The following is a 42,620-nucleotide window of genomic DNA, read 5'->3' as shown; positions in this document are numbered from 1 at the left end:
TCATCGCGCGGGAGACGGTGATCGACAACGTCAATCCCACGATCGTGCCCCGCGCCCAGATCGAGCCCGAACCCCGGCGCAAGTCCGCCTGACCGAGGACACGGCCCCGTCACCATCCCTTTCGCCTGGTTCTCGTCCGTGTTCTCGGCGACTTCTCACCGACGACGCCACCATCGTGCCGCTGGAGTGGACCCCCGCCGGGCCCGGCGTGTACCGGGCCCGGCGGGGGCAGGCGCCCCCTCACCACAGGGCCAGGACCCGGGCGGGCCCACCGGAGGCGTCGGCGCCCGGCAGCACACCGATGGTGAGCAGGGCGCCGACCGGCGGCAGCCGGTCCAGCCCCCGCAGCGCCTCCAGCCCCCACCGGTCGGCCCGGCCCACCACCTCGTGCGCGGCGAAGTCCGTGGACACGGCCGGGTCGGTGCTGAGCGTGTCCACGCCCACTCCGGCGATCCCCCGACGGGAGATCAGGAACGCACAGGCCTCCGCCGAGAACCCGGGGAAGTGCCACGACCCGTCGTCGGCCACACCGCGCACCGCCGCGTCGCCCCGCTCCCAGCGGGCGCTCCACCCCGACCGCATGAGCACCGCCGCGCCCTCGGGGATCCGCCCGTGCACGCGTTCGAAGGCCAGGACGTCGTCCACCGTCACCGCGGTGTCGGGGTCCTCGGCGGTCCGGGCGGACACGTCGATCACCGCCGCCGGGGCCACCAGCTCCTCCGGCCGGATGTCGGGCACCATGCGGCCGCCGCCGATCACGTGTCCGGGCGCGTCCAGGTGGGTGCCGGTGTGCTCGCTGAACGTCCACCGCTGCACGTAGAACCCGAAGTCACCGTCGGGGGCCGGCTCGGCCAGCGTCTCCCGGTGCGGTTTCTCGTCGTCCCACCCCGGCAGCGACGGCCCGATCACGTGGCTGAGATCGACCACCCTCCGGTACCCGAGCGGCCACGACGGTGCCGGCCCCCCGGTGCCGGCCCGGTCGTCACCGGTCACGACCGTGCCCTCCGTCCGGGCCCGGACGGTCTCCCCGGTTCCGTTCAGACACATGCGCCGCTCCTCGCCTTCGCTTCCCTGCGATATGCCCGACCCGCGGGCGGCGCCAACCTATCGGCCCCCACGCCGGAGGAGGGACCGGGGCGGACGGATCCGCCGACCGGGGGACGACGTCGGCCCCCACGGACCGCGTACGGGGTTCGGCGGGGAGCGCGGCGGGGGAGGAAGCACTGCGGTGGTCCCTGCGAACGACCGGAGGTCCCTCGATGTCCCAGCCGAACGACGACGCGTGGTGGAAGTCCGCCGTCGTGTACCAGATCTATCCGAGCAGTTTCAAGGACGGGGACGGTGACGGCTTCGGCGACCTGTCCGGGATCATCGAGAAGCTCGACCACCTGCACACCCTCGGGGTGGACGTGGTGTGGCTGTCGCCCGTGTACCCCTCACCGTGGGACGACAACGGCTACGACATCAGCGACTACCGGGACATCCATCCCCGGTTCGGCACCCTGGACGACTGGGACCGGCTGCGCGAGGGGCTGCACGCGCGCGGGATGCGGCTGATCATGGACCTGGTGGTCAACCACACCAGCGACGAGCACCCCTGGTTCGTCGGATCACGGTCCTCGAAGGACTCCCCCCACCGTGACTTCTATTTCTGGCGACCCGGCCGCGACGGCGCTCCGCCCAACAACTGGGGCTCGGTGTTCTCCGGTCCGGCCTGGACCCGGGACGAGACCACCGGGGAGTACTTCCTCCACCTGTTCACCCGCCGTCAGCCCGACCTGAACTGGGAGAACCCGCGGGTGCGCCGGGAGGTGCACGACATCGCCCGGTGGTGGCTGGACCGGGGCGCCGACGGGTTCCGGATGGACGTGATCAACTTCGTGTCCAAGACCCCCGAGATGCCCGACGGGCCCTCGCCCGTCGACGGCGGGTACGGGCTGTTCGCCGAGTACTCCATCAACGGTCCCCGGCTGCACGAGTTCCTGCGCGAACTCCACGAGGCGGCCTTCGCCGGGCGGGACGTGCTCACCGTGGGGGAGATGCCCGGGGTGGGGGTGGAACAGGCCCGTGAGCACACCGACCCGGCCAACGGGGAGGTGTCCATGGTGTTCCAGTTCGAGCACGTGGACCTGGACCACGGTCCCGGCGGCAAGTTCGATCCCGTCCCGCTGGACCTGCGCCGCCTCAAGGCCTCCCTGGACCGCTGGCAGCTCGGGCTGGCCGAGCGGGGGTGGAACAGCCTGTACTGGAACAACCACGACCAGCCGCGGGCGGTGTCCCGGTTCGGCGACGACGGTGAGCACCGGGTGGCCTCGGCCAAGACCCTGGCCACCACGCTGCACATGATGAAGGGGACCCCCTACGTCTACCAGGGCGAGGAACTGGGGATGGCCAACGCCCACTTCGCCGACATCTCCTCCTACCGCGACGTGGAGACCCTCAACCATCACCGGGAGGCGCTGGCCGCCGGACACGACGAGGCGCGGGTGATGGCCGGGATCGCCCGGATGAGCCGGGACAACGCGCGCACCCCGATGCAGTGGGACGCCTCGCCCCACGCCGGGTTCACCACCGGCACCCCGTGGATCGCGGTCAACCCGGACCACACGGAGATCAACGCCGAGGCCGCCCTGGCCGACCCCGACTCGGTGTTCCACCACTACCGACGGCTCATCGCGCTGCGCAAGGAGCACCCGGTGATCGTGCACGGGACCTACACCCCGCTGTCGCCCGACCACCCGTCCGTGTACGCCTACACCCGCGCGCTCGACGGCACGGTGCTGACGGTGATCGCCAACTGGAGCGCCGACACGGTCGAGGTGGACCTGGACCCGGCCGTCGCCGGTCCCGCTCCCGAACCCCTGATCGGCACCCATCCCGACCCCGAGGAGCCCTTCGCCCCCCTGCGCCCGTGGGAGTCCCGGGTCCATCTGTCCCGGTGAGCGAGGCGGTCCGAGGGGACGTGACGCGCCGCTCACCTCGGGTGACCTGCGAGGGCTTTCCCCGATGTGATTTCAACTTTTTTGAAATACGGATCAAGTGAGGTTAGACTAACCTTCGTTCCGCCGGGATCATCCCGTTCCGTCCCTCCGCGCAACCCCCGGGGTCCCCCGACCCATGCGCGGTGACCGGCCCGCCCGTCCGCGACGTGGCCGATCCTCACGAAGAAAGCTCTTGCTCACATGGACTCCACCCTTCGCCGTGTCGGCGGTATCGGAATCACGGCCCTGCTGACCCTGGGGCTCGTCGCCTGCGGCGACACCGCGGGGGAGGAGACCCCCGCGGCCGGTGGCCCGGCCGATGGGACCTTCCCCGTCAGCGTCGAGAGCGCCCTCGGGACCGCCGAGATCCCCGAGAGGCCCGAGCGGATCGTCACCCTCGGCCAGGGTTCCGCCGAGACCGCGATCGCCCTGGGCACCGTCCCCGTCGGCGTCGAGAACTACGAGTGGGGCAGCGACGACACCGGCTACCTCCCCTGGGTCCACGAGGCCGTCACCGAGGCCGGCGCCGAACTGCCCGTTCGCTTCGCCGGCGCCGAGGACATCGACTTCGAGGCCATCATCGAGCTGGAGCCCGACGTCATCCTCGCCCCCTGGTCCGGCGTCACCCAGGAGCAGTACGACGTCCTCAGCGACATCGCCCCCACGGTCGCCTACCCCGACCTGCCGTGGAGCACCGACTGGGACCAGCAGATCGAGATCATCGGCCAGGCCCTGGGCCGGCCGGAGGAGGCCCAGGGCCTCATCGACGAGATCGAGGGGCGCTTCGAGGAGGCCGCCGCCGAACACCCCGAGTTCGCGGACCTGACCTTCTCCTACATCTACAACACCGGCCCCGGCACCCTCGGCGTCTTCATGCCCGACGAGCAGCGCGTCGCCATGGTCCGCGCCCTGGGCCTCCAGGTCGACCCGGTCGTCGAGACCTTCCCCGAGACCGAGGGCACCGACTCCGCCGTCATCGGCCTGGAGAACGCCGACGAGCTCGCCGACAGCGACCTGATCTTCACCTTCTACAGCAGCCCCGAGAACCGCGACGAGATCGAGGCCCAGGACCTGTACCAGGCCATCCCGGCCATCGAGCGCGGCTCCGTCGTCGCCCCCGAGGACCAGCCCTTCGTCACCGGGTCCTCCATCATCAACCCGCTCACCGTCCCGTGGGCGCTGGAGCGCTACGTGCCCCTCATCGAAGAGGCCGCCGCGAAGCTCGACGACTGATCATCCCCGGTAAGGCGACCGTGAAGACACGCACGACGCCGCCCCGGGCCAGGCCCGCCCGCGCCCTGCTCATGCTCGGCGCGGGTGTCGCCGCGTTGGCCGGGGCGGTCCTGCTCAGCCTCGTCGCGGGCGGCAAGCCCACCCCGCCCCCGGAAGTGTGGCGGGTGTTCACCGGCGAGGCCGACCCCTACATCGTCACCGTGGTGGAGAGCCGCGTCCCCCGCACCGTCCTCGGCGTCATCGTCGGCGCGGCCCTGGCCCTGTCCGGCACCCTCATGCAGGGCATCACCCGCAACCCCCTGGCCGACCCGGGGCTGCTCGGCGTCAACGCCGGCGCGGCCGCCGGCGTGGTCACCGCCACCGCCCTGTTCGGCGCCACCTCGGTCACCGCCACCGTGTGGTGGGCGCTGCCCGGCGCCCTGTTGGCCGGGCTGGCCGCGTACAGCGTCGGCACCCGCGGCGGCGACGCGGGGCTGGTCCGCCTGGTCCTGGCCGGGGCGGTGGTCTCCGCCGTGCTCATGGCCTACGTCCAGGCGATCGCGTTGAGCATGCCCGACACCTTCGACAGTTACCGCTACTGGGTGGTCGGCTCCCTGGCCGGCCGGGGCTTCGACGTCATCGGCTCGGTCCTGCCCGTCATCGGCGTCGGGGTCCTGCTCGCCCTGATCACCATGGGCGGCCTCAACGCCCTGGCCCTGGGGGAGGAGGCGGCCACGGCCACCGGTGCCGACACCACGTGGACCCGCGCGGCCGGACTGGTCGCGGGCGTCCTGCTCGCCGCCGGGGCCACCGCCGCGGCCGGGCCCATCGCGTTCGTCGGCCTGGCCGTCCCGCACGTGGTGCGCGCCCTGGTCGGTGTCGACTTCCGCGTTCAGGTGCCGTTCGCGCTGTTGGTCGGCCCCACCCTGCTGCTCCTCGCCGACGTGGTGGGACGCACGGCGGTGCGGCCCATCGAGCTCATGGTCGGCGTGGTCACCGCGTTCGTCGGCGCTCCCGTGCTGTTGTACGCGGTCCGGAAGATGCGGACCACATCGTGAACCGAACCCTCGTCGAACCCGCCCTCGGCGCACCCGCGCCCACCCGCCGTGACCCCGTGGTGCGGCTGGGCCGGACGGTCGCCCTGCCCGTCCACCCCCGTTCCGTCCTCTGGTGCCTGCTGCTCCTGCTCGTCGTGCTCGGCGTCGCGGTCGCCACCCTCTCCCTGGGGCGGCTGGGCATCCCGTTGCCGCGCATCCCCGTCGTCGTCTCCGGTGGGGGAGAGGGAACCGAGGCGTTCGTGTTCGAGCGCCTGCGCGGCCCCCGACTGGCCGTCGCCCTGGGCACCGGGGCCGCACTGGGCCTGTCCGGGGCGCTCTTCCAGTCGGTCACCCGCAACCCGCTGGGCAGCCCCGACGTCATCGGGCTCGGTGCGGGCGCCGGTGCCGGAGCGGCCTGTGCCGCCCTGCTGATGCCCGGGATCGTCCCCGCCCCCGTGGGGGCCCTTCTCGGCGCCACCCTGGCCATGGTCGTCGTCGCGAGCGTCACCGGGACCGGGCTGCGCCACCCCGGACGGCTCATCGTCGCCGGTATCGGCGTGGCCGCCATGGCCCAGGCCTTCACCCACTTCGTCGTGTCCGTGATGGCCCGCGACCAGGCGAGCGTGCTGTCGGCCTACATCAACGGCAGTCTGGGCGCCCGCGATTGGGGCCACGCCGCGATCATCTGGGGGGCGGTCCTGCTCTCGGTGCCGCTGCTGATGTTCCTGGCCGGGCCGATCGCCGTCAACGAGATGGGCGACGAACTCTCCGACGCCCTGGGCGCCTCCGCCGGCCGCACCCGTACCCTGGCCATCGGCCTGTCGGTGGTGCTGTCGGCGGCGGCCGTCGCGGTGGCGGGGCCGATCGCGTTCGTGGCGCTGACCGCCCCCCAGATCGCCCGCCGGCTCAGCCGGGCGCCCGGGCCCAACCTGGTCCTGTCGGCGATCACGGGGGCCCTCGTCCTGGCCGCCGCCGATCTGGCCGTCCAGCGCTCGCCCATCGGGGACGGCCTGCCCGTCGGTCTGTTCACCATGGCCCTGGGCGGCGTCTACCTGGGATGTCTGCTCATCCGCGAATGGCGAAAGGGAGTCCTGTGAACCCGGTACTGTCCGCCGAGGGCCTCACCCTGGGTTACGGGGCCGAGCCGGTCGTGCGCGACCTGGACCTGAACGTCGCCGAGGGCGAGTTCACGGTCATCGTCGGCCCCAACGGATGCGGCAAGTCCACCCTGCTCAAGGCGCTGGGGCGGATCAACAGGCCGGTCTCGGGCCGGGTGCTGCTGCGCGGCGCCGACATCCGCGCCCAGCGGGCCAAGGCGGTCGCCCGCCGGCTGGCGATGCTGCCGCAGAGCCCCATCGCCCCGGAGGGCATCACCGTGCGCGGTCTGGCCGCCCGGGGCCGTTTCCCGCACCACACCCTGCTGCGCCAGTGGAGCCCGGCCGACGACGAGGCCATCGATCGCGCCCTGGAACTGACCGGACTGAGCGACCTGGCCGACTCCCAGGTGGGATCGCTGTCGGGCGGTCAGCGCCAGCGGGCGTGGGTGGCGATGGTCCTGGCCCAGGACACCGATGTGCTGCTGCTCGACGAGCCCACCACCTACCTGGACATCGCCCACCAGTACGACCTGCTGGAACTGTTCGCCGACCTGCACCGGCGCGGTCGCACGATCGTGGCGGTCCTGCACGACCTGGCCCAGGCCGCCCGGTTCGCCACCCGCCTGGTGCTCATGCACCGGGGCGAGGTGGTCGCCGACGGCCTACCGGAGGAGGTCATCACGGCCCACCGGGTGGAGGAGGTGTTCGGGCTGCCCTGCGACGTCGTGCCCGACCCGCGTACCCGTACCCCGCTGGTCATCCCGCACGAGCGGACCTGACCGGCGACGACGGGCTCAGGGCCCGTCCGGGCGCGTGTCCCGGGCGGCCTTGTACTCCTCCCACCGGGCCAGGAGCGCGTCGTGGTGGTCGTCCATCCAGGTCATGTAGTCGTGCATGTTGCGCAGTCGGGCGCGGGCCGACGCGCCCAGCCCCGGAAGGAGCCTCAGGGCGTCGGCCGCCAGTCCCTTCTGCCGCTGGAGGTAGGCGCGCTCGTTGCGCAGGAACCCGCCCCACACGTCCTCGTCCACGGTGACGCGGCGGGTGCGCTCGCCCGGTGTCTCGACGAGGTCGACGAACCCGGACTTGCGCAGGCGGCGCACCGCCTGTGACACCGAGCCGCGGCTGACGCCGGCCCCCTCGGCGATCTGTTCCGCGCTGACCGCCTCGGCGTCGGCCACCAGCAGGTAGCCCAGGATCCGCCCTTCGGAGCGGGGGCCTCCCTGCGCGTGCCAGTGCTCCGCGAAGCGTCGGACGAAATCCTCCCGGAACCCCTGCTCCGCCTCGTTGTCCAGTTCTTCCGGCATGGAGACGACCTTATCGGTCATCGTTCCGATCCCGGTCCGTGCGCAGCGATTCCAGCATGCGCGACAGCGCCGCCCACACCTGGTCCAGATCGTCGGGGCCGGTCCGGCCGGCCAGCCACAGCGCGGCCTCGTTCATCGCGCCCGAGAGCAGGTGGGCCACGGGCTCGACCGGCCGGGGCGGCAGGACGCCGGCGGCGACCAGGTCGGTCAGCGCCTCGGTGAGGTGGCGGACCGAGTTCGCCTCGTCCATCTCCCGCCAGGTGCTCCAGCCCAGCACGGCCGGGCCGTCCACGAGCATGATCCGTCGTACGTCGGGGGCGGTGGCGGCGACGAGGAAGGCCCGGCAGCCGGCGGTCAGCCGTTCCCAGGGCGCGGACACGGCGTCGGCGGCCCCGGCCACCTCGTCCGCGACCTCCGCCTGCACCTCTTCCAGGACCGCCCGGAACAGGTCGGGTTTGCCGTCGAAGTGGTGGTAGAGCGCGCCCTTGGTGACCTTCGCCGCCGTGACGACCCCGTTGAGGCCCACCTCCGCGTAGCCGTGTTCGGCGAACAGACGGCGGCCCTCGCGCAGCAGGGTGCGGCGGGTCCGTTCGCGCTGTCGGGCGCGGATCCCGGTGGCCTCGGGCATGGTGGGTCCCTCCGATCTTTGACATACCAGCGGTACGCGAATAGTCTAGTTCGCATACCCAAGGTATGTGAAAGGAGTCATCATGAGGCTGAGCTCGTTCTATCCGGTCCTGGGCGCCACCCGCCTCCGGGAGGCCCGCGACTTCTACGTCACCTGGTTCGACTTCGAGGAGACCTTCGCCGCCGACTGGTACGTCAGTCTCCGTCGCCCCGGCCCGCCCGACGCCGAGCTGGCCCTGCTGGACCCGACCCACCCCACCGTCCCCGAGGGCTTTCGCGAGCCCGCCCGGGGGATCCTGCTCAACTTCGAGGTGGAGGACGTGGACGCCGAGTGGGAGCGTCTGGTGGTGCGCGGCGGGCTGCGCCCCGAACTGGAGATCCGCACCGAGGCCTTCGGGCAGCGGCACTTCATCGTGGCCGACCCGAACGGCGTCCTCGTGGACGTCATCACCGAGATCCCGCCCGGCGAGGAGTACGCCGAGAACTTCCTGGAGCGGTGAACCCGGCCCGCCCCGCCTACGCTGGTGTCATCTCTGATCCCCCTGGAGGCGACACCATGGCCCTGACCCTGGAACAGGCCTCGGAGCTGGCGGCGCGGGCACACGCCGGACAGGTCGACAAGATCGGCCGCCCCTACGTCGAGCACGTCTTCGCGGTCCGCGACCTGCTCGCCGACCGCGGCGAGCACGCGCGGATCGCGGGCGTCCTGCACGACGTGCTGGAGGACACCGACCTCACCGCCGACGACCTGCGCGCCCACGGCTGCCCCGAGGAGGTCGTGCGCGCCGTGCTCGCGGTCAGCCGCCGCCCCGACGAGACCTACGACGACCTCATCGCGAGGGCCGCCGCCGACCCCCTGGGCCGCCTGGTCAAGCTGGCCGACAACGCCCACAACTCCGACGAGGCGCGACTGGCGGCCCTGCCCGCCGAGCAGGCGGCGCGGCTGCGCGCCAAGTACGCCCGCGCCCGCGCCGTCCTGGAGGGCGCCGAGGTGCGGACGACGTTCGTCGTGGTCTACACTCCGCGCCTGGAGGAGTGCCGCGCCTTCTACGAGGGGCTGGGGCTGCGGTTCGTCCGCGAGCGTCACGGCTCCGGACCCGAGCACCACGCGGCGACCCTGGCCGGCGGACTGGTGCTGGAGCTGTACCCCGCCACGGAGAAGCGGCTCACCGGAGGACTGCGGCTGGGTCTCACGGTGCCGGGAGACCGGACCCGCCCGCCTTCGGAGCCGGGCCGGTACACCTTCACCGACCCCGACGGCCGCCCGGTCGACGTGCTGGTGGAGTGATCCGGACGACCTTCGGTGCACGTGCATCGATACCAGCCGGTCGGTATGCTGGACCGGGCGCGCGGTCGGGGAACCGCCGGTCACGGGGCTACGAGGTGAGGCGGAACATGGCGATGGCACGGCACACGGCCGAGGCGGGCACCGGACGCGGATCGGTGCCCGAACGTCTGCTGGGCGCCGCGACCCGCCTGTTCGCGGAACGCGGCTACGAGGGCACCTCCGTCCAGGAGATCGTGTCCGCCGCCGGCGTCACCAAGGGCGCCATGTACCACTACTTCGGCTCCAAGGACGACCTCCTCTACGAGGTCTACGCCCGGGTCCTGCGCATGCAGACCGAGCACCTGGTGCGCATCTCCGAACAGGACGCCCCCGTCGCCGAACGGGTGCGCGCCGCCGCGGCCGACGTCATCGTCACCAGCGTCGCCAACCTCGACGACACCGTCATCTTCTTCCGCTCCATGCACCAGCTCAGCGAGGACAAACAGCGTGAGGTGCGCCGTGAGCGCCGTCGCTATCACGAGATCTTCCGGGGCATGGTCCTGGAGGGCCAGGGCGAGGGCGTCTTCCGCGACGACGTCTCCGCCGACCTGGTGGTCAACTACTTCTTCGGCTCGGTCCACCATCTGAGCACCTGGTACCACCCCGGTGGTCAGCTCACCGGCGAGGACGTCGGCCGGCACTTCGCCGACCTGCTCGTCGCCGGGCTGGGCCCCGCGAACGGCGGGTGACCCGGACGCGACGAAGGGCCGGGGACGGTTCACGCGCCCCGGCCCTTCGTCGCGTCGGTCAGGCGTACTTGCGCAGCTCGGCGCGGCCCAGCGAACGCAGGTGCACCTCGTCGGGGCCGTCGGCCAGGCGCAGCGAGCGCGCCCCGGCCAGCCATCCAGCCAGCGGCAGGTCCTGGCTCACCCCGGCGGCGCCGTGCGCCTGGATGGCCCGGTCCAGGATCCGCTCCACCGTGCGCGGGGTGGCGATCTTGATCGCCTGGATCTCGGTGTGCGCGCCCTTGTTGCCCACCGTGTCCATCAGCCACGCGGTCTTGAGCACCAGCAGCCGCAGCTGCTCGATCTCCACCCGCGACTCGGCGATCCACTCGCGCACCACGCCCTGCTCGGCCAGCGGCCGACCGAACGCCGTGCGGTCCAACACCCGACGGCAGGTCAGTTCCAGGGCCCGCTCGGCCATGCCGATCATCCGCATGCAGTGGTGGATCCGGCCCGGCCCCAGCCGCGCCTGGGCGATCGCGAACCCCTCGCCCTCACCGCCGACGAGGTTCTCGGCCGGTACCCGCACGTCCTCGAAGACCACCTCGGCGTGGCCGCCGTGGTCGCCGTCGGTGTAGCCGTACACCGACATGCCGCGCGCGACCGTCAGCCCCGGGGTGTCGCGCGGGACCAGCACCATGCTCTGCTGCCGGTGCCGGTCGGCGTCCGGGTCGGTCTTGCCCATGACGATGAAGATCGAGCACTCGGGGTTGAGCGCACCGGTGATGAACCACTTGCGCCCGTTGATGACGTACTCGTCGCCGTCGCGGACGATGCTCGTGCCGATGTTGGTGGCGTCGGAGGAGGCCACCGCGGGCTCGGTCATCGCGAACGCCGAACGGATCTCGGCGTTCAGCAGCGGTTCCAGCCACCGCTTCCTCTGCTCGGGGGTGCCGAACATCGTCAGCACCTCCATGTTCCCGGTGTCGGGGGCGGCGCAGTTGAGCGCGATCGGAGCCAGCCGGGAGCTGCGCCCGGTGATCTCGGCCAGGGGGGCGTAGGCCAGGTTGCTCAGTCCGCCGTGCTCGGGATGCCCGGCAAGGAACAGGTTCCACAGACCGCGTTCGCGGGCCTCGGCCTGGAGTTCGCGCACCACCGGGGCGGTCGACCACGGGTCCTCGCGTTCGGCCAGTTGTTTTTCGAGCACGGCCTCGGCCGGGTACACGTGCTCGTCCATGAAGGCCAGCAGCCGCTCGCGCAGCTCCTCGGTCTCCTTGTCATAGGCGAAATCCATCAGTCCTCCTTGAGCATGGCATGGGCGTTCGCCACCAGGGGGGCGACCACCTCGCCGATCCGGTCGAAGCCGGCGCCCACGGTCAGTCCCTGGGCGTGCCGGAAGTGGATGCCCTCGGCGATCACCGCGAGCTTGAAACAGCCGAGGGCCACGTACCAGCCCAGCCGGGACACGTCCCGGCCGGTGGAGCGGGCGTACATCGCCACCAGCTCCTCGGGGGAGGGGTAGCCCTCGGCGGTGGTGGCGGACCGCCCGTCCACGGGCTGCCTCTGGTAGACGAGCATCAGGCCGAGGTCGACCAGCGGGTCGCCGAGCGTGGCCATCTCCCAGTCCAGGACCGCGCCGATCTCGCCCTTGTCGGTGACCAGCACGTTGTCCAGCCGGTAGTCGCCGTGCACGATCGCCGGGGCGGACTGCTCGGGCAGGGTCCGGGCCAGCTTCTCGTGCAGCTCGTCGATGCCGGGGATGTCGCGGCTGCGGGAGGCGTCCAGTTGCTTGCGCCAGCGCCGCACCTGACGCTCCAGGAACCCCTCGGGGCGGCCGAAGTCGCCGAGGCCGACCTCCTCGGGGACCACCGCGTGCAGGTCGCCCAGCGTGGTGATGAGGGCCTCGGCGACCGCCCGGGTCCCCTCGGGGCCCAGCGGGGCGATCTGCTCCTCGGTGCGGATCGGGGTGCCCGCCACGTACTCCATGACGTAGAACGGGGCGCCCAGCACCTCGGCGTCCTCGCACAGCAGGTGGGTGCGCGGCACCGGGACGGCGGTGTCGCGCAGCGCCGTCATGACCCGGTACTCGCGGGCCATGTCGTGGGCGGTGGCCAGTACGTGACCCAGCGGCGGGCGGCGCACCACCCAGGAGCCGGTGCCGTCGGTGACGACGTAGGTGAGGTTGGACTTGCCGCCCGTGATCACCTCACCGCTCAACGGCCCGGCGGCCATGCCGGGGGCCACCCGGTCCAGGTGCGCGCGCAGCCGTTCGAGGTCCAGCCCGGGCAGTTCCTCACTCATGCGTTCCCTCGTTGTCGAACACCTTGGCCTGCAAGCGCCGCATCCCCGTCAACCAGCGGTCGGGGTCGGCGGCGCGGGCCGCGTAGAAGCCGGCGACCTGCGGGTGCGGCAGGATCAGGAAGCGGCCGTCGGCCAGTCCCTCCATGACCGCGTCGGCGACCTCCTCGGGGGTGATCGCGTCGCCGGCCAGGATCGCCTTGCCCTCGCGACCGCTCCCCTCCAGCAGGTTGGTGTGCACGCCCAGGGGGCACACGCACTGGACGGTGACGCCCCGGTCCCCGTAGGTGGCCGACATCCACTCGCCGAAGGCGAGGGCGGCGTGCTTGGTCACCGAGTACGGGGCGCTGCCCAGCATGGTGAGCAGTCCGGCCGCCGACACCGTGGTCACGAAGTTGCCCCGGCCGCGCTCCAGCCAGGCCGGGAGCAGTTCGCGGGCGGCGCGCACGTGCGCCATCACGTTGACCTGCCAGGCCAGGTCCCAGTCGGATTCGGGGGCCTCGGGGCCGCCGCCGACGCCCACACCGGCGTTGGCGACGTACAGGTCGATGCCGTTCAGGTGGGCGGCGGCCTCCGCGATCAGGGCGGTGACCCCGGCCTCGCTCGCGGCGTCGCCGGGGACGGCCACCCCGCCGATCTCGGCGGCGACGGCGGACGCCGCGTTCGCGTCGAGGTCGTTGACGACGACCCGCGCGCCGGCGGCGGCGAGCCGCCGGGCGATGGCCGCGCCGATGCCGTTGCCCGCGCCGGTGACCACGGCGCCGATTCCCGTCACATCCATCACACGCCTCCGGTCAGGGTGGTGCCGCCGTCGAGGACCAGGGTGCGTCCGGTGACCCAGGACGCGTCGTCGGAGAGCAGGAAGGCGACCGCGCCGGCGACGTCCTCGGGGGTGCCCAGACGGCCCAGCGGGTACTGGGCGGCGACCTTCTCCTCGCGGCCCTCGTAGAGGGCGGCGGCGAACTTCGTCTTGACGACGGCCGGCGCGACGCCGTTGACCCGCACGTCCGGGGCCAGCTCCAGGGCGAGTTCCTCGGTGATGTGGGTCAGCATGGCCTTGGTGGCGCCGTAGAAGCCGATACCCGGCGCGGGTTTGATCCCGGCGACGGAGGAGACGTTGACGATGGCGCCGCCGTGCTCGGCCATCCACGCCTTGTACGCCTTCTGTACCCAGGAGATCGCGGACAGGGCGTTGACCTCGACGATCTTGCGGGCGGCGTCGAGATCGAGGTCGACCATGCGGCCGTAGACCGGGTTGATGCCGGTGTTGTTGACGAACAGGTCGACACCGCCGAAGGCCTCCAGGGTGGCGGCGATGGCCGCGTCCTGGTGCTCGGGGTCGTCGCCGCCGCCGGCGACGCCGATGGCGTGCTCGGGGCCGCCCAGGGCCTCGACGGCCTCCTGGAGGGGATCGGGCCTGCGCGCGGTGATGCACACACGGGCCCCCTCGTCGACGAGTCGTCGGGCGATGGCCAGGCCGATGCCGCGGCTGGCACCGGTGACGATGGCGGTCCGGCCGCCGAACCGGGAAGTCATCACGTTCTCCTTAAACCGACTGGTCGGTATGTCAAGTGGACTCTATGCCCGAGCGAGACGCGCCGCAAGAGGTGGGCGGTGTCGACGAGCGGGACAATGGCTCCGGTGGCCCCTCCGGGGCCGCCGGTGGAACGACACCGGAAAGGCACCCTCCATGGCGACCGAAGTGGCCGACGCCCCTGAGAACGAGCGCTACGAGATCCGCGTCGAGGGAGAGGCGGCCGGCTTCGCCGAGTACATCCTCACCGACGGGCTCATCACCTTCACCCACACCGAGATCGACCCGGCCCACGAGGGGCGGGGACTGGGCGGGAAGCTGGTCCGCGCGGCCCTGGACGACGTGCGCGGCCGGGGCCTGGACGTGCTCCCGCTCTGCCCGTTCGTCAAGGGCTGGATCCAGCGCCACCCCGACTACGTCGACCTCGTCTACGGGGCCTCGAAGGCCTGAGCGCCGCTCCGGGCGCGCCGGGGGGAGGGGTGTCCGCGCGTCGGCGCACGGGCACCCCTCCGAGTGCAAAAGCGGACATTTCATGATCTACAACGTCAAGGTGACGTTCGTGATCAACGGTCAGGCAGTGGGGTCGAGGACGAGCTTGCCGATCGTTCCCCGCGAACGCAGTGCCTCGTGCGCCGCGCGCGCCTCGGCCAGCGGGTGGGTTCCGCCCGTGATCGTTCGCAGGTCGCCGTCGGCCACCAGGGTGAACAGCTCCTCCATCGCCTGCCCCATGACGTCGCCCGGCAGCATCCACACGTGCGGCAGCCACATGCCGGCCACCGTGGTGGAGAAGCGCATGAGGTTGGGGAGCTTCACCGGTGAGGGGGTCTCGCGCGAGGCCATGCCGTAGAAGGCCAGCCGACCGAACGGGGCCAGGGCGCGCAGGCTCTCGTCGGTGACCCGGCCGCCGACCATGTCCAGGACGACGTCCACGCGGCGGCCCTCGTTGGCCTCGATCAGCGCCTCGGTCATGTTCGGGGCGGCGGAGTCCACGACGGCGTCGGCGCCCAGTTCCAGGGCGAGTTCGCGTTTGGTCCCGCTGCTCGCCACCGCGATCACCCGGCCGGCCCCGAACAGCTTCGCCAGCTGTACGGCCAGGGTGCCCACGCCGCCCGCGGCGGCGTGCACCACCACGGACTCGCCGGCCTCCATGCGGGCGCTCTTGCGCAGCAGGACCCAGGCGGTGGCGCCTTGGACGATGAGGGCCAGGGCGGCCTCGTCGGAGACGCCGTCGGGGATGTCGTAGGCCGTGTTCGGGTCGACGACGGCCTTCTCGGCGTAGCCTCCGCCGCTGGTCAGGGCGACGATCCGGCGTCCGTCGGGCATGCGGCCGGCCACCTCCGATCCCGGCACCAGGGGCAGGGTGGCGGGGGAGAGGTAGCTGTTCTCGGCCTGGTGGGTGTCGGCGTAGTTGACGCCGGCCCGGGTCACCTCGATCAGGTGCTCATGGGGCTTCGGTTCGGGATCGGGCAGATCCGTGAGGGTGAGGACCTCGGGACCGCCGAACTCCGTGATCTGAATGGCGCGCATGGGCGGTTCTCCGTTCGTCCGTGTCATACCGACCGGGTGGTATGTTACCCGCGAGTTGCCCCGTTGTCCTCCCTCGGTCCCCTCGGCGGGTCGACCGGGTCGGTGTTCGTCGGCGCGGGTCTTGCGCCGAGTTACCTAACGTTGTTAGGTGTGGTGTAGGTCACGACACGAGGAGAGGGCACCAGTGACAGAGAACGTGGTGACGACGACCGGCGGTCGGGTCCGGGGTGCGGCCTCGCCGCGCTCCGCCGACGGATCCGTCATCGTCCACCGGAGCATCCCCTACGCGGCCGCCCCCTTCGGCGAGCACCGTTTCGCCGCGCCCGCGCCCCCCGCGCCCTGGGACGGAGTCCGCGACCACACCTCCTTTGGGCCGCCGCCCCCGCAGAAACCCCACCTCGTCGGAGCCGCGGCCTGGTCGCCCGACATGTCCGACGACTGCCTCACCCTCACCGTCTGGAGCGCGGCCCGCCCCGGCGACCGCGCCCCCGTCCTGGTGTGGATCCACGGCGGCGCCTACATCGTCGGCGCCTCCTCCGAGCCCTCCTATGACGGCACCCGCCTGGCCGAGAGCGGCCCGGTCGTGGTCGGGATCAACTACCGGATCGGTTTCGAGGGGTTCGGGCACGTTCCCGGGCGCCCCGACAACCGCGGCATCCTCGACCAGGCCGCCGCCCTGCGCTGGGTGCGCGACAACATCGAGAACTTCGGCGGCGACCCCGACAACGTCACCGTCGCCGGGGAGTCGGCCGGGGCCGGATCGGTGGTGTGCCTCATGGCCTCCCCCGACGCCCGCGGTCTCTTCCGTCGGGCCATCGCCCACAGCGTGCCCGGCGACATGATCACCCCCGGCACCGCCCGGTCCGTCGCCGAGCGCATCGCCGCGGCCGCCGGGGTCCCCTACGAGGCGGAGAGCCTGTCCGCGCTGTCCCCGGAGAAGGTGCTGGACGCGATCGACGTGGTCCTGGCCGAGACGCCCTCCGGCGGATTCAAGCCCTTCACCTGCTTCGCCCCGGTGGTCGGCGGTCCCGAACTGCCCGAGTCGCCCCTGGAGGCGGCGGCCCGGGGCGGGACGGCCGGGATCGATCTGCTCATCGGGCACAACGCCCACGAGTTCCGGCTGTTCACCGAACTGGGCCAGGAGGTGCGGATCGACGACGAACAGGTCCTGCGCGACACCGTGGCCCGGCTGGGGCTGCGCGAGGACGCGGTGGAGGTCTACCGGGCGGCGAACCCCGGAGCCTCCGTGCGCGAACTCTTCAACGCGGTCCAGAGCGACGCCGTGTTCTGCGAGTACACCGTCCGCTTCGCCGAGGCGCACGCCCGCGGCGGCGGTCGCGCGTTCTTCTTCAGGTTCGCCGCCGAGAGCACCGTGCTGGACGGGCGCCTGGGCGCCTGCCACGGTCTGGACCTGCCGTTCGCGTTCGGCAACCTCGACGGCGACTTCGGGATGTTCCTGCTCGACGGCGCGCCCACCGAGGCCCATCACGACCTGGCGGCCCGCATGGTCGCCGCCTGGCGCGACTTCGCCGCGACCGGGGACCCCGGCTGGGCGTCCGTGACGGCGGAGGCCACCGTGGTCAAGGAGTGGAACACCCCCGACGTCCTGTACCCCGGGCACGTCGCCCCGGTCCGGGAGGTCTGGGCGGACGTCCCCCTGGCCCCCAAATAGGAGGCGGTACCCGACGGCCCCCGGCCCCGGGCGGGGTCGGAGGCCGTCACGTGATCAGGTCGTGCTTCTGTGAACCTGCGCTGCGCTGCGCTGCGTTTCGTGCTCGGCTGCTCGGCTGCTCGGGTGCCCGGGTGCCCGGGGAACGGGGAACGGGGACCTTCGGCCGCCGCGTCGACGTCCGCGTTCCCCGGGCGTCCCCTCCGCCGGCCTCCAGAACCCCGTGGGCGGCCTCGGGTGTGCCCTGGGAACGGAAGGGCGGGCGAGGAACACGCCCTAGCGGTTCAGTCCGGCGCGGCGCAGGGCTTCGGCCATCGCGCCCTGCGGGGCCTGCTGACCACCCTTGCCACCGCCACCGCCACCGCCCCGGCCGGCGTTACCGCCGTTGCCACCGCGACCACCACGGTCCCCGCGACGGCGCTCACCGCCGCCGTGCTCACCGCCGCGCCGCTCTCCCCGGTCGCCGCTCCGGTCACCGCCCGCGGGGGTCTCGTCGGTCAGGCGCATGGTCAGCGAGATCCGTTTGCGGGGGATGTCGATCTCCTGCACCTTGACCTTGACGATGTCGCCCGGCTTGACGACCTCGCGCGGGTCCTGCACGAACCGGTCCGACATCGCCGACACGTGCACCAGGCCGTCCTGGTGGACCCCCACGTCGACGAACGCGCCGAACGCCGCCACGTTGGTCACCACGCCCTCCAGCACCATTCCGGCGGCGAGGTCGTTCAGCGTCTCCACCCCCTCCTTGAAGGTGGCGGTGGTGAAGGCCGGGCGCGGGTCGCGGCCCGGCTTGTCCAGCTCCGCGAGGATGTCGGTGACCGTGGGCAGACCGAAGGTCTCGTCCACGAACTCCTCGGGCCGCACCTTGCCCAGCAGGTCCTTGTTCCCGATGAGGGAGGGCAGGTCGGCGCCGACCCGGTCCAGGATGCGGCGCACCACGGGGTAGGCCTCGGGGTGCACGGCGGAGGCGTCCAGGGGGTCGTCGCCGCCGGGTACCCGAAGGAAGCCCGCGCACTGCTCGAACGCCTTGGGGCCCAGCCGCGGCACCGACTTCAGCTGCGCGCGGGAACGGAAGGGGCCGTTGGCGTCGCGGTGGGAGACGATGTTGCGGGCCAGCGTGGAGGTCACGCCCGACACCCGGGTCAGCAGCGGCACCGACGCGGTGTTGACGTCCACGCCGACACCGTTCACACAGTCCTCGACCACGGCGTCCAGGGAGCGCGACAGCTTCACCTCGGCGAGGTCGTGCTGGTACTGGCCGACGCCGATCGACCTGGGGTCGATCTTGACCAGCTCGGCCAGGGGGTCCTGGAGACGGCGGGCGATGGAGGCGGCGCCCCGCAGCGACACGTCCAGATCGGGCAGTTCCTCGGAGGCGTAGGCGGAGGCCGAGTACACCGACGCGCCCGCCTCCGAGACCATCACCTTGGTCAGGGACAGCTCGGGGTGGCGCTTGAGCAGGTCGGCGGCGAGCCGGTCGGTCTCGCGGGAGGCGGTGCCGTTGCCGATGGCGACCAGGTCCACGTCGTGGGCCTTGCACAGGCGGGCCAGCCGGTCGATGGAGCCGTCCCAGTCGTGGCGGGGCGCGTGGGGGTAGATCGTGTCCGTCGCGACGACCTTGCCGGTGGGGTCGCAGACGGCGACCTTCACGCCGGTGCGCAGACCCGGGTCCAGGCCCAGGGTGGCCCGGGTGCCGGCGGGCGCGGCCAGCAGCAGGTCGCGCAGGTTGGCGGCGAACACGCCGACGCCGTCGTCCTCGGCCTGCTGCCACAGGCGCATGCGCACGTCGATGTCCAGGCGCACCAGGACGCGGGTGCGCCAGGCCCAGCGGACGGTCTCCTGGAGCCACCGGTCGGCGGGGCGGCCGCGGTCCACGATGCCGAAGTGGTGGGCGATGGCGTTCTCGAAGGAGGAGCGCGGGACGGTGCCGTCGGCGTTCTCGGCCGGGGCCTCCTCCGGTTCCAGGGTGAGGGTGAGGACCTCCTCCTTCTCGCCCCGGTACATGGCCAGGACCCGGTGGGAGGGGAGCCTGGTGAGGGGTTCGGAGAAGTCGAAGTAGTCGGAGAACTTGGCGCCGGCCTCCTCCTTGCCCTCACGGACGGCGGAGACCAGGCGGCCCTTCTCCCAGAGGCGTTCGCGCAGCAGGCCGGTGAGGTCGGCGTCCTCGGCGAAGCGCTCGACGAGGATGGAGCGGGCACCGTCGAGGGCGGCCTTGGTGTCCGCGACGCCCTTGTCGGCGTCGACGTAGGGGGCGGCGGTCGCCTGCGGGTCCAGGGTCGGGTCGCCGATGAGGGCCTCGGCCAGCGGTTCGAGTCCGGCCTCGCGGGCGATCTGGGCCTTGGTGCGGCGCTTGGGCTTGTAGGGGAGGTAGATGTCCTCCAGGCGGGCCTTGGAGTCCGCGGCGTGGATGCGCGCTTCGAGTTCCTCGTCGAGCTTGCCCTGGGACCGGATCGACTCCAGGATCGCGCCCTTGCGTTCGTCGAGTTCCCGCAGGTAGCGCAGGCGTTCCTCCAGGGCGCGCAGTTGGACGTCGTCCAGGGCGCCGGTGGCCTCCTTGCGGTAGCGGGCGATGAAGGGCACGGTCGACCCGCCGTCGAGGAGTTCGACGGCGGCCTTGACCTGGTGGCCGCCGACTCCGAGTTCCTCGGCGATGCGCTGGTCGATCGTGGGTGTCACAGGGGTCGTCACTGGTGCGTGTCCACTCGTCGGCTGTTCGGTGCGGGCCCATTCTGCTGCCGGCCGCGGACATTGTCATCCCGGCCGCGCCCGGGACCGGCGTGGGCCCTCGGTTTTCCCGAGGGGAACGCGCGGAAAGGTCGTGCGTTCCGTGCTTGTCGGGTTCGGAGGGTGGTGGGGGAGTCGGTGGCGGACGGGGTGACCGGGGCGGCCCCGCGGGGTCGGGGGAGTACGCGACGGAACGGAGGAGGGCGTTCCCGTTCGCCGGTCGAGGTGCGGGACGGGGGCGTCTCGGCGGAGAGCGCAAAGGTCGGGCGGGTCGGGGCGTGCGCGGCGTCCGGATCTTTGCGACCGCGGAGGGTTCAGCCGTTGCCCTCCATCAGGTCGGGGGCGTAGTACTCGTCGAGGGGGACCGGGCCGCGATAGCCCTGGCACATGCACTGGCGGCACGGCACCGTGTGCAGGTCAGAGCTATCAAGAAGGGGTGTCAGGTGCCTAAGAGGGTGCCTAACCCTCTCCGTCCTCCCCCTCACTCGTCAGGATCGTGTCCATCCGCTGTGCCCCTTCGGTGAGCACGGGCCTCAGCTCCCGACGATAGTAAGTCTCCGTGGTCACTGTCGTGGCGTGTCCGGCGATGCGTGCGATCTCTTCGACCGGGACGCCGTCCGCAGACATCAGGGAAACGAAGCTGTGCCGCAGTTCCCGCAGTGTCCAGTTCGTCAGCCCTGCGCGCTTGAGAATCGGCAAGAACATCTTGTTCGTAGTGAAGCGCGTGTAGCGCTTCCCCAGCGCAGTGCAGAACACCAGTCCTGCATCGTGCCAGTTCTCACCGGCCTGTGCCCGCAGCCGCTCCTGTTCCTGGCGGCGAGTCCGCAGGGCTTCAACCGCCAATTCTCCCAGGGCGAGTGTGCGTTTGCTCTTGCGGGTTTTGGTGTCACCGCCGACGCGGTCAGAGCGCCACACAGAGATCGATGGCGGGACAGGAGGTTTTGCTGCTGGATTCCCTTCCAGATCCACCATGTCCCATTCGAGTGCTCGGGCCTCCTCATTCCGGATCCCGGTCGTCAGCATCACCACGATGTACGGGTAAAGCGCGTAACCGCGTGCGGCGCTGATTAGCGCTCGCGCCTGAAGGAGCGTGAGTGACTTGCTGGGGCGGCCGCTCTGCCCTTCGGGTGCTTCCACGAGATCGGCGACGTTTCGAATGACCTTGCCGCGTTTCTGAGCTTGCTGGATCGCTGACCGAAGAATCCACAGGAGGCGCCGAAGGACCGATGTCGCCAGTACGTCGGCCCGGTCATCCAACCATTCCTCCACGTCCTCAGGCTCAAGGTCTCGAAGCTTGAGGCGGCCGATGGAATCCTTTATGTGAACCTTGAATTGTTGCCGGTACTGGGCCACCGTGTTCTCGGAACGGCCTTTTTTAGAGGTCCCGAGCCAGTCGTCAACAGCGTCTGAGACCGTGTACCGGGCGGAGGACTTGACTCCCGCATCGATTTCGTTGCGGAGTTTCCGGAGTTCGTTGCGAACCTCCGTCTTCGTTGCCCCGTAGACTTTCGGTCGGCGGCGCTTCCCTCGGGCATCGAATCCCAAGGAGATCGACCCGACATAGCACTTCTTTTCCTTATCCCAATGGATGCTCCCTTCACCCCGACGCCCCCGGCGCTTCTTGCTTTCCTGAGGTTCGTTTTCGTTGTGCATTGAATCTTTGTTCCTTTCCATGGCGGCGGATCCAAGAGCGGAGACGTGTGGCCGTATCAGTGATACGGCCACACGTCAGGTCAGACGGTCACCTCGGCTTCTTTCTCCAACAGGGCGACGAACTCCGTGATCGCATTGGCCGGAATTCGGCGGGCGCGGCCGACCTTGACGAAGCGCAGGCGTCCGGCACTCATCTGCTCGTAGAGTTCGGCGCGGCTCAGCCGGAGGACCTCCGTCGCGTCCTCAACGGTGTAAAGCGCTTGGGGGAGACGCTGGGCAGGGATCGCGTGCTCGGTCATGATGGATGTGCTCCTCTCGAAGGAGTGCGGTTCCGGCGGTGTGCTTGGCGGCTATGCGCCGGGGCCGCTTCTGCGCTCTCAGCGGTGTGTGGGTTAAAGGGACTCGATGAACACGCCGACGGAGTCGGCGGCGGTCATCAGCCCTCCGAACGCGCCGGAGACGATTCCGGCGGCGGTCTCGGGGCTTTGAACCACGAAGATCACGACGATGACCGTGACGACGGCGGGCCAGATCTTCTTGGGCTGCACGGGGATCACTCAAGGGCTCCTTACGTGGGTGGGGGTTGGGGTGAGTCGGACAGTCGGACACTGGGGTGTTGGGGGTGTCCTAGTCGTTTTCGCTGGTCAGAAGATCAATCGGACAGTCGGACACTGGGGACACCTCGGGGGCGCGGGCGGCGTAGTAGCGGCCGGAGGCGTCCTTGGTGAGCTGTCCGGCCTCGCTCATGCGCGAGCAGTTCCGGCGGACGGTGCCGGGATCGATGTCCGGCAGGCCTTCGACAACGTCCTTGGGGCGGGCGCCGGGGTGCTCGCGGACGTAGCGCAGCACGGCGGCGCGGGTGTCGCCCACGGTGTGCTCGGCGGCGGGGCCTTCGAGCAGTTCCCAGGCGCCGCGGTCGGCGTGGAACTTCAACGCCTGCTCGGATTCGTCCACGTCGCGCCCGGTGACGTGCAAGATGCCGTCTGCTTGGCCGCGGGCGCGCTTGAGCACGAGGGTGGCGTCAGCGGCCCCCGCCAAGCCGTTGGTGCCGGAGACCTCCGCCAGGAAGTCGTCACTTCCCGCCTTGCGGACGTGGTGCACCAGGACGACGCAGATCCCGTAGGTGTCGGCCAGCTTCTTGGCGTGGCCCACCGCGGCGTAGTCGGCGTCATAGGCCGACGCGCCGGGGGCGGAGGTTCCGCGGACCTTGGCGAACACGTCGATGACGACCATGCGGGCGTCGGTGTTGCGGTCCAACCACGACGCGATGGCGTCGGTGCCGCCCTGGGGCAGGGGCGGGCACTGGGTGGCCAGGGTCAGCCCGGCGGGTGCGGGGCGACCGGCCAGGATCTTGCCCATGCGGGACTGCAACCGGCGCGGGGTGTCCTCCAACGCCAGGTAGAGCACCGGTCCGGCCTGCACGGGGACGTTCTCCAGCGCGTTGCCCCCGGCGGCGACCGACAGCCCCAGTCCGAGGGACAGCCAGCTTTTGCCGACCTTCGGGGGTCCGGCCAGCAGGTTGACGCCTTCGCACAGCAGGCCGGGGACGGCCCACCGGGGTTCGGGGAACTGTGCCGCCATGAGTTCGGTGGCGGTCCACGCGGTGCGGCGGCGCTGCTGTGCGGCCTCCTCCTGCTCAGTGGGCGGGACCGGCGGGACGGTGTGCAGGTGTTGGGGTTCCAACGGGTTGACGGTCATGCGGCGACCTTCCGGGGGCGGTTGGCCCCGGCGCGCAGGCCGGAGCGGATGGTGCGCGGGATCTCGCGCGGCGTCTGCCCGACTTGGGCGGCGGCCTCGGAGAGCCAGCCGGTCACCTGCGCTTCGGTGAGTTCGCCGCCGGCGACCAGTTGCCCGAGGGCCACGGAGGCGGTGTACAGGGCGTTGTTGCGGTGGTGGGGCGGGGCGTCGGTGATCCGGGAGAGTTCGGCTTCGACGGCGGAGCGCAGGTAGGCGGTGCGCCGGTCGGTGGCCACCGGCACCCGCACCGGCCGCTGCGGCGGCAGTGGCGCGGGCTTGAGCAGGTCGGCCAGCCAGGCGGGCAGGGGTGCCACCGGGGCGGGGTTTTCCACCGTGTAGGGGCCGTGACCGTCGGCGTCGGCGACGACCGACCCGGGGCCGACGACGTAGCCGCCGGTGGCGCGGGTGTCGATCAGCCATCCGAGCTTGCCGGAGGTATTGCGGTAGGTGATCCCAGCGGGGACTGTGTAGTAGAGGTGCAGACCGCCACGGCGGGTGCGCACGGCGAAAGTCCAGGGCACCTCTCCGTCGGCGTGCTGCCCTGCCAGGGCGGCGAACACGTCGACCCCGTCGGTGATCCCGGGCCGGTCCCACTCCGGCGGCGGGGTCTCGCCGTCCTTGGGGGTGTCCAGGTCGACCACGACCAGGCCGGAGGGCCCGGTGGCCACGGCGACGTTGTGGGTGGGGTGGGCTCCCCAGTGGGCGATCACGTCGGCCTCCTCGCGGGTGGCGTGCCGCTCCCAGCCGGTGAACCCACGCAGGGGCTTCTTGGAGCCGCTGCGCAGCGGGAACACGTGCCAGCCGCGCCGGACGGCGGCCATCGCGTAGGGCAGGACGCTGGTCGGGGTACTCATGCCGCCACCTCCAGCTCCCACGTCTGCGGGGTGCCGCCTTCGTGGCAGGCCGGGCACTGCCCGAGCGAGGTGGGGATGACGTAGACGAACACTTGCTGGCAGGTCGGGCAGGTGCGGCGGGCGCGCATCGCGGCTTCCAGAGCGCGGGCGCGGGCGGAGGTGAACTCCTCCTTTGGTCGGGCCTGGTCGATCCGGTACAGGGCGGCGGTGCGCACTCCGCCCTTGGCCCGGCGGGAGCGCCACATCAGCTGTGCGTCGGCGTAGGAGCTTCCGGGGCGCAGGCCCATGGCGTCCAACTGCTTGCGGGTGGCCAACTGGTCGGCGAGGATCCAGGCCGTGCCCCAGGGGTAGGTGGGCAACCCGTAGCGGGCCCCGGTGGGGTCGAGGAAGGTCACCGGGTGACCTCCGTCCGGTGGTGCTGCATCATGGGAGTGCTCCTGTCGGTGGGTTCGCCCCGCGGTGGGGGTCGCTCCTTGCGAGTGGTGCGGTCCCGGTGGGTTGCTTGGCGGCTATGCACCGGGACCGCATTCCTGTTTTCAGGGCGTTCAGGTCGGGCGTGAAACCCGACATCACTGCTGTTCAAAAGCGGTTTTAGGGGATGTCGGCCCCGAAACCGGTTTCAGGGCCGTTGAAGCCGCCCGGTCGCGGTCTAGTCGTCCTCCGACGCGGCCCCGGAGCGCACCCGGGCGGCCTCCAAGTCGGTCCGCTTGACTCCCTTGCGGGACCCTCCGTCGCCACGCTTGGTGATCTGTCCGGTGTTCACTCCGAACGGCGCGAGGGCGTTGGACAGGGTGGTGGCCATGCGGGTCTCGTGGGCGCGCTGCTCCTCCCGGGGCATCTCCCCGACTGGGACGTCCGAGGCCGTCCACGGTCCGTAGGTGTCGGGCCGGTAGGAGGCCAGTGCTTCCACCAGGCGGACGGAGTGCATGGTGTCCTCCCCCGCCGGCCACACGGCGGCTAGGTGGTCGACCAGCGTGGTGGTGTCCTCGGAGGTGATGGTCTCCCCGGCGGCCTCCCCGGTCAGGGTGCCGGCGGCGGTGCGCAGCGCCAGGGCGCGCTTGGCGATCTCGATCGCTTCGGCCTGCTCGATGAACGCGGCCCGCACGATCTGGGTGTCGTGGGAGGACTTGGCCAACCAGCCGGTGCCCGCCTCCTTCTTGGGGTCGAACATGGTGGCTCGGACCCCGTTGCGGTACATCGACGTCCCCAGCACCAGGTCGTTGGCGATGTGGCCGGTGACCGCGAGGCAGAATCGGGTGGACACGTTGTCGCTGACCGTCTTGGGCAGGGACTTGGCGTCGGGCCGCTGGGTGGTGACCACCAGGATGATCCCGTAGGCGCGGGCCTTGCGGATGAGCCGTCCGGCGATGTCGGCGGCCTCCTTGCCGTACTCCTCGTGCTCGAACAGGGTGTGGGCCTCATCGAAGATCGCGAGCAGCGGGTGCAACCCGAGCTTGCGGTCCTTGGCCAGGTGCGGGTAGACCTTGCGCCCCTTGGGCACCTGCTCGGCGGGAAGCCCGGCGATGATCTTCTTACGGCGCTTGAGCTCCTTCTCCAGCTTGCGCAGCGCGTCCAGCGCCGAAGCGCAGTGTTCGTCGTCGTCACCGGACACGTACCGGTGGCAGACGGGCTGCACGGGGTCCAGGTCGCCGGAGCCCTTCATCTCGTACACCCACATCTCGCAGGCGGGATCCAGGGCGCCAGCCATGGCGACGACCATGACGCCGGACGTCTTGCCGGATCCGGGCACCCCGCCCATCAGCAGGTTCGTGTACATCAGGTTCAGCGGGATCACGCGCCCGCGGGGGTCGAACCCGAAGGGGATGTCCTCGAACAGGTCGGCTTGGCCCTGCTTCATCAGCGGCCACAGGCGGCGCTTGGCCTTGGCCGGGTCCTTCTTGGCCACCCACAGCACCAACCGGCCCGGGTGGGCTTCGGTGTCGGACTCAGGCCACACGGTGGTCAGCGGGCGGCGCATCGCTCCGGCCAGCTTGGCGCGCTCCTCCAGCACCTTGTCTGTGAGGTAGCCGGGCGGCAGGTCGACCTCCGCACGCCAGCCGGGGCCGTCGGTCTGGATGGGGTTGACGAAGTCCACGCGGCCCTTGACCCCGATCGCTTCCAGGGCGGCCACGACCTCGGTCGAAGTCAGCTCCCGCTGGAGGTGCGGGGAGGTCCACCGGTCGATGATGGGCTTGGAGTCGGCATTGCGTCCGGCAGCGCCGAACAGGGCCAGCATCGCCACGATGCCGGACATCGACGCCCACGCCGGGGCGGTGCCCAGCGTGACGGCGCCGACCAGGGTCACACCGAGCGCGACCACCAGGGAGGAGAGCAGCCGGGCTCGGATCCGGACGGTGTGCTGGCGCGACAGCATCATGTACTCGCTGGTGCGGTTGCCGGTCGCGGCGTGCTTGCGCAGCTCGTTGGCCTCGATGTCCAGCGCCCACCGGCCCCAGTGGGACAAGGCGCGGCCCATGCCGCGCGGAGACCGGGAGACGAGCTTGAGCAGGTAGACCGGGGAGCGGGTGGCCCGGTAGGCGCCCATCCGGGCGTAGTACTCGATGAGGAAGCGGGCGGCGTCGGTGAACTCCTCCCGCGAGCGCAGGTAGGACGGCACCAGGGCGGGGGCGGTGTCCAGCAGGGTCCGCCGGTCCTCCAGCCAGTTGGCGCCGCTGCCCTGGGGCAGGACGTCGACCGGTCGTGCCTGGGTGGTCTCGTCGGTGTCCAGGACCTCAACGTCGGTGGGGTCGACCACTTCGACGTCGGTCTCGGCCGGGGCGGGGCCGGTCACGGGGACGGCACCGATGGTGGGGCGGGTGGTGGTCCGGTCGGGGAAGGGCACCACCCTGCCGTCAGCAGGGGCGGTCTCCTCTTTCTCGCTGGGCAGGTCCCAGGGGGCGGGGTGGGGTCCGGGGCGGGTCATGATGGTGGTCTCCTCACTGGTTCGCGCTGGTGGGGGTGGGGCGGCGGTCGGATTCTTGGCGGGATCGGGGCCGCCGCCCCGCTGGGTCATTCCTGGTGGGTGACGGCGTGGTCCTCGCGCAGGGCCGACACGAACTCGCGTTCTTCGACGTACACGTCGGTGAACCATCCGCAGGTGCATCGGGCCTGGTAGAGGTAGCTGCCGTCCGCTAGGGCGTAGGGCTGGATGAAGGACTCCTCATCCCGGCGGGCGAAGAAGTTGAATAGGCCCATCAGGCGGCCTCCCCCTCTTCGAGGACGTCGACCACGCTCAGCTGGCCGGGGACGGTGGTCTCGGTGCGCTCCTGCTGGAGCGCCAAGACTCGCTTGGCCCTCTCGAACCCGACGCTGAGCGACTCCTGAACCGCCTTGACGGTCGGGCTCTCGGGAAGCTCCCGGGAGTCGATCCGGTCCTGGAGCTGCACTGCGAGGTCGAAGTCCGAGAGTCGGCGCGGCGAGACCCGCGAGTCGGTCTCGGGAGCCTTCTTCGCGGCGTCCGGGACCTTGGTGCCCTTGTCGGCACGCTCCTTTTGGGAGTCGGACGGGGCCGACTTCTGAGCCGGGCGTTTTGCCTGCTCACCGGTCGAACGTCGCGGCTTCCGAGGCGCCGGGAGAACGGCCGTGCGGCAGCACTCGGTGACGGTGAGCCGGGTCGCGCCAGCGGGCACCCGGAGAGCCATCTCCGGCGCTCGGGAGCGGTCGACGGGCTCGGCTTCGGGAGACTCCCGAACCGGCTCGCGGGAGTCGTACTCAGGCTCCTCGGCGTCCTCGTGGTCGACCAGCGACGGAGCTTCTGTACCGTCGTCCAACCGCCAGGGGTTGGCGTGGGTGACGCCGTCCTGAACCAGGCTGATGAGGTAGGCGGTCCCCGCGGCGCCGACCGGTCCCAGGGCGTGCCCGACCAAAGCGGCGAACGCCGCTCCGGACAGCTCCTCCGGCCAGTGCCCGGCGAAGTTCAGCAAGATGCTGGTCGCGAGGGCACCGAACTCGATGCGCACGGCACGCTCATCAAGGTCGCCGCCAGCGGATTGGAGCTGAGCACGGATGATGATGATCCCCGCGACGATCCCCAGAAGCGCCGGTTCGACCAACCAGGCCGCCAACGCGGCTGGACTGTCCTCCTCCAACCCCAGCAGAGTGACCATCCCGGCTTGCACACCGGCAGCGGACCAGGCCCCGAAGGCGACCAGCACGGGAATGAGCAACCCCAGGGCCATGGTGCGGGTATTGGCGATGCGCTGGGCGCGGGCCTCCCCAGACTGGTAGACGTCGTACCGGGTCCGGGCCTCCAGACCGGTCAGGCGGGCCTTGCGCTTGATGCGGTTGGCGCGGGCCTGGGCGCGGCGGGCGGCCCGCTTGGCAGAGACCTCCTCGCGGACCTTTGCCATGTCCTCACGGCGGGTGAGGCGTTCTCGGAGCTGTTCAGGGGTGGGTTCCTCAGCGGCGGTCACCGGTGCCACCTCCTCGGGGGTGGTCGACGGCGGGCGGGAACAACGGGGTGGCGGCAAGGTCGGCGGCCCTGTCCAAGGCGAGAGCGGCACCGGCCAGCGGGAGCGCGGCCAGCCGGAGCACGATCACGGCCAGGGCCAGCAGCAGCACCACGAACAGGGCGAGAAGGCCGGTGTTCTGGATCATCTGCGTGGTGGTCACCGGTCAGCCCTCCTTGAGCCACCGGGTGGGCGGCAGGTCCGGTCCGAGAGTGACGGTGATCCGGTCGGTGTGCTGGGCAGCGATCACCAGCGCGGTCGCCACGGCGGCGGTGTTGGTGGCGTCCAACCCGACCACGCAGGTCAGGTCCACGGGGGTGCCCAGCGCCAGGGACAGCGCGATGCGCAGCACCGACACGGCGGAGGAGGACGCGGGGAAGGTGTTCTCGTCCAGGGCGGCGTGGACCTGGTCCCAGTGGATCGCGGTCAAGGACCGGCCCTCGGCGTCGAAGTACGGTTCCAGGTACCGCTGGAAGTCACGGCGCATCAGCCACTCGCCGTGGGTGATGAGCAGTTCCACGGCGGCCCGGTCGACGGAGAACCCCGAAGCCCAGGCCCGAAGGCCCTCGTAGGTGCTGTTCTGGTTCGTCATACTGGTGATGCCTCCTTGTTGGGGTGGCGGCCCCGGCGGGTGCTGGCAGGTACGAGCCGGGGCCGCGTTGTGTGTGGGTGGGGGTCAGCCGCCGTACACGGCCATCAGGACGATGCCGATCAGGACGGCCGGGGCCAGGACGAAGAGACCGACGGCGCTGATGAAGTGCTCGAAGTCCATGGGGTTGCTCCTGTTCAGTGGTTGTTGTGGGGGTGGCTGTCGGCTGGGCTGGAGGGGTCGTAATAGACCCCGCAGGTCGGGCAGCGCAGGTTCACCAGGCGGGCCATGAGACGGACCAGACGGGTCATCGTCGCCTCCCCGTGCGAGCCGTGCGGCGGGTACGGGCCACGGTCTTCGGTCCCAGCGCGGTGCGGATCCGGCGGACGGCCTTACGACGGTGGGAGTCCACCGCCTTGCGGGCCTTCGTGGCCTGGGTGGCGGCACCGGAGACGGCCAGCAGCACCACGGCGGTCAAAGCGAGAGCGGTCAGAGCGGTCATCGGAGTGGGTCTCCTTGCTGGAACGGTCGGCCTCGGCGGGTCGTGCTTGGCGGCTATACGTCGGGGCCGACCAGGTCGGTCGTGCGGGGGATCAGATGCGGCCGGTGGCCACCCACCGCTCGTGGCGGGCGTCCTCCGCTTCCTTCGCGGCCCGACGGCGGGCCTCTCCCGCCGTCTTGTGGCTGTGCAGGATGACCTGGCCCTCGGTGAGGGTCGTCTTGATCTCGTCATCGGTGAGCCCGTACCGGCACCGGAGAAGGTCTTCGATCCGGTGCAGCCCGATGTCCAGGGACGCGATGGTCTTCTCTCCATCGACGGTGATCTGGTAGGGGCCCCACGTGATGGTCGGGGTCTCGAAGGCGCCCACCGGGAGCGACGCGAGCATCTGCGTTTGCTGCATCAGCTCGGTGTCCTGGTTGATGAAGGAGCGGGTCGCCAGGCGGGACACCGCCCGGTCTCGGCGGGCGTTGAGCGTGTCGGAGTGAACGGGGCTCATCAGGCGGCCTTCCGGTAGCGGAGTTCGTCGACGGTCAGCCCGGCCCAGATGCCGGCGGTGGGGGACTCCCGCAGGGCCAGTTCCAGGCACAGGGACCGGGCGGGGCATCCGGCGCACAGGACCCGGGCGGAGCGGATCCGCAGCTTCTTCGCGGTCTTGGTCTCGCCCTCGTTGCTGGCGCTGGTGTCGGGCTCGAAGAACAGGGCGGTGTTGACCGGGTCGGCGCACGGGGTGCCGGCGGCGCTGATCGCGGCGTATAGCTGCCCGGTGGGCAGGTAACGCAGGTCGTCGGGGCGCACAGAACCTCCTTCAGGCATGAGGAATAAGGGCTGTTCAGGGCCCTGCTGGTGGCTACGAAGCAGGAACTTGATCAGGCTTGCTAGTCACCTAGCTTGGCTAGCCAAGCTAGGCCAGTCAAGAGGGTTGCGGAATTTTCTTTCTAGGCTGCCTAGCCAGGCTCCCTTAGGCTGGTGGCATGAGCATTGACCCGGAAGACCCCCGTCCGCCGTTTCAGCAGGTAGCCGCCTCATTGAGGGCTGCCATCCTTACCCGGAAGCTAGAGCCGGGTAACCAGTTGCCCTCTGGTGCCGAACTCGCCAAGGCCTACGGCGTGGCTCGGATGACCATTCAGCAAGCCATCCGCCTACTGCGGGACGAAGGGTTGGTAGTCTCCCAGCAGGGCCGCGGCGTCTTTGTTCGTGAGCGCACATCCCGGCCAGTGGGGCTGCGTCCCCACATCGAACGGGCGTTCTCGGCCAAGAACGTGACCATCGACTTCGCGGGTTTCGGGGGCGAGACCCTGCATGGCGCCCTCCAAGAGCCACTGGACAAGGTGCGGGAAGGGCGACTGTCGCCGGAGAGCGTCAGGATCCGCATCCTGGTTCCTGATCTCTCGGCTCCGATGGGGCTGCCGGTCCGAGCGGACACCTTGTCCGATGACCCCGAAGTGCGTAAACGGATGCGCCGGATCATGCTCCGCTACACCCAGGGGATCGAAGACGTGGTGCACGAGCTTGAGAACCTAGGGCTTGTTCAGAGTGCCACGGTGAAAACTCGTGTCTACTCCGTCGCTCCGATGTTCAAGCTGTACATCATCAATAGTCAGGAAGCGTTCTTCGGCTACTACCCGGTCAAAGAGAACACTGTTCCCATTGGCAAGGAGAAGGTTGAAATTTTCGACCTTATGGGGAGGGATGCCACTCTCTTCCATCACGCCGCTGATGAGGATTCAGAATCGATGGGATCGCAGTACATTGCACAGTCCCAGATGTGGTTCGACAGCATTTGGGAAAACGTCTCCCGGGAGCGTGAGGAATGACCCCTGAGGAAGAGAACGTCATCCGCCGCTGCCGCGCGGTTCTGCTCGACTTCGACGGCCCTGTCTGCGATGCCTTCGCCGGTTACCCGGCTCCCCGGGTAGCTCGTGACATGGTTTCCAGGGCTGTCGATGCCGGAGTCTCCGTTCCCTTGGAAATCAAAGAAGAGACGGATCCCATGGAAGTACTCAGGGGTCTTTTCAAGATCGCATCCGAGTGGCATTCCGAGGCTGAGCGAGTACTCCGGGAAGCGGAGACCGTATCCGTCACTGAGGCATCCCCGACATCGGGAGCGATTGAATTCATGGAAGCGTGCCGAGAGACCGGGCGGCCCTTGGCAGTGGTCAGCAATAATTCCCCGGAAGCGGTGAATGCCTTCCTGGGCAAGCACGGACTTGCCTCGCTCACCTTGGGGGTCTTCGGTCGGTCCCGGTTGTCGCCGGAACTGATGAAGCCGCACCCCCACCTTCTTGAGGCCGCGCTTGAAGGGTTGTCCGCGGCCCCGGGCGACTGCCTCATGGTGGGCGACTCGGCGACCGACATCGAAGTGGCCAAGGTGATGGGGGTCCCCGTAGCGGGCTACGCGAACAAGGCCGGCAAGGCGGAGCGCTTCCGCGCTCTCGGGAGCGATGTCGTCACCGAGGACATGGCGGAACTCGCCACGCAGCTACGGGCGGCCGGTCCGCTCACATGAACTGGTCACCTTCGGGCAGGTTCAGGGGTGTCCCTGGTGTCCGACTGTCCGATTAATCTTCTGACCAGCAAAAACGACTAGGACACCCCCGACACCCCAGTGTCCGACTGTCCGATTGAGGGGCTGAAACACCCCGGGGTGTTCCAGCACACCACCGATCACGCCGCGACCCGTCACATGTGCTCAGTGTTGCAAGGGTCGGCGCCCTCAGATGCCTACAGGCGGGCGACCACGATCGCCCGAAGGAATCCCATCGTGGCTGGAAGCCGACGGCTCACAGGGCTTCTGAAGCGCTCGAACCGGAAGCCGACGGCGATGGACAGCCGCAGCATTCCGTGGACGTCCGTGGACGGTTGAAAGCGACACCCATCAGTCGGGGACGCCTCCTGCGGAGCGGCGAACATCGACTTCGGCGAAGAAGGAGGGGGCCAGACGCTGTCTGCGTCTGGCCCCCTTGGGGTTTCGGGGTGCGCTGATCTGGTACTTCACTCTTCCAATGGGTGCCTAGCAGGGTGCCTAACCCGGACGGACGCCCATGGACGCAGCCGGACGCGGGTGGATTTCCAGGCCCGAACAAGTCAGGAACCGCTGCCTTCAGCGAGGTCAGGAGCGTAGTACTCATCCAGCGGGATGGGCCCGCGGTAGCCCTGGCACATGCACTGGCGGTAGGTGGAGCTCTGGGAGCCGGTCCAACGGCCCGGGATGACCACCTGGGTCTGGCACTTCTTGGTCTGCTGGTCGTGGAAGACGAGATGGTGGCCGCAGCCGCACAGGGGCTGGGGCGCTCGATCGCCGCCTCCCAGAGCGCGGCTCTGCTCCTGCCTGCGCTGTTGTGCCAGGGCCTCCTTGGTCTGGCGCCTGGTGACCAGGCGTCCGGCCACGAAGCCGCCGAGCGCGATCACCGCACCGAGCACCATGGAGAACGGATCCATCCGTGACCACCTCTTCTCGTCCATCCGCGGGTCCGCGGCCGCGCGGGGTCCCGTTCCATTGTCGCCCATTCACTCCTGGGACGACGGAGGGGAACCGGGAGTTCCCCTTCACCGTGCGCGTCCGCCCGACCCCGGAGGGTTTCGCGGGGATTTCTTTGCAGGGATCTCTTTGCAAAGAGATCTTCGGCGTAGGTTCGGGTCACCCCGAGAAGGAGACCACGATGACCTCCGCGCCCCCCGATACCCCCGCCCGCACCGACCGCCTCGGCGGTGCCTTCCACCGCCTGCTGGCCGCCTGCGGGCTCGCCAACCTCGGCGACGGCATGCTCTCCACCGCGTTGCCGCTGATCGCGGCCACCCTCACCCACGACCCGTTGGCCGTGTCCGGGCTGCTCGCGGCCCGCTTCCTGCCCTGGCTGTTGATCGCCCCCCTCTCCGGGGTGCTCCTGGACCGGGTCGACCGGCTGCGCGCCATGACCGTGGCCAACGCGGTCGCCGCCGTCGCCGTCGTGCTGCTGGCCGTCACCGTCGCCACCGGTCGGGTCGAGATGTGGATCCTGTACGCGGTCCTGTTCACGGTGATCACCTGCGAGACCGTCTCGGACCCGGCGGCCGGGATCAGCGTGGTCCGCTTGGTGCCGGCGCGGCTCCTGGACCGCGCCAACGGCCGGTTGGAGGGGCTGCGCCTGGTCGCCCAGGACTGCCTGGCCAAACCGGTGGCCGGGCTGCTGTTCGCCGCCGCCGCCCTGCTCCCGGTGGTCGGGGCCGCCCTGTCCTACGCCCTGTGCGCGGTACTCGTGCTCACCGTCGTCCTGCTGCTGCGCCGTCGGCCCGACCCGGACGGCGGGACGACCGCCGACGTCCCGTCCGACGGGGTGTGGCGCTCACTGCGCGAAGGGCTGGGCCACGTGTTCGGCGACCGCCTCATCCGCAGGATGATGTTCGCCAACGCGGGGACCATGGCGGGCATGCAGATGGGCACCGCGGTGATGGTGCTGCACGTCCAGCAGGTGCTGGAGGTGCCCGTCGCCCTCTACGGGGTGTTCATGGCCGCCATCGCCGTCGGCGGGATCGCCGGTTCGGCGGTGGCGGCCCGACTGGTGCTCGCGATCGGTCGCCGCGCCGTGATGATGGGGGGCTACCTGGGGATGGGCTGCTCGCTGGTGGCGCTGGGGGTCACCGCCGACGCCCGGATCGCCGCCGCGGCCTGGGCCGTGAGCGGTGTCGCCATGACCGTCTCCAACATCGCCGGGTCGCTGTTCTTCCAGACCGTCGTCCCCGAACACCTGCGCGGCCGGGTCTCCACCGCCTTCCGCACCATCGGCTGGGGCCTGGCCCCGGGCGGGGCGCTCATCGGCGGTCTGCTGGGCCGGATCGACCTGGCCCTGCCCTACCTGGCGGGCGGCCTCGTCATGATCTGCACCGCCCTGCTCTTCCGGCGGACCATCGCCGAGTGCGCCCGCCTGTGCGACGAGGCCGCCGCCCGTCTCACCGGCCGCTTCCGAGGGCGAGAGGACGACGCCGATGCCGCCGCGCCCGTTGGCCCACTACCGTGAACCCGAACGAGAAGAGGAGGAGGGGTGTTCCCTCCCCGCCGTGAAGGGCGGGGCCTCGCACCCCGCGACCAGATGACCGACGACGCCCGGACCTCCGAAGACGAGGACGCCTTCCCCCGGGAGGGCGAGCCGATGCAGATCGACGAGCAGGCGCTGCGCGGCCTGGCCCACCCGCTGCGCGGCCGCATCCTGGAGGAGTTGACGCGCAACGGCCCCGCCACCGCCACCATCCTCGGCGGGCGACTGGGGGAGAGCAGCGGCTCCACCAGCTACCACCTGCGCCAGCTGTCCCGGTACGGGTTCATCGACGCCGCCCCGGGCCGCACCGGGGGTCGGGAGCGGTGGTGGCGCGTCCGGCCGGGGGGCTGGCACATGAGGGGGCACGCCTTCCTGGCCGACCCGCGCACCCGTCCGGCGGCGGAACTGGTCCTGGACCGTTACCACCACCAGCGTCAGGAGCACTTCCAGGACTGGCTGGACCTGGTCCGCGAACGCCCCGACGCCCCGGACGTGCGCCGGTGGAAGGACGCCGCCGGCGACTCGCTGACGCACGCCCGGATGACCCCCGGGGAACTGGGGGAGTTCACCGAGGCGCTCTACGCGTTCCTGCGCGACTGGGCACGGCGCTTCGAGGGTCGCACCCCGGAGAGCCACCCCGGGACCGAGAGCGTCGAGGTGCAGTTCAACGTGTTCCCCGTGCTGCCGACGCTGGGAGAGCGCGAGGAGGACGACCGGACGGATTGACCCGGGGCGACGCCCCGGTGCGGTGGGTCCGATCGACGCCTTCCGGTGCGCGAACGCGCGGGCGGGGCGGCCCGCGTCGCCGAGCGCGGGTCGGTGGCCTCGCGGTGCCGTCACCGGTGCGCGAACGCGCGGGTCGGGGCGGTGGGTCGGTTCACCCGTCCCGGAGCTTCTTCAGGGTGGCGACGTCGGCGGCGTGCGGTCCGGCCGGGCCGGGGGTCTCCACCACGATCGGCACCCCGGCGCTCACCGGGTGGACGAACAGCTCCCCGAAGGCGTCGGCGCCGATGCACCCGGCCCCGATGTTCTCGTGCCGGTCCTTGTTGCTGCCGCACGGCGCCTTGGAGTCGTTGCCGTGGACCAGCCGCAGCCGCTCGGCGCCCACGACCTCGCCGAACCGGTCCAGCGCGGCACGCATCCCCTCGCGGGTGGAGATGTCGTGACCGGCGGCGAACAGGTGGGCGGTGTCCAGGCACACGCCCACGTTCGGGTGCCAGGCCAGGGCCTCGAAGTAGGGCACCAGGTCGTCGACGGTGGCGCACAGCACCTGGCCCTGGCCGGCCATCGGTTCCAGCAGTACCGGCGGGACCTCCCCGCCCAGGCGATCCAGCAGGGGCAGCAGCCGTTCCCGCGTGCGGAGCAGCCCCGCCTCCCGGCCTCCCGACACCGCCGAACCGGTGTGCACGACCACGCCACGCGCGCCGATCGCGGCAGCCCGGCGCAGCGCGTGCTCCAGGGAGACCACCGACTTGGCGGCCACCTCCTCGTGGGGGGTGCCCGGGTTGATCAGGTAGGGGGCGTGCACGAACACCGGCAGCCCGGCCTCGGCCCGCTCGCGCATCCGCGCGTCCTGGGCGGGGTCACCACCGTTGGTCGCCCAGCCGCGCGGGTTGGACACGAACACCTGGACGGTCTCGGCGCCGATCTCCTCGGCGTAGGCCAACCCCTTGTCGGCCATACCGCCGGCGACCGGGACGTGCGCGCCGACCGGGGACGGGGGGCCCTGGGGGTGGGTGTGCTGCGTGGTACTCATCGATCGACCAGCTTAGAGCCTGTCCGATGACGGTCCGACCCGGCCGACCGAGGCGGCTCCACCAGGGCGGGGCCCTGTTCGGCCGGTCCCGAACAGGGCACCGCCACCCGGGTCGGCGGGTGGCCTCGCGGGTGTGGATCGCGTCGACGGCGTCCGCGCCACCCGCGACCGGTTCGATCCCCGCGACCTGTCCGACCCGGTCTGTCACCTGCCCGACCGGGTCGCCGAGGCGACCCACGCCCACACGGTGCGGCTCACCGTGGAACCGGCCGCCCCGAGGTGCGCGCCCGCCTGTACGGCCCGTTCCCCTGGCGGGCCGAACCCGTGGGGGAGCGCGGGTGCCGGATCCGCGTCAGCGCCGACTCCCCGCAACCGGTCGTCCGGTACACGGCGGCCGTGGTGTGCCCGGACACGGAGGCCACCGTCGAGCGGGCTCCGCCCGAGATCGCCGAACGCCCGCCCCGGGCCGGGAGGGCGCTACTCTCGTGCCCGTGAGCACCCAGACCGAACACCCCGCACTCGCCGACGTCGTCGCCGCCTTCGAAGAGGTCTATCCGCCCTCATGGGCGGCCTCCTGGGACCGTGTGGGGCTGGCGGTCGGCGACCCAGCCGACCGGGTCGCCAAGGTCCTGTTCGCGGTCGACCCCGTCGAGGCCGTCATCGACGAGGCGGTCACCTGGGGGGCGGATCTGATCGTCACGCACCACCCACTGATGTTGCGGGGGGTGCACAGCGTCGCCGTGAACACCCCCAAGGGGCGGATCGCCCACCGGCTCATCCGGGCCGGCATCGCCCTGTACACCGCGCACACCAACGCCGACACCGCCGCTCCGGGGGTGTCCGACGCCCTGGCCCGGGCGGTCGGCGTCACCGGGCCGCTGCGTCCCCTGGAACCCGACACCGCCGACCCCGAAGGACGGCGGGGCATCGGCCGGATCGGTGGGCTGGACGGCCCGATGACGCTGCGCGACTTCGCCGCCGGGGTAGCCCGGGGCCTGCCCGCCACCGCGCCCGGCGTCCGGGTCGCCGGTGACCTCGACCGCATCGTCACCACCGTCGCCGTGTCGGGCGGGGCGGGAGACTCCCTCCTCGGAGCGGTCCGCGCCGCGGGTGTGGACGTCTTCGTCACCTCCGACCTGCGTCATCACCCCGCGTCGGAGTTCCTGGAGGAGCCGAACGCGCCCGCCCTGATCGACACCCCGCATTTCGCGAGCGAGTGGCCCTGGCTCTCGGACGGTGCGGCGGCCCTGACGGACTCCCTCGTGCGCCGCCTCGGCCCGGATGGGGCTAACGTGGAGACCCGTGTGTCCACGACGGTGACGGACGCCTGGTCACAGGCGATTCCGCCGGCCTGACACCAGCCCGCCGTCGGGCACCCCATCGAACTGCACAGAGTGAGGGCGCGGACGGCGCCAGCCTTTCCGACCAGCCAGGAGAACACGTGAAAGCCGAACCCGCCGCGCAGGCCAGACTGCTCGACCTGCAAGAGCTGGACCTCGAACTCCAGCGCTTGGAGCACCGCGTGGTGAGCCTGCCCGAGGTCGCCGAGGCGACCCGGCTCGCCGAACTCGCCGACCGGCTCGACAGCGAGCTGATCGCCGCGCAGACCCACCTGTCCGACGCCGAGCGCGCCCAGCGCAAGGCCGAGTCCGACGTCGACCAGGTGCGCTCCCGCGCCGCCCGTGACACCGAACGCCTGGAGTCGGGGCGCATCTCCAGCGGCAAGGAGTTGCAGAACCTCCAGTCGGAGATCGCCTCCCTGGGCCGCCGCCAGGCCGAACTGGAGGAGATCGTGCTGGAGGTGATGGAGCAGGTCGAGACGCTCTCCGCCGAGGTCGTCCGACTGACCGCCGCCGCCCATGACACCCGCGTCGAGTACACCGAGGTGATCGCCCGCCGCGACACCGCGACCGCCCAGATCGTCATGGACCGGTCCCGCGTGACGGAGAACCGGAACCGGGTCGCGGGAGACGTTCCCGAGCCCCTGCTGTCCCTGTACGACAAGCTGCGCGCCCAGTACGGCGGCGTGGCCGCCGCGCCGCTGCGCTACGGGCGTTGCGACGGCTGCAAGCTGGTGCTGAGCCCGGCCGAACTCGGGGAGATCCGCTCCGCGGCCCCCGACGAGGTGGTGCGCTGCGAGGAGTGCCGTCGCATCCTGGTCCGTGTCGAGGAGCCCGAGAACCGATGAGATCCGGTTGGGGTGCGCCCGACACCTCGCCGACCCGACTGCTGCTGTTGCGCCACGGGCAGACGCCCCTGTCCGTGGAGCGTCGCTTCGCCGGTCGGGGCGACATCCCCCTGACCGCCCAGGGCCGCGTCCAGGCCGAGGCGGTCGCCCGAAGGCTGGCCGCCCGGACGATCGACGCGGTGGTCTCCTCGCCGCTGGAGCGCACCCTGCGCACCGCGGACTTCGCCGCGAAGGCGCTGGGGCTGCCGGTGGAGATCGAGGACGGGTTCGTGGAGACCGACTTCGGCGACTGGGAGGGGATGACCTTCGCCGAGGCCCGGATCCACGCGCCGGAGGCGGTCGACCGGTGGGTGTCCGACCCCGAGGTCGGTCCGCCCGGCGGGGAGAGCTTCGCCGCGGTGGCCCGTCGGGTGGGTGCCGCCCGTGACGCCCTGGTGTCCCGTCACCGGGGGCGCACGGTGCTGGTGGTCACCCACGTCACCCCCATCAAGGTGCTGGTCCAGCAGGCCCTGACGGCGCCGCTGTCCGCCCTGTACCGGATGCACCTGGACACCGCGGCCCTCACCGAGGTGGACGTCTACGCCGACGGTCCCATGGTGATGCGGTCCTTCAACGACACCGCCCACCTGGCCTGAACCGCCGGTGGCCCGGGCCCGGGTCACCGGCGGTAGACTCTCCGGCGAGGGGAGTCGGCCAGGCGGTCGCGGACCGCGCCGGGTGCGCGGGTTCGAGGAAAGTCCGGACTCCACAGGGCAGGGTGGTCGGTAACACCGACCCGGGGTGACCCGCGGGACAGTGCCACAGAGAACAGACCGCCACCGCTCACGCGGTGGTAAGGGTGAAACGGTGGTGTAAGAGACCACCAGCGGCCGGAGCGATCCGGCCGGCTCGGTAAACCCCACCCGGAGCAAGGTCAAAAAGGGGATCTTCGGATCTCCGCGCGGATGATCGAGGGCGGCCCGCCCGAGTCCGCGGGTAGACCGCACCGAGGTCGTCGGCAACGGCGATCCCAGATGGATGACCGCCCGGTCCGTTCACGGACCGACAGAATCCGGCTTACCGGCCGACTCCCCTCCTCTCAAGTCTTCGACCTGCGCCGCAGCGCGGAGGAGTCGACCGTGTTCCGGTTCCGTTCCGGATGAGTCGGGCGTCGGGCCTCCGGTGGATATCCCGGTGTGTCCGTGCCTGAGCAGTGGCAGTCTGTCTCCATGGCATACCAACTGCGTGAACACGCGGGCCGGCACTACGCCATCCAGTTGCATTACGCCCTGCCCGACGATTCTTGGGCTGTGGAACTGAGCGAAGCCCAGCCGAGACCGGGCCCCGTGCCCGAAGCCCTCGACGAGGTGTCCTGCATCCCCGGAAAGGCCTTCCTTGTGGCGTTCGTTCCTGACGAGGATCCGGCGCTGGAACCGACCGTCCATATCCACGGCCATGACGATCAGGTCATCCCCTACGAGATCATGCGTTGGTTCATGGAGGTGACAACGGGCGAGGCGGAGCGCTGCCGGGCCACGTCGGTGGAGAAGGACTCCGAAGCGACGGGCTGATGCCATCGCGGCCTCCGCGGGCACGGCCGCGAAGCGTCAGTGATTCCAGGCGGATGGCCATCGGGTCTTTTCGGAACGGCGGACTTCGGTATCCGGGTCGACCGGGGGAGTACAGGAACAAGTCGAGCGTGCCCCGCCCGCGTTCCTCGTGATCGGGGAACAAGTCTCCGTAGATGGCGAACTTCCGTGATGGAGGCGTGCGCCCATAGGGTGCTGAATCGCTTTAGGGGTCGTTCTCGCGCAGCATGAAAGTGCCGCGGGCCGTGGAAACAGTCACCTTCGAGGAGTCACCCTCGGCCATCGCAGTGGACCACATCCATTTGGACGCCGACTTTTCGGCCTCTGCCTTCCAGGTGCGGGGGCAGTCCCAACGCGGCAGCGTGGGACCTCGTGTCGGCCGATCCCTTTGGCTCATCCGTTCCCACGCCCTGTGCGTGTCCGGAGTCGGATGATGAGGAGTTTCCTTACATCTTGAAGCCCGCACCTGCGGTGCGGGAGGGCTTTGGTGGCGTTCGGGCTTTAGGCACCTCCCCGGGGCAGAATGCTCCTGAACCACCGTCACGGCAGCCGTTCGTGCTGGGCGGTGAGGGCGTGCCGTCCTCGTGCCGGTGGGGTGCCGACGGCTCCCGGGAGGTGATGACGGTATTGCTCAACGACGCCAGGGGTGACAACGGCGAGACGGCCACGGGCGACCGTGCCGCCGCGCGGCGGGTGTCCCATGCTGCTCTTGCTGATGGGGTGCGGTTGACCGGTCGGGAGCTCGCCGGACGGTTCGGGTGCACGGAGCGGCGGGGCTGCGACCGGAACCGCTGTTACCAGAGCGGGTGACGCCCAAGGCGTGAACGGGGCTGGCCCTATTGTCGTTCCCGCTTGACTCCTGACAAAGGGGAAAGCCCCGCCCTACTCTGAGAGTGCGACCAATCAGGAAGGCGGGGCCATGCCTGTTCAGGATACCGAGGAGACCACCGGCCAACGAGTCGCCCGGCTGCGCAAGCTCCGCGGCTTCACACAACACGGGCTCGCCTCCCGGAGCCACGTGTCACGGAGCTTGATCGCCAAGGTCGAGAGCGGCCACAGCTTGGCCACCCCTGCGTTCATCGCCGCCGTCTCCACCGCGCTATCGGTGGACCCGACCGAGGTCTTCGGACAGCCCTACCGGGGTGACACCCCCGCCCGGGACCGTGTCCACGCGACCATCCCGGAGGTTCGGCGCGCGCTCGACGTCGTGGACGTCCCCCCGGAGTTGGGCGTGGAACCCCGCCCGGTGAGCCTCCTCGCCCGGGAGGTCGAGGCGTTGCGGTCGGCTTCCAAAGATGCCAAACACCTTCAGGTCGGTACCCGTCTCCCGGCCGTACTCTCCGAGCTTGCCGTGCACGCGCACACCAGCGGGGACCCTCGGGTGTGGCGGCACGTCAACGCCGCCCAGGCCCTGGCGGTGTCCCTCTCCCGACGCTTGGGCTACACCGATCTCGCGACATCGGCGATCAAGGACGCCGCGGCGAGTGCGGCCCGGGGCGACGATCCCAACCTTCCGGCCCTGGCCCAGCTCTCCCGCGCGCTCATGATGATGATGTACGGCTCATGGGTGGCCGGACTCCACCTCGTGCGTACCGCGGCTTCGGCCGTCGACCAGGACTCACCCCAAGCCCTCGCCGTCCACGGCGCCTTGCAGCTCCGTTCCGCTGTCCTGTCGGCGCGGGGCACCTCGACCGGCTCGACGACCGAGGGCGACGCCTGGGAGCACTTCGGGCAGGCGGAAGAGACCGCGCGCAAGCTCCCCAAGCGCGCCCAGGACTGGTACGCCTTGCAGTTCAACCCGGCGAACGTGCAGATCCACGGGTGCGCGGTCGCCGTGGAGATGGGCGACTACGACGAGGCCCTACGCCGGGACACCCTGATCTCCGAGCGGACGTTGGCCACGCTCCCGGCGGAGCGTCGGGCACACCACGACATCGACATGGCGCGCGCCCTGGTCGAGGTCGGAAAGCACGAGAAGGCGTTGGGACGACTGGTGACGGCGGAGCGTTCGGCACCGCAGATGACCCGGTACCACCCTTCGGCGCGGTCGGTGGCGGGGCACCTGGTCGACGTCCACCGGTCCATCCCGGAGCCGTTGCGCGGTCTGGCCAGGCGTATGCGGATCAGCTGATCCGAGTCAAGGACCCCGGTGTTCCAAAGCGGAACACCGGGGTCTTGTGCGCTCCGTAGCGTCGTCATCACCACGACTTCCCCCTGAGGTGAGCGATGATGACCGACCAGCACGCCAGAGAGCGTGCGGCCCTGCACGGGCACCCGTCCGCTATCGAGATCATCGCGGCCGACTACCCCG

46 protein-coding genes and 1 other RNA gene are annotated in these 42,620 nt (G+C 70.8%); 22 read left to right on the top strand and 25 right to left on the bottom strand.

Annotation, left to right across the window (positions count from 1 at the left end; translation table 11 throughout):
* Positions 1–240 precede the first annotated feature (240 nt).
* Complete coding sequence (locus PWG71_RS28105) at positions 241–1,047, bottom strand: cyclase family protein (protein ID WP_274813090.1); 807 nt, start codon at positions 1,045–1,047, stop codon at positions 241–243.
* A gap of 212 nt (positions 1,048–1,259) precedes the next feature.
* Here PWG71_RS28105 and PWG71_RS28100 point away from each other — a divergent pair, with 212 nt between their 5' ends.
* From PWG71_RS28100 to PWG71_RS28080, 5 genes are all read left to right on the top strand, one after another.
* On the top strand, positions 1,260–2,942 hold the full coding sequence (locus PWG71_RS28100) for a glycoside hydrolase family 13 protein (protein WP_274813089.1): 1,683 nt from the start codon (positions 1,260–1,262) through the stop codon (positions 2,940–2,942).
* A gap of 240 nt (positions 2,943–3,182) precedes the next feature.
* Positions 3,183–4,214, top strand: a complete 1,032-nt coding sequence (locus PWG71_RS28095; RefSeq protein WP_274813088.1) for an iron-siderophore ABC transporter substrate-binding protein — start codon at positions 3,183–3,185, stop codon at positions 4,212–4,214.
* A gap of 71 nt (positions 4,215–4,285) precedes the next feature.
* Positions 4,286–5,251, top strand: coding sequence for a FecCD family ABC transporter permease (locus PWG71_RS28090; protein WP_274813095.1), 966 nt, complete (start codon positions 4,286–4,288; stop codon positions 5,249–5,251).
* A 56-nt stretch (positions 5,252–5,307) separates the two neighbouring features.
* A complete protein-coding gene (locus tag PWG71_RS28085; RefSeq protein WP_342456014.1) occupies positions 5,308–6,327 on the top strand; it encodes a FecCD family ABC transporter permease in 1,020 nt (339 codons plus the stop codon).
* A complete protein-coding gene (locus PWG71_RS28080) occupies positions 6,324–7,106 on the top strand; it encodes an ABC transporter ATP-binding protein (RefSeq protein ID WP_446725111.1) in 783 nt (260 codons plus the stop codon). The genes PWG71_RS28085 and PWG71_RS28080 overlap by 4 nt, the downstream gene beginning before the upstream one ends.
* Before the next feature lie 15 nt (positions 7,107–7,121).
* Here the strand turns inward: PWG71_RS28080 and PWG71_RS28075 are convergent, their stop codons facing one another.
* Positions 7,122–7,631 carry a GbsR/MarR family transcriptional regulator gene (locus PWG71_RS28075; protein ID WP_274813084.1) on the bottom strand — a complete coding sequence of 170 codons (510 nt, stop codon included), beginning with the start codon at positions 7,629–7,631 and terminating at the stop codon, positions 7,122–7,124.
* Between the two features lie 10 nt (positions 7,632–7,641).
* Complete coding sequence (locus tag PWG71_RS28070) at positions 7,642–8,259, bottom strand: TetR/AcrR family transcriptional regulator (protein ID WP_274813083.1); 618 nt, start codon at positions 8,257–8,259, stop codon at positions 7,642–7,644.
* 82 nt (positions 8,260–8,341) lie between these two features.
* Between PWG71_RS28070 and PWG71_RS28065 the strand changes: the two genes are divergently transcribed.
* From PWG71_RS28065 to PWG71_RS28050, 3 genes are all read left to right on the top strand, one after another.
* The gene (locus tag PWG71_RS28065) at positions 8,342–8,758 is read left to right on the top strand and encodes a VOC family protein (RefSeq protein WP_274813082.1); all 417 of its coding nucleotides are present in this window, start codon (positions 8,342–8,344) and stop codon (positions 8,756–8,758) included.
* A 56-nt stretch (positions 8,759–8,814) separates the two neighbouring features.
* Complete coding sequence (locus tag PWG71_RS28725; protein ID WP_342456012.1) at positions 8,815–9,546, top strand: VOC family protein; 732 nt, start codon at positions 8,815–8,817, stop codon at positions 9,544–9,546.
* Positions 9,547–9,653: 107 nt separating this feature from the next.
* A complete protein-coding gene (locus PWG71_RS28050; protein WP_274813081.1) occupies positions 9,654–10,274 on the top strand; it encodes a TetR/AcrR family transcriptional regulator in 621 nt (206 codons plus the stop codon).
* Positions 10,275–10,332: 58 nt separating this feature from the next.
* On the opposite strand, the gene PWG71_RS28045 is transcribed toward PWG71_RS28050, so the two are convergent.
* From PWG71_RS28045 to PWG71_RS28030, 4 genes are read right to left on the bottom strand one after another with little or no spacing between them, the layout of a single operon-like run.
* Entirely contained in the window at positions 10,333–11,544 is a 1,212-nt protein-coding gene (locus PWG71_RS28045) for an acyl-CoA dehydrogenase family protein (protein WP_274813080.1), read from the bottom strand.
* Positions 11,544–12,551, bottom strand: a complete 1,008-nt coding sequence (locus tag PWG71_RS28040) for a phosphotransferase family protein (RefSeq protein ID WP_274813078.1) — start codon at positions 12,549–12,551, stop codon at positions 11,544–11,546. Before PWG71_RS28040 ends, PWG71_RS28045 begins: the two co-directional genes overlap by 1 nt.
* Positions 12,544–13,329 (bottom strand): SDR family oxidoreductase, encoded by a 786-nt coding sequence (locus tag PWG71_RS28035; RefSeq protein ID WP_274813076.1) that lies wholly within the window; start codon positions 13,327–13,329, stop codon positions 12,544–12,546. Before PWG71_RS28035 ends, PWG71_RS28040 begins: the two co-directional genes overlap by 8 nt.
* Complete coding sequence (locus PWG71_RS28030) at positions 13,329–14,084, bottom strand: SDR family oxidoreductase (RefSeq protein ID WP_274813075.1); 756 nt, start codon at positions 14,082–14,084, stop codon at positions 13,329–13,331. Before PWG71_RS28030 ends, PWG71_RS28035 begins: the two co-directional genes overlap by 1 nt.
* A gap of 154 nt (positions 14,085–14,238) precedes the next feature.
* On the opposite strand from PWG71_RS28030, the gene PWG71_RS28025 reads away from it, so the two are divergent.
* Positions 14,239–14,532 carry a GNAT family N-acetyltransferase gene (locus PWG71_RS28025; protein ID WP_274813074.1) on the top strand — a complete coding sequence of 98 codons (294 nt, stop codon included), beginning with the start codon at positions 14,239–14,241 and terminating at the stop codon, positions 14,530–14,532.
* Positions 14,533–14,652: 120 nt separating this feature from the next.
* Here PWG71_RS28025 and PWG71_RS28020 read toward each other — a convergent pair whose 3' ends face one another.
* Entirely contained in the window at positions 14,653–15,609 is a 957-nt protein-coding gene (locus PWG71_RS28020) for a quinone oxidoreductase family protein (protein ID WP_274813073.1), read from the bottom strand.
* Positions 15,610–15,793: 184 nt separating this feature from the next.
* Between PWG71_RS28020 and PWG71_RS28015 the strand changes: the two genes are divergently transcribed.
* Positions 15,794–17,281, top strand: coding sequence for a carboxylesterase/lipase family protein (locus tag PWG71_RS28015; protein ID WP_274813072.1), 1,488 nt, complete (start codon positions 15,794–15,796; stop codon positions 17,279–17,281).
* Between the two features lie 273 nt (positions 17,282–17,554).
* Here PWG71_RS28015 and PWG71_RS28010 read toward each other — a convergent pair whose 3' ends face one another.
* The 15 genes from PWG71_RS28010 to PWG71_RS27935 all read right to left on the bottom strand — a co-directional run bounded on the left by PWG71_RS28010 (position 17,555) and on the right by PWG71_RS27935 (position 30,580).
* Entirely contained in the window at positions 17,555–19,954 is a 2,400-nt protein-coding gene (locus PWG71_RS28010) for a Tex family protein (protein ID WP_274813071.1), read from the bottom strand.
* A 507-nt stretch (positions 19,955–20,461) separates the two neighbouring features.
* On the bottom strand, positions 20,462–21,655 hold the full coding sequence (locus PWG71_RS28005) for a tyrosine-type recombinase/integrase (protein WP_274813069.1): 1,194 nt from the start codon (positions 21,653–21,655) through the stop codon (positions 20,462–20,464).
* An 80-nt stretch (positions 21,656–21,735) separates the two neighbouring features.
* On the bottom strand, positions 21,736–21,954 hold the full coding sequence (locus PWG71_RS28000; protein ID WP_274813067.1) for a helix-turn-helix domain-containing protein: 219 nt from the start codon (positions 21,952–21,954) through the stop codon (positions 21,736–21,738).
* Between the two features lie 93 nt (positions 21,955–22,047).
* On the bottom strand, positions 22,048–22,212 hold the full coding sequence (locus PWG71_RS27995; protein WP_274813066.1) for a hypothetical protein: 165 nt from the start codon (positions 22,210–22,212) through the stop codon (positions 22,048–22,050).
* 70 nt (positions 22,213–22,282) lie between these two features.
* Positions 22,283–23,353: an AAA family ATPase gene (locus PWG71_RS27990; protein ID WP_274813065.1), complete on the bottom strand. Its 1,071-nt coding sequence runs from the start codon at positions 23,351–23,353 to the stop codon at positions 22,283–22,285.
* A complete protein-coding gene (locus tag PWG71_RS27985) occupies positions 23,350–24,246 on the bottom strand; it encodes a bifunctional DNA primase/polymerase (RefSeq protein WP_274813064.1) in 897 nt (298 codons plus the stop codon). The genes PWG71_RS27990 and PWG71_RS27985 overlap by 4 nt, the downstream gene beginning before the upstream one ends.
* The gene (locus PWG71_RS27980) at positions 24,243–24,641 is read right to left on the bottom strand and encodes an RRQRL motif-containing zinc-binding protein (protein WP_274813062.1); all 399 of its coding nucleotides are present in this window, start codon (positions 24,639–24,641) and stop codon (positions 24,243–24,245) included. Before PWG71_RS27980 ends, PWG71_RS27985 begins: the two co-directional genes overlap by 4 nt.
* A 254-nt stretch (positions 24,642–24,895) precedes the next feature.
* Entirely contained in the window at positions 24,896–27,169 is a 2,274-nt protein-coding gene (locus tag PWG71_RS27975; protein WP_274813061.1) for an FtsK/SpoIIIE domain-containing protein, read from the bottom strand.
* A gap of 86 nt (positions 27,170–27,255) precedes the next feature.
* The gene (locus tag PWG71_RS27970) at positions 27,256–27,441 is read right to left on the bottom strand and encodes a hypothetical protein (RefSeq protein WP_274813059.1); all 186 of its coding nucleotides are present in this window, start codon (positions 27,439–27,441) and stop codon (positions 27,256–27,258) included.
* Positions 27,441–28,658: a hypothetical protein gene (locus tag PWG71_RS27965; protein WP_274813058.1), complete on the bottom strand. Its 1,218-nt coding sequence runs from the start codon at positions 28,656–28,658 to the stop codon at positions 27,441–27,443. Before PWG71_RS27965 ends, PWG71_RS27970 begins: the two co-directional genes overlap by 1 nt.
* The gene (locus PWG71_RS27960; protein ID WP_274813057.1) at positions 28,645–28,857 is read right to left on the bottom strand and encodes a hypothetical protein; all 213 of its coding nucleotides are present in this window, start codon (positions 28,855–28,857) and stop codon (positions 28,645–28,647) included. Before PWG71_RS27960 ends, PWG71_RS27965 begins: the two co-directional genes overlap by 14 nt.
* 3 nt (positions 28,858–28,860) lie before the next feature.
* Complete coding sequence (locus PWG71_RS27955) at positions 28,861–29,286, bottom strand: hypothetical protein (protein WP_274813056.1); 426 nt, start codon at positions 29,284–29,286, stop codon at positions 28,861–28,863.
* Positions 29,287–29,590: 304 nt separating this feature from the next.
* A complete protein-coding gene (locus PWG71_RS27945) occupies positions 29,591–29,785 on the bottom strand; it encodes a hypothetical protein (RefSeq protein WP_274813052.1) in 195 nt (64 codons plus the stop codon).
* 91 nt (positions 29,786–29,876) lie between these two features.
* Entirely contained in the window at positions 29,877–30,281 is a 405-nt protein-coding gene (locus PWG71_RS27940; RefSeq protein ID WP_274813050.1) for a hypothetical protein, read from the bottom strand.
* A complete protein-coding gene (locus PWG71_RS27935; protein ID WP_274813049.1) occupies positions 30,281–30,580 on the bottom strand; it encodes a WhiB family transcriptional regulator in 300 nt (99 codons plus the stop codon). The genes PWG71_RS27940 and PWG71_RS27935 overlap by 1 nt, the downstream gene beginning before the upstream one ends.
* A 176-nt stretch (positions 30,581–30,756) precedes the next feature.
* Here PWG71_RS27935 and PWG71_RS27930 point away from each other — a divergent pair, with 176 nt between their 5' ends.
* Both PWG71_RS27930 and PWG71_RS27925 read left to right on the top strand, forming a co-directional pair.
* Positions 30,757–31,599, top strand: a complete 843-nt coding sequence (locus PWG71_RS27930; RefSeq protein WP_274813048.1) for a GntR family transcriptional regulator — start codon at positions 30,757–30,759, stop codon at positions 31,597–31,599.
* Positions 31,596–32,291 carry an HAD family hydrolase gene (locus PWG71_RS27925; RefSeq protein ID WP_274813047.1) on the top strand — a complete coding sequence of 232 codons (696 nt, stop codon included), beginning with the start codon at positions 31,596–31,598 and terminating at the stop codon, positions 32,289–32,291. Before PWG71_RS27930 ends, PWG71_RS27925 begins: the two co-directional genes overlap by 4 nt.
* A gap of 578 nt (positions 32,292–32,869) precedes the next feature.
* Here the strand turns inward: PWG71_RS27925 and PWG71_RS27920 are convergent.
* On the bottom strand, positions 32,870–33,223 hold the full coding sequence (locus PWG71_RS27920) for a hypothetical protein (RefSeq protein WP_274813092.1): 354 nt from the start codon (positions 33,221–33,223) through the stop codon (positions 32,870–32,872).
* Positions 33,224–33,444: 221 nt separating this feature from the next.
* Between PWG71_RS27920 and PWG71_RS27915 the strand changes: the two genes are divergently transcribed.
* Together PWG71_RS27915 and PWG71_RS27910 are read left to right on the top strand one after the other, a co-directional pair.
* Entirely contained in the window at positions 33,445–34,779 is a 1,335-nt protein-coding gene (locus PWG71_RS27915; RefSeq protein WP_274813046.1) for an MFS transporter, read from the top strand.
* A 24-nt stretch (positions 34,780–34,803) separates the two neighbouring features.
* Complete coding sequence (locus PWG71_RS27910; protein ID WP_446725110.1) at positions 34,804–35,523, top strand: helix-turn-helix domain-containing protein; 720 nt, start codon at positions 34,804–34,806, stop codon at positions 35,521–35,523.
* Positions 35,524–35,674: 151 nt separating this feature from the next.
* Here PWG71_RS27910 and PWG71_RS27905 read toward each other — a convergent pair whose 3' ends face one another.
* Positions 35,675–36,553 carry a deoxyribonuclease IV gene (locus PWG71_RS27905; protein WP_274813045.1) on the bottom strand — a complete coding sequence of 293 codons (879 nt, stop codon included), beginning with the start codon at positions 36,551–36,553 and terminating at the stop codon, positions 35,675–35,677.
* A gap of 279 nt (positions 36,554–36,832) precedes the next feature.
* Between PWG71_RS27905 and PWG71_RS27900 the strand changes: the two genes are divergently transcribed.
* From PWG71_RS27900 to PWG71_RS27865, 8 genes are all read left to right on the top strand, one after another.
* Entirely contained in the window at positions 36,833–37,048 is a 216-nt protein-coding gene (locus PWG71_RS27900; protein WP_274813044.1) for a hypothetical protein, read from the top strand.
* Positions 37,039–37,908 (top strand): Nif3-like dinuclear metal center hexameric protein, encoded by an 870-nt coding sequence (locus PWG71_RS27895; RefSeq protein ID WP_274813042.1) that lies wholly within the window; start codon positions 37,039–37,041, stop codon positions 37,906–37,908. Before PWG71_RS27900 ends, PWG71_RS27895 begins: the two co-directional genes overlap by 10 nt.
* A gap of 86 nt (positions 37,909–37,994) precedes the next feature.
* Positions 37,995–38,741, top strand: a complete 747-nt coding sequence (locus PWG71_RS27890) for a zinc ribbon domain-containing protein (protein WP_274813041.1) — start codon at positions 37,995–37,997, stop codon at positions 38,739–38,741.
* A complete protein-coding gene (locus PWG71_RS27885) occupies positions 38,738–39,376 on the top strand; it encodes a histidine phosphatase family protein (protein ID WP_274813040.1) in 639 nt (212 codons plus the stop codon). Before PWG71_RS27890 ends, PWG71_RS27885 begins: the two co-directional genes overlap by 4 nt.
* A gap of 50 nt (positions 39,377–39,426) precedes the next feature.
* Positions 39,427–39,816: RNase P RNA component class A (gene rnpB, locus PWG71_RS27880), an RNA gene on the top strand.
* A gap of 133 nt (positions 39,817–39,949) precedes the next feature.
* On the top strand, positions 39,950–40,291 hold the full coding sequence (locus tag PWG71_RS27875; protein ID WP_274813039.1) for a hypothetical protein: 342 nt from the start codon (positions 39,950–39,952) through the stop codon (positions 40,289–40,291).
* 636 nt (positions 40,292–40,927) lie between these two features.
* Entirely contained in the window at positions 40,928–41,119 is a 192-nt protein-coding gene (locus PWG71_RS27870; RefSeq protein ID WP_274813038.1) for a hypothetical protein, read from the top strand.
* Between the two features lie 109 nt (positions 41,120–41,228).
* Entirely contained in the window at positions 41,229–42,440 is a 1,212-nt protein-coding gene (locus tag PWG71_RS27865; protein WP_274813037.1) for a helix-turn-helix domain-containing protein, read from the top strand.
* Positions 42,441–42,620: the final 180 nt, after the last annotated feature.

It is taken from the genome of Nocardiopsis sp. N85 (assembly GCF_028882275.1).
Lineage (GTDB): Bacteria > Actinomycetota > Actinomycetes > Streptosporangiales > Streptosporangiaceae > Nocardiopsis > Nocardiopsis lambiniae.
Note: the sequence above shows the minus strand (reverse complement) of the source record. Positions and strands in the feature narration are given on the sequence as shown.

What these genes read in the sequence shown, in the direction of transcription:
- PWG71_RS27930 (WP_274813048.1), top strand. Translation starts at nt 30,757, where the DNA reads ATGAGCATTGACCCGGAAGACCCCCGTCCGCCGTTTCAGCAGGTAGCC.
- PWG71_RS27920 (WP_274813092.1), bottom strand. Translation starts at nt 33,223, where the DNA reads ATGGATCCGTTCTCCATGGTGCTCGGTGCGGTGATCGCGCTCGGCGGC.
- PWG71_RS27985 (WP_274813064.1), bottom strand. Translation starts at nt 24,246, where the DNA reads ATGAGTACCCCGACCAGCGTCCTGCCCTACGCGATGGCCGCCGTCCGG.
- PWG71_RS27875 (WP_274813039.1), top strand. Translation starts at nt 39,950, where the DNA reads ATGGCATACCAACTGCGTGAACACGCGGGCCGGCACTACGCCATCCAG.
- PWG71_RS28065 (WP_274813082.1), top strand. Translation starts at nt 8,342, where the DNA reads ATGAGGCTGAGCTCGTTCTATCCGGTCCTGGGCGCCACCCGCCTCCGG.
- PWG71_RS28040 (WP_274813078.1), bottom strand. Translation starts at nt 12,551, where the DNA reads ATGAGTGAGGAACTGCCCGGGCTGGACCTCGAACGGCTGCGCGCGCAC.
- PWG71_RS28100 (WP_274813089.1), top strand. Translation starts at nt 1,260, where the DNA reads ATGTCCCAGCCGAACGACGACGCGTGGTGGAAGTCCGCCGTCGTGTAC.
- PWG71_RS27940 (WP_274813050.1), bottom strand. Translation starts at nt 30,281, where the DNA reads ATGAGCCCCGTTCACTCCGACACGCTCAACGCCCGCCGAGACCGGGCG.
- PWG71_RS28075 (WP_274813084.1), bottom strand. Translation starts at nt 7,631, where the DNA reads ATGCCGGAAGAACTGGACAACGAGGCGGAGCAGGGGTTCCGGGAGGAT.
- PWG71_RS28105 (WP_274813090.1), bottom strand. Translation starts at nt 1,047, where the DNA reads ATGTGTCTGAACGGAACCGGGGAGACCGTCCGGGCCCGGACGGAGGGC.
- PWG71_RS27975 (WP_274813061.1), bottom strand. Translation starts at nt 27,169, where the DNA reads ATGACCCGCCCCGGACCCCACCCCGCCCCCTGGGACCTGCCCAGCGAG.
- PWG71_RS27905 (WP_274813045.1), bottom strand. Translation starts at nt 36,553, where the DNA reads ATGAGTACCACGCAGCACACCCACCCCCAGGGCCCCCCGTCCCCGGTC.
- PWG71_RS27970 (WP_274813059.1), bottom strand. Translation starts at nt 27,441, where the DNA reads ATGGGCCTATTCAACTTCTTCGCCCGCCGGGATGAGGAGTCCTTCATC.
- PWG71_RS27990 (WP_274813065.1), bottom strand. Translation starts at nt 23,353, where the DNA reads ATGACCGTCAACCCGTTGGAACCCCAACACCTGCACACCGTCCCGCCG.
- PWG71_RS28020 (WP_274813073.1), bottom strand. Translation starts at nt 15,609, where the DNA reads ATGCGCGCCATTCAGATCACGGAGTTCGGCGGTCCCGAGGTCCTCACC.
- PWG71_RS27915 (WP_274813046.1), top strand. Translation starts at nt 33,445, where the DNA reads ATGACCTCCGCGCCCCCCGATACCCCCGCCCGCACCGACCGCCTCGGC.
- PWG71_RS27885 (WP_274813040.1), top strand. Translation starts at nt 38,738, where the DNA reads ATGAGATCCGGTTGGGGTGCGCCCGACACCTCGCCGACCCGACTGCTG.
- PWG71_RS28095 (WP_274813088.1), top strand. Translation starts at nt 3,183, where the DNA reads ATGGACTCCACCCTTCGCCGTGTCGGCGGTATCGGAATCACGGCCCTG.
- PWG71_RS28005 (WP_274813069.1), bottom strand. Translation starts at nt 21,655, where the DNA reads ATGCACAACGAAAACGAACCTCAGGAAAGCAAGAAGCGCCGGGGGCGT.
- PWG71_RS27870 (WP_274813038.1), top strand. Translation starts at nt 40,928, where the DNA reads ATGACGGTATTGCTCAACGACGCCAGGGGTGACAACGGCGAGACGGCC.
- PWG71_RS28050 (WP_274813081.1), top strand. Translation starts at nt 9,654, where the DNA reads ATGGCGATGGCACGGCACACGGCCGAGGCGGGCACCGGACGCGGATCG.
- PWG71_RS28070 (WP_274813083.1), bottom strand. Translation starts at nt 8,259, where the DNA reads ATGCCCGAGGCCACCGGGATCCGCGCCCGACAGCGCGAACGGACCCGC.
- PWG71_RS28725 (WP_342456012.1), top strand. Translation starts at nt 8,815, where the DNA reads ATGGCCCTGACCCTGGAACAGGCCTCGGAGCTGGCGGCGCGGGCACAC.
- PWG71_RS27945 (WP_274813052.1), bottom strand. Translation starts at nt 29,785, where the DNA reads ATGACCGCTCTGACCGCTCTCGCTTTGACCGCCGTGGTGCTGCTGGCC.
- PWG71_RS28025 (WP_274813074.1), top strand. Translation starts at nt 14,239, where the DNA reads ATGGCGACCGAAGTGGCCGACGCCCCTGAGAACGAGCGCTACGAGATC.
- PWG71_RS28035 (WP_274813076.1), bottom strand. Translation starts at nt 13,329, where the DNA reads ATGGATGTGACGGGAATCGGCGCCGTGGTCACCGGCGCGGGCAACGGC.
- PWG71_RS27865 (WP_274813037.1), top strand. Translation starts at nt 41,229, where the DNA reads ATGCCTGTTCAGGATACCGAGGAGACCACCGGCCAACGAGTCGCCCGG.
- PWG71_RS28045 (WP_274813080.1), bottom strand. Translation starts at nt 11,544, where the DNA reads ATGGATTTCGCCTATGACAAGGAGACCGAGGAGCTGCGCGAGCGGCTG.
- PWG71_RS27925 (WP_274813047.1), top strand. Translation starts at nt 31,596, where the DNA reads ATGACCCCTGAGGAAGAGAACGTCATCCGCCGCTGCCGCGCGGTTCTG.
- PWG71_RS28000 (WP_274813067.1), bottom strand. Translation starts at nt 21,954, where the DNA reads ATGACCGAGCACGCGATCCCTGCCCAGCGTCTCCCCCAAGCGCTTTAC.
- PWG71_RS28030 (WP_274813075.1), bottom strand. Translation starts at nt 14,084, where the DNA reads ATGACTTCCCGGTTCGGCGGCCGGACCGCCATCGTCACCGGTGCCAGC.
- PWG71_RS27955 (WP_274813056.1), bottom strand. Translation starts at nt 29,286, where the DNA reads ATGACGAACCAGAACAGCACCTACGAGGGCCTTCGGGCCTGGGCTTCG.
- PWG71_RS28090 (WP_274813095.1), top strand. Translation starts at nt 4,286, where the DNA reads ATGCTCGGCGCGGGTGTCGCCGCGTTGGCCGGGGCGGTCCTGCTCAGC.